Raw genomic sequence first — 55,384 nt, 5'->3', positions numbered from 1 at the left:
TGCGGTCCGCGGCGAGCGCGAAGAGCGCGGCGGCCAGCAGCGGGAAGACCAGGATCACCAGGAGGCTGGTGACCAGGATGTTCCACGTGAAGATCGGCATCCGGAACATGGTCATGCCGGGCGCGCGCAGGGTCAGCACCGTGGTGATCATGTTCACGGCGCCGAGGATGGTGCCCAGGCCGGAGATGGCCAGACCCATGATCCACATGTTGGCGCCGACGCCCGGCGAGTGCTCGACGCTGCTCAGCGGCGCGTACGCGAACCAGCCGAAGTCAGCGGCGCCACCCGGGGTGAGGAACCCGGCGGTCGCCATCGTGCCGCCGAACAGGTACAGCCAGTAGGCGAAGCTGTTCAGCCGGGGGAAGGAGACGTCGGGCGCGCCGATCTGGATCGGCACGATGTAGTTCGCGAACGCGAACACGATCGGCGTCGCGAAGAACAACAACATGATCGTGCCGTGCATCGTGAAGAGCTGGTTGTACTGCTCGGGCGACAGGAACTGCAGCCCGGGTCGGGCCAGCTCAGCCCGCATGATCAGGGCCATCACGCCACCGATCATGAAGAACACGAACGCGGTGATCATGTACATGATCCCGATCTGCTTCGCGTCCGTGGTTCGCAGCAGCCGCGCGATGGCCGACCCCTTGACCGGCTCCCGGACCGGCCAGGGCCGGGTCACGACCGGCTTGGGTGCGACGGTGGTCACGAGTGGCCTCCGGTTCTCGGTTGTCCCGCTCGGCACACGCTGGTTATCGGCGGGCCGTCATCCGCAAGGAGGATAGTCCCCGGCAGGTCGCAGCGCCGCGTGGGGTGGCGTGACACGATCTACTACGGGCCTACAGCGGGCCGAGCAGGAGCCGGTAGTGCTCCCCGAAGATGCGGTCACCGCGTCCGCGCAGCAGCGGGTCGCGCAGCGCCGGCGGCACGTCCCTGGTCCGGTTGCGGTCCCGGGTCCGGTCCCGCACCCATCGGGTACGCGGACGGCGACGACTTTCGTACGCCACGAGCGCCGCCTCCACGCTGTTGGCGGCGCGCAGCGACTCGGCCAGCACCACGGCGTCCTCCAACGCCATGGCCGCACCCTGCGACAGCGTCGGCGCGGTGGCGTGCGCGGCGTCGCCGACCAGCAGGACACGCCCCCGGTACCAGCGGCCCAACTCCACCTCGTCGGTGATCCCGACGTGCACCTCGTCGAGGGCCGCCAGCACCTCGGGGACCGGGCCGCGGTAGTCGGCGAAGAGGTCCCGCAGCCGGGCCAGCGGGTCGGCGGGTTCCTCGGTGCCGGCCTCGTCGGCGTAGAGGTGCAGCCGCCCGGCACCGATCGGCACCATCAGGAACCCGGAGCGCTGGCCGAGCAGTGCGGTCCACTCGGTGACCGGTGGGCCGTCGCGCAGGACGGCCCGGTAGACCACCTGCCCGACCGGGCGCGGCGGCCCACCGAGCGCGGCCAGCGCACGGACCGAGGAGCGTGGCCCGTCGGCGCCGATGACCAGGTCGTACTCGGTGGTGGTGCCGTCGGTGAAGGTGACGCCGACCGCGCCCGGGAGCAGGTCCAGGGTGCGGACCTCGGCGCCGTGCCGGACGGCGCCGCCGGCACCGCTGAGCAGCACCCGGTGCAGGTCGGCCCGGGGCAGCGCCCGGCACTCGCCGACGCCGGCCCAGAGGGCGTCGAGGTCGACCTCGCAGAGTTGCGCGCCCGCGGCGTCGAAGAACCGCTGCCGGCGGATCACCTGCCCGATCGGCCGGACCGGGTCGTGCAGGTCGAGCCGGTGTAGCGCGCGGGCGGCGTTGCCGGGCAGGTAGAGACCGGTCTCGGTGGACTCCCCCGGTGGCAGCTTGTCGGTGACGTCGGGCCGGAAGCCCGCCAGGCGCAGCGCCCGGGCTACGGCCAGGCCGGCGATGCCCGCGCCGACGACGAGGATGCGCAGGGGGGAGCCACCCATGGTGGTGTACGCCTCCGGAGGGGGAGCGGCACGCGTTGGAGGCAACACGCTACTCGGAGCGATCGGTGCACACCAGGCCCAATCGGCCCGCACCCCGCCGCTCGTCGGTGACCCGCGCCGCTCGCCTGGCCGTCCGTCGCCAGCCGTCCGGCGGGGCCATGGCAATCCTCACAATTCACCAGTTCGACGCGGACGGTTGCGCACCAGTTTCAGACATGTAAATGTGTCGTTGAGCGTGGGAGCGCTCCCGCCGTACCCCACCACATCCGGCGCCCGGCACGCGCCGAGTCAAGGAGTGTCATGAAACGTCAACTTCGGGCCCTGGCCGCCGCCGGGTTGCTGGTCGCCAGTTCGCTGGTGGCAGTGGCCCTCGGCGGCAGCGCCTCCGCCGACACCCAGATCTGCGAACAGTACGGCTCGACCGTCATCCAGGGCCGCTACGTGGTGCAGAACAACCGCTGGGGCACCACCGCCCAGCAGTGCATCAACGCCACCAGCAATGGTTTCGAGATCACCACTCAGAACGGCAGCAGCCCCACCAACGGGGCGCCCACTGCGTACCCCTCGGTGTTCTTCGGGTGTCACTACACCAACTGCTCCCCCGGCACGAACCTGCCGATCCAGGTGAGCCAGATCAGCAGCGCAACCAGCAGCATCTCCTACCGCTACGTCAGCGGCGCCACCTACAACGCGTCGTACGACATCTGGCTGGACCCGTCGCCCAAGCGGGACGGGGTGAACCAGATGGAAATCATGATCTGGCTCAACCGGCAGGGTCCGATCCAGCCCATCGGCTCGGTCGTCGGCACCACGAACCTGGCCGGCCGCACCTGGGAGGTCTGGCGGGGCAGCAACGGCTCCAACAACGTCATCTCCTACGTCGCGTCGTCGGCGATCTCCAGCCTGAACTTCAGCGTGCTGGACTTCATCAACGACACCCGCAACCGGGGCGCGATCACCAACTCCTGGTACCTGACCAGCATCCAGGCCGGCTTCGAGCCGTGGCAGGGCGGCGTCGGCCTCGCGGTGACGTCGTTCTCGGCCAACGTCAACGGTGGCGGCCAGCCGCCGACCGACCCGACGACCCCGCCGCCGAGCGGTGGCGCGAGCTGCGCGGTGAAGTACACGGCGAACTCGTGGAACAACGGCTTCACGGCCGACGTGCAGATCACCAACACCGGGTCCAGCGCGCTCAACGGTTGGACGCTGACCTACAGCCTGCCCGGCGGTCAGCAGGTCACCAACGCCTGGAACGCCACGGTGAGCCAGAGCGGGTCGACGGTGACCGCCCGGAACGTCGGCCACAACGGGTCGGTCGCACCCGGGGGCACGGCCAGCTTCGGCTACCAGGGGACGCTGAGCGGGTCGTACTCGTCGCCGACCAGCTTCTCGCTCAACGGGGCAACCTGCTCCCGCACCTGACCTGACGGTGGGGGCGTGACCATGCGGTCGCGCCCCCACCGCTCAGAGACCAGGGTCAGACGCGGGTGAGGCGTACGGCGTCGGCGACGACCAGGCCGGTGGTGTTGCTCCATCGACTCACGCCCACCCGGTTGGCGTCACCGGCCGGGAGTGTGAAGGTGCCGAGGATCCGCCACTGCCCGCCGGTGGCCCGTTGGTCGACGCGGACGGTCTGGTTGCCGGTGCTGGTGGCGACGATGTACGGGGCGGCGCTGTTGTAGCCCGAGTTCGCCGGCCACCAGGCCTCGACCCGGTAGCTGGCGGTGGCCGGGACGTTGAACCGGTACCACGCGACGTCGCTGGCGGCGACCGGGTCCGCGTAGCGGTAGTCGGCGCCGTACCGCTGACTGGAGTACGACGACACGCCCCAGTTGGCGCTGGCGGTGAACCGCCCGCTGGTGGTGTTGTCCACGGTGGAGGACCATGCCGTGCCGCCGCCGGCCATTCTCGCCGCCACGTCGGCGCGCATGACGTTCAGGTCGATGAAGGACGGGTCGATCTTGCCGGTGGTGCTGGTCTCCCGGTGGCCCCGGGCGTAGCTGCTGTCCCGGCCGAGCCGGGTGAGCACGGCGGCGGTGGCGGCGAGCGACGCGTTGTACTGCGCGGCCGTCATCTCCTGGTTGACGCCGTTGTAGTCGATCTCCCACCCGATCATGAGGGTGTTGCCGTCTCCGGCCGGGATCGGTCCGCTGCCGCCGCTGACCCCGGCATGGTTGCACCGGCCGGCGGAGATGACGTGGAAGACGCCGTTGTAGTCGACGAGCGCCTGACACAGGGGGCCCGGCAGGTCGGACCGGCCGTTGATGCAGATGCCGAGCGCCGGGTGTGGGTTGCTGGCGCTGGAGGTCGAGGCGGTGTGGTGCCAGAGCACCCCGATCGGATCGAAGGAGCCGGGCCGCATCCGGTTGAGCCAGTCCCCCTCGACCACAACCTGGACTCCGGCGGCGCGCAGCACGTCCACCAGCCAGGGAATCGTGGCCATCAGGCGTCCTGAAGCAGGTCGGCGAGGCACTCGGCCTTCGGCGCGGCGCTGGCCGCGGCGGGTCGGGCGACGACTGTCAGCGCGGCGACCACCAGGGCGGGGATGCCGAGCACCCCACGGCGGCGCAGACGGATGGACGGGGTTCGGGCCATGGCGATCCTCCAGCGACGGCGGGTACGAACGGATCGACGAACGTGATGACGGGCACGCTATACCGTCACGTACGTCGATGTCGATACCCTTCACGACCGCGTCGCAGGCTGAAGGAATTCGCCAGTCAGACCTCGCCGAGCGCGTCGATGTCGCGCATCTCCTCGGCCGTGAGCGAGAAGTGGAAGACGTCGAAGTTGGCGGTGATCCGCTCCGGGGTCACCGACTTCGGGATCACCACGATCTCGTGGTCGATGTGCCACCGCAGCACCACCTGCGCCGGGGAGACGCCGTGCGCGCCGGCGATCCTGGTCAGCACCGGGTCACTGAGGTCGCTGGTCTTGAACGGGCTGTACCCCTCCAGCACCACGCCCCGGTCCCGGTGTTCGGCGTGCCGCTGCCTGTCGTACAGCGACGGGCTCCACCGGATCTGGTTGACCGCCGGGTTTTCCTCGGTGGACTGGATCAGCTCGTCGATCTCCGCGGTGCTGTAGTTGCTCACCCCGACCGCCCGGGCGAGGTTCTCGTCGCGGGCGGCGAGCAACTCGCGCCAGAGCGGGATGCTGTCCCCCGGCGACGACGGCGGCCAGTGGATCAGCCAAAGGTCCACGTGCTCGACGCCGAGCGCCTCCAGGCTGGCCTCCAGCGTCGCGCGCTCCCGGCCCACCCGGTCCGGCGGGAGCTTGGTGGTGATGAAGAGATCCTCCCGACGCAGCCCGCTCTCCCGCACCGCCCGGCCGACCTCCCGCTCGTTGCCGTACACGGTGGCGGTGTCGAGGTGCCGGTAGCCGGTGTCGAGCGCGGCCAGCACGGCGTCGTAACCGGCCTGGCCGGTGGCCTGCCAGGTGCCGAAGCCGAGCAGGGGCATCCGCACGTCACCGGGGAGCAGGGCGGTGGGCTGGTCGGTGAGGTCCATGAGGTCCGTTCTACCCCGCCGCGCCCCCGGCCGCCGAGCGAACCGGACACTCCGGCGTCCAGCGCACCGGTCCGGTTTGCCGGAGAATGCGGGTGTGACCGACCGGCTGGACGAGTACCGGCGACGGCGGGACGCGGCCCGCACACCCGAGCCGGTGCCCTCGGAGAGCCCGCCGCCGGCCGGCACCGACGCCGACGCCGCCCGCTTCGTCATCCAGCAGCACCACGCCCGCAGCCTGCACTGGGACCTACGCCTGGAGCACGAGGGGGTGCTCGCGTCCTGGGCGGTGCCACGCGGTCTGCCCCGCGATCCGGGTCGCAACCACCTCGCCGTGCACACCGAGGACCACCCGATGGAGTACCTCGACTTCGCCGGCGAGATCCCCGCCGGCGAGTACGGCGGCGGTCGGATGCTCATCCACGACCGGGGCACCTACCGCTGCGAGAAGTGGCGCGACGACGAGGTGATCGTGACGCTCTCCGGTGAGCGGACCGCCGGCCGCTACGTCCTCTTCGCCACCGGAGGGCGGGACTGGATGGTCCGTCGCACCGACCCCGCTCCGCCGGGCTGGACGCCGATGCCGGATCTGGTCCGACCGATGCACACCACGCCCGCCGCCGGGCTCCCCCGCGACCGCGCCGCCTGGGGATACGAGCTGCGCTGGGACGGCGTCCGGGCGATGGCGTACGTCTCCGGCGGGCGACTGCGGCTGCTCTCCGAGACCGACGAGGAGATCACCGGCGGGTACCCGTGGCTGCGCGCGATGGCCGAGGCGCTCGCGCCCACCGAGGCGGTGCTCGACGGTGTGCTGGTCCGCATCGACGGTGCCGGACGGGTCCGCCCGGTCCGGCCGGCCACCGGCGGCCGGGTCCCCGCCGGCGCCCAGTACCTGATCGTCGACCTGCTCTGGTTGGAGGGCGTGAGCAGCGTCGACGTGCCGTACGCGCAACGCCGGGAGCTGCTCGATGGGCTGGTCTTGGCCGGTACGCACTGGCAGACTCCGCCGTGGTTCCCGGGCGCGGGCGACGAGGCCCTGCGTACCGGGCAGGAACAGGGCCTGCCGGGCGTGGTCGCCAAGCGGCTGGACTCGGTCTACCAGCCGGGGCGGCGCAGCCGGCACTGGCTGAGCATCGACGCGGTGTGACGGCGAGGAGCGACGTGTACCTGACCCACCTGGACTGCCCGCGCTGCGGCAAGGAGTACGCCGCCGACCGGTTACAGAATCTCTGCGAGTGCGGATCGCCGCTGCTGGCCCGCTACGACCTACCGGCCGTGGCGAAGGCGGTCACCCCGGAACGCTTTCCACTGCGCCCGGCCGACCTGTGGCGCTACCGGGAGGTGCTGCCGGTCGCCGACCCTCGGCACGTCACCACGCTGGGTGAGGGCTGGACGCCGCTGTTGCGCACCCCGGCGTACGGCACCGAGATCGGCATCGCGGACCTGATGGTCAAGGACGAGGGGTTGATCCCGACCGGCTCGTTCAAGGCCCGGGGCGCCGCGGTCGGGGTGAGCCGGGCCCGCGAGCTGGGCGTCGAGCGGATCGCGATGCCCACCAACGGCAACGCCGGGTCGGCCTGGGCCACGTACGCCGCGCGGGCCGGAATGGGCGCGACAATCGTCATGCCGCTGGAGGCGCCGAGCATCTGCCGGCGCGAGTGCGTCGCCGCCGGCGCCGACCTGCGCCTGATCGACGGGCTGATCGGCGACGCCGGTCGGCGGGTGGCCGAGCTGATCGCCGAGTCGAACGGGGCGATCTTCGACGCCGGCACGCTGCGCGAGCCCTACCGGCTGGAGGGCAAGAAGACGATGGGGTACGAGATCGTCGAGCAGCTCGGCTGGCAGACGCCCGACGTGATCATCTATCCGACCGGCGGCGGAGTGGGCCTGATCGGCATCCACAAGGCGCTGCACGAGATGCGCGAGCTGGGCTGGATCGGCGACAAGCTGCCTCGGCTGGTGGCCGTGCAGTCCACCGGCTGCGCGCCGATCGTGCGGGCCTTCGCCGCCGGCGAGGATCGGGCGCAGCCGTGGGCGGACGCGCACACTGTGGCGTTCGGTATCACAGTGCCGGCCCCGCTGGGCGACGAGTTGATCCTGGCGGCGCTGCGGGAGTCCTCCGGTACGGCCGTCGCCGTCGACGACGCGGACATCCTGACCGATCTGCGGGACTTCGCCGCCCGGGAGGGGCTGCTGCTCTGCCCGGAGGGGGCGGCCTGCCTCACGGCGGCGCGGCAACTGCGCGCGGGCGGGTGGATCCGGGCCGGCGAGCGGGTGGTGGTGCTCAACACCGGCTCCGGGCTGAAGTATCCGGACACCGTCGACGTCTCCGGCGTACCCCTGATGGGGTGAGGTGACGGCACCCCGCGGACCGGGCGGTACGCGGGGTGCCGTCGTTCCGGCCTACTGGTAGGTGATGTCCGAGGGCGAGTAGAGGCAGTTGACGCCATCGGCGCCCTCACCGATCTCGGTCGGCTCGCTGCCCTTCGGCACGCCCTTGTACTTCACGCAGATCGAGGTCTCCCGGTCCGGGTCGCCGACGATGGTGATCCGGCTGAACCGGGCGGTGTCGCCCCAGTTGGTGTTGATGCCGGCGATCGCGTCGGTGTTCCGGACGATCACGTTGTCGATCACCACGTGCCGCTGGTACGACGTGGAGCAGTTGCCGCAGGCGCGGTAGAGCTTGCCGGCGTTCTCCACCCGGAAGTTCTTGATGTGGACGGTGCCCGAGCCGTTGTGCTGGAAGACCTTGTCACTGGCGGAGCGGGCCCCGCCGCCGTCGACGGTGTACGTCGTGCCGCCGCGGAAGGTCGCCGCGTCCTCGCCGACGTCCTCCCACCAGACGTTGATCAGGGTGCAGTTGCCCTCGCAGTGCACACCGTCGCCGGCCGGGGCGCCGATGATCACGTTGCGCAGGGTGGCGCCGACGGCCAGCTCGAACATCGGGTCCTGGCTCTCACCCTGCCCACCGTCACCGATGCCGTAGTAGCGCTTGAGCCCACCGTCGAAGGTGCCGGAGACCGCGATCGTGGCGTCCACCTTCTGGCTGCTGGTGGGCGTCGGCCAGCCAGCCGGCGGAGGTGTGGTGGTCGGCGGCGGCGTGGTCGGTGGCGGAGTGGTGGTCGGCGGCGGCGTGGTCGGAGTACCGCCGCCGGAGGAGTCGACCGCCACGTCGTCGAAGCCGCCACTGGCGTACGCGGTGACCAGCCCGATCCGGCCCGCGCCGGCCAGGCTGTTGCTGCCGGACGCGATCTGGGTGCCGTTGACGAAGCCGCGGATGGTGCTGCCGCTGGTCTCGATGCGCACTGTGTACCAGGTGCCGGTGCCGATGCCCAGCGCGGCGGAACCGATCGCCGTGACGGAGCTGCCGTTGACCGCCTGGAGCTCGGCCCGGCCGGAGCCGAGCAGGGCCAGCCGGTACATCTTGGTGCTGCTGGTGGAGCGGGCGGCGAGCCCGACCAGGGCGCTGGACGAGCCGAAGCTCGTCGGCCTGACCCGGGCCTGCACGGAGTAGTTGGTCCAGCTGGTCTGGCCGGCGAACTGCCGGGCCAGCTCGCTGCCGGCGTTGGACTGGTTGAGCACGCCCGAGCCGTCGACGGTCCAGGTGCCGCCGGACTTGGACCAGCCGGAGGTGTCGCCGTCGGTGAAGTCGTCGCTGAAGACGGTGGCCGCGAAGGCCGAGGTCATGCCGGCGGCGAGGGCCGCCGCGGTCACCCCGGCGCCCACCGCCAGCAGGAGTGGTCGGCGGCCGGAGAGTCGTCTTTTTTGCACAGGTGTCCTCCTTGACGCATGTGGTGGTGATCCCTCGGCGGCCGTACCGAGACGTGTACGCACGGCGTGCTGCGCTGAACGGGCTCGGTGTGCGCCCCCGCCGGACGCCCGGATCCGAAGCGGAGTGAAGCGGGATCGAAGCCCTGGGGAAAGGGCTTTCCCAATGCTTCGAGGCTAGGACTGCCCAACCATCAGCGTCAATGCCTGGCGCTTGCAGGTCTGTTGCAGGATTCCGACCGGGACGGGACGCCGACCGATCAGTAGCTCTCCGGCTCGGTGATCCGCCACGCCGCGTTGATCAGCCCGATGTGCGAGAGCGCCTGCGGGGTGTTGCCGAGCTGCGCGCCGGTGGTGAGGTCGATCTGCTCGCTGAACAGCCCCACGTCGTTGGAGTACCCGACGACCCGCTCGAAGAGCGCCTCGGCGCGCTGCGGCTCGCCCGTCATCACCAGGCACTCCACCAGCCAGAACGAGCACAGCAGGAATCCGGCCGGGTCGGTCGTCCAGCGGCGCAGCAGGCCGTCCTCGGTGCCCAGCTCGCGCTCGACCATCGCGATCGTCGAGCGCATCCGCGGGTCGGTGGCCGGCAGGAAGTGCGTGACCGGCAGGGCGAGCACCGAGGCGTCCAGCTCCGCCGATCCGAACGCGCCGGTGAACGCCCCGATCCGCTCGTTCCACCCCTCGCGCAGCACGGTGTCGCGGATCTCGTCGCGTACCCGGGCCCAGCGAAGGGGGTCGGCCCGATCACCGAGCCGGTCGGCGAGCCCCACCGCCCGGTCCATGGTCAACCAGCAGGACACCTTGGACGAGACGTAGTGGCGCTCCTCGTCGCGGGTCTCCCAGATGCCCCGGTCCGGCAGGTGCCACGTCGCGGCCACCTGCTCGGTCAGCCCGAGCACCATCTCCCGCAGCTCGTCCTCGAACCGCGCGCCGAGGTAGTCGCGCAGCCGCCACACCGCCGACATCACCTCACCCGGCACGTCGAGCTGCCGCTGCCGCCAGGCGTCGTTGCCGACCCGCACGGGTCGACTGTCGCGGTAGCCGCGCAGGTGGTTGCAGTGGTGCTCGGAGAGGTCTCGCTCCCCCTCCAGCCCGAAGAGCACCGGCACGGGCTCATCGCCGAACCGGCCGATCGAGCGGGTCGCCCAGGCGAACAGCCGGGACGTCTCGTCGGGGCAAGCCGCCACCCAGAGCGCCCGCATCGTCAACGAGAAGTCCCGCAGCCAGGAGTAGCGGTAGTCGTAGTTCCGGTCGCCGCCGATCTGCTCCGGCAGCGAGGAGGTCAGCGCGGCGGCGACCGCGCCACTGCGGGCGTACGTGAGGCCGGTCAGGACCGTCGAGCTGTGTTTGACGAGTTCGGGGTAGCGGCCGGAGTACCCGTGCGTCTCCCGGAACGCCCGCCACGCCTCTGTCGTCTCGGCGAGGGTGGTCAGCGGGTCCACCCGGGCCGGCGGGTTGCCGTACGCCTCGCCGAACGCGAGGTCCATCCCGATCACCTGACCGGCCGAGACCTCGAACTCGTGGGTCACCCGGTCGGTGCCCGCCCGCAGGTGCAGGCCCCCGGCGCGCAACATCAGCACGACCGGGCCGGCGCCGGCCAGCACCCCGCCGTCCGGCTGCTCGTGCAGATACGGCGTGAGCAGGCCGTACTCCGGGCGGGGCGCGAAGTCCAACGCCATCCGCACCCGCCCGGAGAGCCCCTTGACCACCCGGATCAGCACGGCGGGTGAGTTCTTGCCCAGTTCGTGGGCGCGGGCGCCGACCTCGGCGGCCAGCGCGTCGGTGACCGCCACGCTGCCGTGCGGGGTGTGGTGCACCGTCCGCAGCACCAACGTGTCCGGCAGGTACGCGCGCTCCACCCGGTGACCCGGGCCGCCGACCCCGACCGGGGACAGCCGGAAGTGGCCGGCTCCCGGGTCGAGCAACCGCGCGAACACGGACGACCCGTCGAACCGGTGCGGGCACCACCAGTCGATCGAGCCGTCCTTGCCGACCAGGGCACCCGAACGAGAGTCCGAGAGGAACCCGTAGTCGGAGATCTGCGGCTGCTGCTCCACCCGCCGGGGGTACCCGCATCGGCCCAGATCAGGCCGGACGGATCATTCGGTCGGTGGCTCGTCCTCGCCCGCCGCCTCGGCCGCGTCGGCTTCTTCCTTGGTCTTGTGCACGGCCTTGTCGGCGTGCTCCGGCGGCCCGTAGACCGTGTACAGCACCAGCGGGTTGGGACCGGTGTTGACGAAGTTGTGCTTGGTGCCCGCCGGCACCACGACCAGGTCGCCCGCGACGACCTTCCGCTTCGCGCCAGCGACCCGCGCCTCGCCGACGCCGCTCACGAAGGTGAGGATCTGGTCGATGTCCTCGTGCACCTCCTCACCGATCTCCCCATCGGCAGGGATGGTCATGATGACCAGCTGGGTGTGCTCACCGGTCCACAGCACCCGCCGGAAATCCGGGCTCTTCTCGGCGACAGTCGCGATAGTGAAATGCTCCATGTCCACGCTCATACCCCGTCTGGCGGCGCGCCACGCCGGGACTCACGAATGGTGGAATTCCCCACGCTGGGCGGGTTTGGATCCGCGCGGACCGGGGATCGAGAAGCGGACCGGCACGAAGGGCCGGTCGAGCCAGGTCCCCGCCGGCGTACCGCCGAACGGCTGCGATGGTGGGAGACGGCCAGAGCGCGGCGACGTTCCGACCACGGTCGAGCGGCGCCGCGCGCTCTATGTGTGCCTGGGGCCTAGCGGTGCAGCCAGGTGAGCAGGTCGGGCGGGGCCAGCTTCGCGGCCCTCTCCTGGTATCGGGCTAGACCGGCGTCGTCCAGGAGGTCGCGGCCCTGACCTGAGCCACCCCGGCGGAAGAACGCCTGCCGGTCACGCAGCACGCCGAGCGTGTCCGGTGCGAGCCGGTCGGCGCGCTCCCGCATGCGACCGAAGGTGGCGGCCTCCACCAACTCCGGCCCCGGGCTCGGGAGTTTCCACCGGTCGGCGAGCCGGCGCATCTCACCGCCAAGATCGGCCAGCAGGTCGTCGTAGTGCACCAGCTCGACGTTCGGCTCGTGCCGGCGGGCCCACGCGTCACTCAGGTGCATCAGCACCCCGGGCAGCGAATCCAGCTCGGCGCGGGGGTCCACCTCCCGGTCGACCCAGCTCAGCAACCACTCCCGCAGCGCAGGCCGCTCCCGGGTCGGCCCGACCGGGGCGGGTTGGCCGGTCAGCTCGGCGATGCGCGCCCGGTCCAGGTTGGCGCTCTGGTGGTAGAGGGAGACCGCCATGTCCAACGGGTGCCGGGCCACCACCACGTAGTGAACCCGAGGGTCGAGCGGCACCCCGTCCAGCGGGGTGTGTGTCTTGATGAACCGCCGGTGTGGCTGGGCGGCCAGCCGGTCGTACACCGTGGCCTGCGGCTCGGCCAACCAGTCCAGCCACGGCGACAGCACGGTCAGCGGCGCCGGCAACTCCGGGGTGCGAAGCACCAGGAGCGCACAGATCATCTGCATCCAGGTGGTGCCGCTCTTGGACCGGGTGCTGATCACGATGTCGCCGTCGCGGAACGGGAAACCGCTCCACCGCGCGCTGTCCTCTTCGTCGGATTGGTAACGGTGAATTGGCGTGGGCACCGGTGGATGGTAGTCGCCGAACCGACAGTCGAGCAGCCGAATTCCGGCTGCCATCCCTGGGGCATGTGCGTATGCCTGGCTAGATTGAATTATGGTGCCCGCTCACGGGGGCCGGGCGGCGGCACCGATCTACCGCCCCATCCTCGCCAACCGACGGGGCGAGCTTGAGGCCCTGAGCCACCTCGATCCCGCGTACGCCGCACTGGTCGCCCCGATCCTGGAGATTGACGCGATCGGTCGGTCCACGATGGACGCCATTCGCGGGTTGCCATCCGGGCTGCTGCCCGCCATCGACGTCAGCGCGCTGCCCGACATCCCCGAGGCGGAGCTGACCCGTTGGGGCGTACCGGTGGTGCCGGTGATCGGGCTCTCCGAGAGCGACCACCGGCTGGTCGCGCACGGCGCGGCGGCGCGGGCGTACGGCCGGCGCGCGCTCATCCGGCTGCGGGCCGGTCGGGACCGGGCCGGGCCGGACGCGAGCACCACCGCCGTGGAACGGATCTGGCGGTTCACCGATCTCGCCCCGGAGGAGTGCGACCTGCTGGTGGACGCGGGGGACGTCTGCTGCCCGGCGGACGTGCGGACCGCCGAGCCGCGGGTACGCCACCTGCTGGACTGGGCGCGCCGACACGCCTGGCGGTCGGTGACGGTGGCGGCGGGCGGTATGCCGCCGACGCTGTCCCGGTTGCCCACCGACGAGCCGGTCCAGCTGGACCGTTGGGACTGGCGACTGTGGCGACGACTTGCCGACGCCGGGGTCGACTACGGCGACTACGGCGTCCACCCGGCTGGGCCGGGCACCGGTGACGGCGACCGGTTGCCGACCGTGCGATACACCGACGACGGCAGCTGGTGGGTCTACCGCTGGGCGCGACGCGGCGGCCGGGGCGACGACCGGTTCGCCGACCTGTGTCGCACGCTGGTGTCGGCGCCACACTGGCCGACCAGCGGGGCGGCCTTCTCCTGGGGTGACCACGAGCTGCTGCGCCGGGCCCGCCGGGGCGCCGGGGCCGGCTCGATCGCCAACTGGGCGGCGTGGAGCACCTCGCACCACCTGGCCCACGTGCTCGGCACGCTGTTGCACCCGGCCGGCGACGGCGCGCCGCGGTGGCACCCCGGGCAGGGTCCACCGCAGCGGGGACGATCGCTGCGGTGAGGCCGGCTCTACTGCTTCTCGGTGAAGCCGAACTGGATGATGCCCTCGTCGTCGACGGTGGCGTCCACCGACGCGTCGCCGAGCAACTCGGCGGCGTCCTCGTCCAGGAAGATCCGGGCGCCCTGGTTGTCGACCACCCGATCGCCCTGTACCGGTTCGGGCACCAGCTCGACGGTGAGCGAGCCGGCCTCGGTGTCGGCGGCGATACGCACACCGCCGTCCTGGGCGACGTCCTGTTGGTTGGCGAGGTCCCGGATGACGAGCACGGCGTTATCGGTCATGGTGAGCATTGATGGAACTCCTCGTGGATTCTCGGCTCGCGGTCGGATACCGCGCGGACCGGACAGTCGGCCCGCGTACGAGCACACGTGGGAGGCGACAGAGGGGCGAAGGGTCATCGCCGTCGCATCGAATCGGGGCAGCTGACGGCCCCGTCACTCCCACCGTGCCCGCTGCCGGACCATCCGTCAAATAGAGCCAGGTCAGTGGAGAGCGGCGGCCGGCGTCAGCCAGGCGCGAATCTCGTTGACCGCCGTGCGGCCGGCCCGGTTGGCCCCGATCGTGCTGGCCGAGGGGCCGTACCCGACCAGGTGAACCCGTGCGTCGGCGGCCACCCGGGTGCCGTCCATCGTGATACCGCCGCCCGGCGCGCGCAGCCCCAGCGGGGCGAGATGGTCGATGGCCGCCCGGAAGCCGGTGCACCAGAGGATCACGTCCGCCGGCACGAACCGCCCGTCCGCCCATGCCACCCCGTCGGGTGTGATCCGGTCGAACATGGGTAGCCGGTCGAGGACGCCGCGCTCGCGCAGTCGGCGTACCTCCGGGGTGACCGGAAGCCCGGTCACGCCCACCACGCTTCCCGGCGGTCGGCCGGCACGGACCGCCTGGTCCACCCGGGCCACCGCGGCGCGACCCAGTTCCGGGCCGAACTCCTCGTCGTTGAAGGTCGGCGGCCGGCGGGTCACCCAGGTGGTGGCCGCTGCGACGGTGGAGACCTCGCCGAGCAGTTGCACGGCCGAGGTGCCGCCTCCGACCACCACCACACGCAGGCCGGTGAACTCGGCCGGCCCCCGATAGTCGGCGGTGTGCAGTTGCCGCCCCCGGAAGGTCGACCGGCCCGGGTAGTGCGGCCAGAACGGTCGCGTCCAGGTGCCGGTGGCGTTGATCAGGGCCCGGGTGGTCCAGGTGCCCCGGTCGGTGTGCACATCCAGCCGTCCGTCCGGGCGGGAGCGCACCGCCCGGACCCGCACCGGCCGCCGCACCGGCAGGTCGAAGGCCCTCTCGTACGCGGCGAAGTAGGCGCTGACCTGCTCGGAGGCCGGGCGATGTGGCTCGGTGGTCGGGAGCGGCAGCCCAGGCAGGTCGTGGAAGCCGTGCACCCGGTCGAAGACCAGCGTCGGCCAGCGGTGCTGCCAGGCGCCGCCGGGCCCGTTGTCGGCGTCGAGGATGACGAAGCCGCTGCCGGGCGCGAAGCCGGTGCGGTGCAGGTGATAGCCGGCGCTCAGGCCGGCCTGCCCGGCGCCGATCACCACGACGTCCGCGGAGTGGGTGTCCACGTGGGCTACAACGCACCGGACGTCACCGCTGTGCCCGCCCTCGACCGTCGCGCCGATCACAGACGGCCAATCCGGCTTCGACCATCTGACCTGCACTTACGCTGAGTGAATGAGCGACTTCCGTCGGTACGCGGCCGAGTTCCTCGGCACCCTGCTGCTGGTGTTCTTCGGGGTGGGCAGCGCGATCGCCGCACGGGTCCAGGGCGGCGTGGTGGTGGTGGCGCTGGCCTTCGGGTTCGTGATGGTGGCCCTCGTCTACACGATCGGCCCACTCTCCGGCAGCCACGTCAACCCAGCGGTCACGCTCGGTGTGCTGCTCTCCGGCAAGATCTCGGCGCTCGGGGCGGTGGCGTACTGGATCGCGCAGTTCGTCGGCGCGACCGTCGCGGGCTTCGTGCTCTGGGCGCTCACCCGATGGGGTGACGTCGCGGACCAGACCGGGGCCCTGGGCACGAACGGTTACGGCGCGCACATCAACCGGGGCGGCGCGGCAGTGCTGGAAGTCGTGCTGACCTTCCTCTTCGTGCTGGTCGTGTTGGTGGTGACCAGTCGGAGCGAGAATCCGGGCACCGCCGGGCTGGCCATCGGGTTGGCCCTGGCCGTGACCCAACTGGTGGGCGTGACGCTGACCGGCGCGGCGGTCAATCCGGCCCGCGCGTTCGGCCCGGCGGTCTTCGAGGGCGGCGTGGCGCTGCGGCAGCTCTGGGTGTTCATCGTCTTCCCGCTGCTCGGCGGGGCGCTCGCCGCGCTGGTCGCACCAATGGTCATGGGGGCGCAGCGGCATTACTGGGGTGGCCACGAGAAGACGGTCGGCGGGCCGAAATAGCCCAGACGGCAATATCTTCCGCCTGAGGGCTTTCTCCGGCGAATATCTCCGTGACAGCATCAGCGGATGCATCGCCGTCACTTTCCCCGGGCCCTCGCCCTGCTCGCGCTGGTCGCCACCGCCGCCACCGCCGGCGCGCCCGGTGCCACGGCCGAGTCGCCCACCGCCGCGACGACCCAGCTGCGCGCCACGATCGACACGATCCTCGCCGACACCCGGCTGGCCGGCGCGCAGGCGTCGGTGGTCGTGGTCGACACCAGCACGGGACAGACGCTCTACGACCGCAACGGCGACCGCCGGCTGGTCCCGGCGTCCAACACCAAGCTGCTGACCTCGACGGCCGCCCTCGAGCTGCTCGGCCCGGGGCACCGCTTCAGCACCGACGTACGGGCCAGCGGCAAACGCCGTGGGGGCCTGCTCTCCGGCAACCTCTACCTGCGCGGCGGGGGCGATCCGACAATGCTCGCCGCCGACTACGACGCGCTCGCCGCGCAGGTCGCCGCCGACGGCGTGCGGGTGGTCACCGGAAACCTGGTCGCCGACGACACCCGCTACGACCGCACCCGACTCGGCCCCGACTGGACCTGGGACGACGAGCCCTACTACTACGCCGCCCAGGTTTCCGCGCTGACCGTCGCCCCGGACACCGACTACGACGCGGGCACCGTGATCGTGCACGCCGCACCGGCCGACCGGGCCGGCGCCCCGCCGGTGGTCACCACCACCCCCGCCACCGGGTACGTCCGCGTCGACAACCGCGCCCAGACGGTCAGCGACGGCGAGACCTCGATCTCGATCGAGCGCGAGCACGGCGGCAACACCGTCGTGGTGACCGGTCAGATCGCCGTCGGCGACGAGCCCGCCAGCGACTGGGTCACCGTCTGGGAACCCACCGGCTACGCGGCCGACGTGTTCCGGTCGGCGCTGCACCGACACGGCGTCCGGGTGCTCGGCCAGACCGTGCTCGGCCAGCCGACCCCGGAGAGAGCGCACCCGGTGGCGCGCCACGACTCGATGAGCCTGGGCAAGCTGATGACGCCATTTTTGAAGCTGTCCAACAACGGGCACGCCGAGGTGTTGACCAAGGAGATCGGCCGTGTGCTCTCCGGCTCGGGCACCTGGACGGCCGGTATCACCGCGATCAGCGAGTACGTCGCCGACACCGGAATGGACACCGGGAGACTGCGCCAGCGTGACGGCTCAGGCTTGTCCCGGCGCAATCTGATCCCGGCGGCGGAGTTCGTCGACCTGCTGAGCGCCGTCCGCGCCGAACCGTGGTTCGCGACCTGGTACGCGGCGCTGCCGATCGCCGGCCAGCCCGAGCGATTCGTCGGCGGCACCCTGCGCAGCCGGATGGCCGGCACACCGGCCGCGGGCAACGTGCACGCCAAGACCGGCAGCCTGACCGGTGTCTCCGGGCTCTCCGGCTACGTCACCAGCGCCGATGGTCGACTGCTGGCGTTCTCCATCCTGCTGAACAACTACCTGACGGCGTCGGTGAAGTCGCTGGAGGACCAGATCGCCGTGGCGCTGGCCGGCTTCCGCGAGGGTGGTGCGTCGACGGCACGGGTGGCCCCGCCGGCGGCGCCGGAGACGCCGCGCACCCCGGAGGGCGTCGAGTGCTCCTGGGTCAAACCGATCACCTGCTGAGCGGCGGCCGGGAGGCGCGAACGCGCCTCCCGGCCCGGCGAGCGCTCAGGCCGGACGGTCCGGTGGGGGGACCACCGCCGTCGGGTCACCACGCTCGATGAGCGCAGCGATCTCAGCGGCCCGCAGCCCGCGTAGCGCCAGCACCCGGGTGCCCCAGCGGTGCAGGCGGCACGGGTGCGGGCTGGCATCGTTGCGGCAGACCACACCACCGGACCACTGTCGGGGGGCATGCACCACCACCGCCCGTACGGCGAACTGGGTGTCCTCGCCCGTCACGTACGGCGGCAGGGGGATGTCGCGAAGAACCTCCCCGGACGCTTCACCGATGCCGGACGAAGCGGCACGACGGACGCGGTGGGCGGTGCTGCTACTCATCTCCGCTGCCTCCACACTGGATGGTCGGTTGGGGACAGCAGAAAGTTACGACGCATTCGACAGTCCGCGACGGACAAACTGTCCCGCTGTCCCAACGCGCAGCGATCAGTCAGTCAGTCAACGCACCGTCACGGCCTGGAGGCCGACGTTGCCGCAGTGCTGCGTGAAGACCTTCTCGACGGTCCAGTTCAGCAGCAGTCGGGCGCCCTTCGGCACTGTGAAACGGATGGTGAACTGGGCGCTCTGACTGGTGTAGGGGTCTTCCAGTCGAGCGGTGCTGGCGGGCCCACCGGTGGACAGCCGCGCTTCCAGGCGCCCCCGAGCCATCCAGATGCCGGCGTAGAGCTGGACGGTGCGCGGCTCGCCGCTGCCGGCGACGGCGAGGCTGAACCCGTTCCCGGCACCGCAGGCGTAGACACCGTTGGAGCTGCCGTTCGTCGACCGCTCCGGCGTGCCGTCGGACCAGCGCACGTACTCCTGGTTGCCGTCCCAGCCGACCCGCCGGCCGGCGCCACCCCCGTCGATGATCTCGCCGGAGCCGGAGCGCTTGCGGTTCGTCGACCTGCCGCCGCGCTCTCCCCAGTGCACCCAGTCCCGGGCGCCCACGGCGGTGAGGTCGACGATGGCGGGCATCTCGCCCCGGCTCACCGTCAGCGCCGGGGCACCGGGCTTCGCCGGCGGCGGGGCGGGCGCGCTGGCCGACGGCGTCGGGTCCGGCGAGGGTGGGCGCTGGCGCGGACGCAGGCCGGGCGTCGCCGGCCCCGCCTCGCCGGTGCGCCCGTCGGCGGCCGGGAGACCGGGGGAACGGGCGGCCCCGGCGGGCACGCCGCCCGGACCCGCCTGGTCGTCGTCCGGCGCGGGACCGGACCGGGTGGCGAGGTACGAGATCAGCACCACCAGGCAGACGAGTACGGCGGTTCCCTCCACCGCCCAGCGTCGCCGCTGTCGGACGCGGCGCAAGACACTGCGGGTCACCCCGGCGGTAATGGCACGCGGACGGTGCCTCGGCGGCGCGTCGCCAGCCCTCGAACCAGCCCGCGTGCGGTCTTCGTCCGCCACCGACCCCTCCAACTCCGCCGCCCGGCCGTTTTGGACCGCCGAGGACCACACCATCCACTGTGGGCAGTTTCACGTTTATCCGGGCGTGGACGACACGCTAGATCCGGACTGCCGGACGTGTCCAGCCCACAATGGGACGCTGTCGGACAACCCGGCCCGCCGGATGGACACTTCGGCAGACCACGAGCGCCTTTCCGGTCAGCCGATCCGGAAGCCGAGCAGCTGCGCGACGACCACGGCCTGCTCGACGTCGATCACGGCACCGGCCCGTTCGACGACCGTCGGGTCCAGCGCGGTGAGGTCGCTGCCCCGCAGGTCGGCGCCGCCGAGCCGGACGTTGGTCAGCTGCGCCCCGGAAAGATCGACACCAGTGACCGTAGCACCGGTGAGATTGGCCCTGGTGAGGTCCACCTCGCGCATGCGCACCCCGGTCAGCCGAACACCACGCAGGTCGGCACCGGGCAGCGCGACGAAGGACCAGTCGCCGCCGTCCACCGTCAACGGACGCAGATCACACTCGCTGAAGGTGCTGCCGACCAGCTTGCAGCCGGTGAACTCGGCCTCGAAGAAGTTGCACCGCCGAAACACGCAACGGGTGAAGGCGGAGTCGACATGCCGGGAGGCGTTGAACGCCACGTTGCCGAACGTGCACCCGGTGAAGACCGTGCCCCTGCTCACCGCCTCGGTCAGGTCCACCCCGAAGAACTCGCAACCCACGAAGTGCCGGTCGGTCAGCTCCTCGCCGTACCAGTCCTCGTTGCGGAAGGTCACGTCCTCGGTCAACTCCGGCATCCGGCCAGGCTAGTGGGCGCCGCTGACAGCCGACGGCCGGCGGGCCGGGTGCCGGCCCCCTTCCGGTGTCGGTGTACTGGCGAGTACGTTCGGCGGCGTGAGTGTGGCTCGGAGCAAGGACCCGGATCAGATCGGTTTCGACAGAGCGCGGTTGGCGCGGATCGACGAGCACTTCGGCCGGTACGTCGACGACGGCCGACTGGCCGGCTGGCAGGTGGTGGTCACCCGTCGCGGCGAGGTGGCGCACTCCTCGACGTACGGGCTGCGCGACCGGGAGTCGGGCGCACCGGTCGAGGCCGACACCCTCTGGCGGATCTACTCGATGACCAAGCCGGTCACCTCGGTCGCGGCGATGATGCTGTGGGAGGAGGGCCGGTTCGAGCTGACCGACGAGATCAGCCGCTGGCTGCCCGAGTTCGCCGACCTGCGGGTCTACTCCAAGGGGTCGGCGCTCAAGCCGTACACCGTGCCGGCGGTCGAGCCGATCCGGGTCTGGCACCTGCTCACCCACACGGCGGGCCTGACGTACGGCTTCATGCAGACCTCGGTGGTCGACGGGCTCTACCGGGCCGCCGGCTACGACCTGTACCCACCGGCGGACGTCGACCTGGCCGGCGCCTGCGCGGCCTTCGGCGAGCTGCCGCTGCTGTTTCAGCCCGGCTCCGCGTGGGGCTACTCCGTCGCCACCGACGTGCTCGGCCGACTCGTCGAGGTGATCTCCGGGCAGAGCCTCGACGCGTTCTTCGCCGACCGGATCTTCGGCCCCCTGGGCATGACCGACACCCGCTGGTGGGTGGAGGGCGACGAGGCCGACCGGCTGGCCGCGCTCTACGTACCGGAACCGCGGAGCGGCCGGGCCGTCCGCTACGACAGCCTGGGGTCGCTCGCGTTCAGCAAGCCGGCGCTGCTCTCCGGCGGTGGCGGCCTGATCTCCAGCGCCGCCGACTACCACCGGTTCACGCAGTTGCTGCTGCGCGGCGGCGAGCTGGACGGCGTCCGGCTACTCGGGCCGCGCACGGTGCGGTTCATGACCCGCAACCACCTGCCCGGCGGCCAGGACCTGGGCACCCTTTCCACCGGCGGCTTCGCCGAGACCACCCTGGACGGGATCGGCTTCGGCCTCGGCTTCGCGGTGGTCGACGACCCGATCCCCAGCCGGGTGCCGAGCAGCGTCGGCGAGTACTACTGGGGCGGGGTGGCCAGCACCGCGTTCTGGGTCGACCCGGCCGAGGAGATCACCGCGTTGCTGTTCACGCAGCTGATGCCGTCGAGCACCTACCCACTCCGCTCCCAGCTGCGCCAGCTCGTCTACGCCGCCCTGGTCGACTGACCGGCCCTCCGGAGCGGACGAACGGTCAGTCGGCGAGGCGGGCTGGGAAGCCACCGGTGGCGATCGGACCCCAGGCGTCGATGGTGACCCGGATCAGCGACTTGCCCTGGCGCATCATCGCCGCCCGGTAGTCGTCCCAGTCCGGGTGCTCACCGGAGATGCTGCGGAAGTACTCGACCAGCGGCTCCAGCGCCTCGGGCAGGTCGAGCACCTCGGCGGTGCCGTCGATCTGCACCCAGGGGCCGTTCCAGTCGTCGCTGAGCACGCAGGCCGAGACCCGGGGGTCGCGGCGGAGGTTGGTCACCTTGGCCCGCTCGGGGTAGGTGGAGATGACCAGCCGTCCCTGCCCGTCGACCCCGGCGGAGACCGGGGAGGACTGCGGGCGCCCGTCGGCCCGGGTGGTCATCAGCACGACGCGGTGTCGCGGCCGGAGGAAGTCGAGCAGGCCGTCGCGGTCGACCCGGGTGTTCCTTGCGATGCTGCGTGCCATTCCCCGTTCCTACCAGGGCGCGGGCGCAGCGGGGTCGGCGGGGCAGCGGGGTCAGCGGGGGCGGGCCGCGGCGCGGTGCACCGCCTGGGTGGGCACCCGGGGACGGCCGGACGGACGCCAGGCCCGACCGTTGGCGTAGATCACCCGAAAACCGAGGTACGACGCGAGCGGCGCCCAGTGGGCGGAGCCCATCCGCAGCTCGGCGGCATTGTGTCGCTGGCCGTTGGCGAGCACGTCAAGGAGCACGGTTTCGAAGGCCGCCGATTCGACCCAGTCGACCTCCCGGGTGAAACCGCAGATCAGAGCGGCTCCGGTGACCTCCAGGAACTCGCGCAGCACCGCGTCCGAGGCCCGCAGCACCGAGCAGCTGCCGAAATAGAGTCGTCGCCCCTCCGCGCGGCCGGCCATCAGCTCGGCCACCTCGTTCAACTCCACGGACTGCCAGTCGGTGAGGCAGAGCCGGCTCGGCTCGCCGTGCATGGCGAAGAAGCCGACCCGGTGGTCGGCGTACTGCTTGAGCAGCCAACGATCCAGGAAGTAGAACAACTCGTCGCGGGTGGCCGCGTCCTTGTGAATGAAGCGGATCTTGCCCAGCCGCTCCAGCAGCTCCAGGGTGGGCAGCACCGAGCCCCGCTCGTTGAGGTCACGGTGCCACTGACCCTCGACACAGAAGACGCCACCGCGTGCCACGCGCACCTCCGCCAGTCAGCCGGCCCGGGGCTGACGTTACCGGCCGCCATCGCCCCGGGAACATCACCCTCGGTGTGGCAGATTGCGACGTTCGGTGTGCTTGGCGACAGGAGGGGTGATCGGCCGGAAATGGCTGTTTCGCAAATCAGCCGAATTCCCAGCCAATACCCAGGGACAGCGGATTGTGAGCACGATTCTCGTTAACCACCTCCAACGGCACTGATCAGTGCGAGGGTGGAAATCACGGGACTTCTCGGTCGATGTCCTGGTGCCACCCCATTCGCTCTCCTATCGGGAGGACTTCTGTGCGCGTAAACACCTTGAAGCGGGTCGCCGTCGCATTCGCCCTGGCACTGCCCGGGGCCGCAATCGCCACGGTGGTCGCCGCACCGGCGGCGCACGCGGACGGCTGTTACACCTGGAACCGCACCCTGACCCAGGGGCGCTCCGGCGATGACGTCCGCCAGTTGCAGATCCGGGTCGCCGGGTGGGCCGGCTACCGGGACATCGTGGAGAACGACGGCCGCTACGGGCCGAAGACCGCCGCCGCGGTCAAGCGGTTCCAGCAGGCGTACGGGCTGCGCGCCGACGGCATCGCCGGACCACAGACCTTCGCCAAGCTGTACCAACTCCAGGACAACGACTGCACGCCCGCGCACTTCACCTACGGCGAGCTGGACAACGGGTGCGGCGGGAGCGGGTGGAGCGGCGGCCCGCTGTCGGCCAACCAGACCAAGCAGAACGCGCTGCGCACCATGTGGAAGCTGGAGGCGCTGCGCAAGAGCCTCGGCGACAAGCCGCTCAACGTGTCCAGCGGTTTCCGCAGTCGCGCCTGCAACAACCAGGTCGGCGGCGCGTCCGACAGCCAACACCTGTACGGCAACGCGGCCGACGTGACCTCACGGACGTCCTCGCTGTGCCAGGTCGCCCGCGGCGCCCGCAACAACGGCTTCAGTGGGATCTACGGGCCGGGCTACCCCGACCACGACGACCACGTGCACGTCGACTCGCGTCGGGAGAACAACAGCGACCGCAGCTCGAACACGACGAGCTGGTCCGCCCCGGACTGCGGGGTCGGCAACTGAGCCCACCCGCTCAGAGCGACGTCGGCCCGACGCGGAGGGGGAATCTTCGCGCCGGGCCGACGTCGTGTCGCCCCGGGTCGGGTGGGCGGAGGGGGTAGCGCTCAGCTCGCCCGGGGCCAGCGCGGCGCGGTGACGGGGGGAGTCACCGGCCGGCCAGCAGCGGTGGGCCGTACGCCCTGGGGGACGACCCGCGCGGCCTGTTGCCGCGACGGCCCGGTCGCCGTGAACGGGAAGGGCACGTGCACGAACGGATTGCCGTGCCGGATCAACGCCTCGATCTGCCGCTCGTTGAGTCCGTGTGTCTCCAACACCCGTCGCCCCCAACGGTGCAGCCGGCACGGGTAGGAGGCACCGTCGTTGCGGCACAGCGGCCCCGTGGGCCACTCCTCGGCGGTGTGCACGACCACCGCCCGGACCGCGAGCCGGACATCCTCTGGGGTCAGAGGTGCCGGCATTGGCACCTCACCCAGTACCTGATCGATGGGATCCGTCGACTGCTCACCAACGCGCACGGCAGGCCTCCCGCAGTTCGGCAGCGGTACGGCGGACCTACCGCACCGACATCCTCGGCCATGGGTACGGCGGACACCGGACGAAAGTTCAATTCCGGTACGCGGTAAGCAGATCCTCCGCCGACAGCACCCGGATGCCGTCGACGGCAGTGCCGCTGCGCGACACGGCAACGACCGGCACCGATTCGTCGGCGCCGGGAAGCAGAGACCGGTGCAGGAGCAGCCGGCCGAGGTCATGCGCGTCAAAGGGTCGGCTCTCCTGCCACTTGACCGATCCGACGAAGCTGATGCTCCGAGCGACGGGCGCACGGTCGGCGCCGACTATGTCGATCTCCGGGTCGTTGGTCCGGGTCCAGTAGCCGCCAATCATCGCCGCCTCCGCCGGTAGGTGGTCACTGGGCAGCCGGCGCAGCGCCTCCCGGACGACAGGTTCGATGGCCCGCCCCCGCCAGGACGTCCACGACCGGTCGATCCGGTCCATGGTCAGGTCGCCCCGCCCCCGCTCGATCTCGGAGAGGTGTGGCCCCAGGAACGACAACCAGAAACGCAGGTACGGATCAGTCACCACGTACCGGGTCTCCCGCGACGGCTTGGTCGACAGCGGGACGGTGACCTCCACGGCCCGCTTCTGGGTCAGCAGGCGCAGGGCGCGGTTGAGGGACGCCTGCGGAAGATCCCCTGCCGCGCGGGAGATCAGCGAGAAGGTCCGCTCACCGGAGCCGATGGCCCGCAGCACCAGACCCGCCTGGGACTGGGGCGGGAACTCCGCCGCCAGTGCCCGCTCGCCGCTGACCAGCAGGGCAGAGGTCGGATCCCGTACCGCATCGGTCAGATACTCATGGACGGATGCACCGGTCGGCCACTCGTCGAGGATCAGCGGCAAACCGCCGGACACCAGGTAGGCGTCGAACGCGTCGGCGGCGGACAGGCCGAGCATGTCGCTGACGTCGGCCGGGCTCAGCGGCGGAATGACCATCTCCGTGGCCCGCTGGTGGAACGGCCGGCCGTAATCGTTGAGGGCTTCCATCATGGCCAGGTCCGATCCGACGCAGACCAGGAGGACCGGGCGCCGGGACAACTCGCGATCGAAGACCTTCTGCAGCGTTCCCTCGAAGCCCGGGTCGCCCGCGATGAGGTACGGCATCTCGTCCAGGACGACGACGCTCGGCCGGTCGGACGGCAGCGCGGCGGCGAGCAGGGTCAGCGCGGCGTCCCAGGTCTGTGGTTGCTGTCCCCGAAGGATCTGCGCACCCGGCAGTGTCGAGGCGGCCGCCGCCTCCACGAAGAGGGCGAGCTCGGCTGCGACGGTCGGCTGCGCGGAGGCGGTGAAGAAGAGGTACGGCACCTCGGCCCGCTCCACGAATTCCTCGACCAGTCGGGACTTGCCTACCCGCCGGCGACCGCGCATGAGAAGGGCCCGCCCAGGCCGACCAGCACGGCCACCCCGTTGCACCCGAGAAAGCATGCCGTCCAGGAGGTGGAGTTCACGGTCCCGCCCGACAAAGCCGTCCACGATCACTCCTGACACAACCAACGATGGAACAACCAAAAATGAGTGTAACCTCATCCACGTTGGCGTGCCCGGCCATTTGGCCCAGCGAAACGGCTCGTCAGACGAGGCCGGCGTCGTGCACGAGCAGCGCCACCTGGACCCGGTTGTTCAGCTCCAGTCGGGTCAGCAGCCGGGAGACGTACGCCTTCACCGTCGCCACGCTCATGAACAGCTCCCCCGCGATCTCCGCGTTGGTCCGGCCGCGCCCCAGCGCGACCGCCACCTGCCGCTCCCGCTCGCTGAGCCCGGTGAGCTGTCGTAGCGCCCGTTCGCGGCGCGGGTCCGGGCCGACCGGGCCGGGGGCAGCGGCGGTCACGTGGGCGATCAGCGTCCGGGTCACCGTCGGAGAGAGCGTCGCCTCGCCCGCCGCGACCCGGCGTACGGCGCGCACGATCTCCGCCGGTGGGGTGTCCTTGAGCAGGAAACCGGCCGCCCCGGCGCGGAGCGCCCGCAGCACCTGTTCGTCGGCGTCGAAGGTGGTCAGCACCAGCACCTCCGGCGGGTGCGGTTGGGCACGCAGCGCCTCGGTGGCGGTCAGCCCGTCGACCCGGGGCATCCGGATGTCCATCAGCACCACGTCCGGGGCGTACGCGGCGACGGCCGCCGGCACCTCGCCACCGTCGGCCGCCTCGCCGACCACGGTCAGGTCCGGCAGACCGCCGAGGATCATGGAGAGCCCGGCCCGGACCAACGCGTCGTCGTCCACGATCAACACGCGCACCGGCGGCGCAGCCGCGCCGTCCGGCCCGGTCGCGTCCGACGGCCCGGTCGCGCCCTCTGGGCTGGTCACGCCGGCCACGGCAGCCAGGCGGCCAGCCGGAAGTCACCGCTGTCGTCCCGACCGTAGGCGAGCCGCCCGCCGGCCAGGGTCACCCGCTCGCTGATGCCGACCAGGCCGGTGCCGGCGCCCGGCAGCGTGCCACCGGGCGGTGCGCCGACCGGCCACCGGTTGCCGATCGCCACGGTCAGACCGTTGCCCGGACCGCCGGCCACGTCCACGGTGACGGCCGCGCCGGCCGCGTGCTTGCGGGCGTTGGTCAGCCCCTCCTGCACGATCCGGAACGCGGCCCGGCCCAGCGCCGCCGGCACCTCCCCCGGGCTGGCCACGCTGTCGCTGACGTTCACCCGCACCCCGGCCGACCGCGACTCGGCGATCAGGGCCGGCAGGTCGGCGAGGGTGGGCTGCGGCGGCTCGGGGGCGTCGCCGGCACCGTCGTCTGCGGCGCGGAGCACCCCGATCACCTCCCGCAGGTCCTGGAGGGCGGCGTGCGCGCTGCCCCGGATCACCCCGGCGGCCCGGGCCACCTCGTCGGCCGGCGCGTCCGGGCGGAACTCCAGCGCACCCGCGTGCAGGCTGAGCAGCGAGATCCGGTGGGCAAGCACGTCGTGCATCTCCCGGGCGATCCGGGTGCGTTCGAGGTGGCGGGCCTGGGTGACCCTCAGCTGCTGCTCCGCCTCGGCACGCTCGGCCCGCTCGCGCAGCGACACGATCAACTGCCGGCGGGCCCGGACGAACATCCCCCAGGCCAGCACGGCGAAGCTGAGCACCACACCCCAGGACGCGGTCGCCCAGTACGACATGTGCGGATCCGGACGCACCCAACTGAAGACCAGGTTGGTGAGAAGGCCGGCGCCGGTGACCGCGATCGCAATGGCCGTCCGTCGATGCACCACGACGGTGAAGTAGAAGATCATCAGCGGGATGGCCGAGGCCATCGAGAACAGCGCCAGCGGTGTCGTGGCCACAATCAGCCCGAGCGGCCACCGTCGGCGCAGCCAGAGCAGTCCGCAGCAGACCAGCCCGATCAGCGCGTCCGTGACGGTCATCCAGTCGTGCGGCAGCGGGATCGCCATCGCTGGGTCCGGCGACAGGGCATCCGCGGTGACGAACAGCACCCAGAGCAGGCTGATCAGGAAGGCCAGAGTGTCGACCGCCCAGTCCCGCGTGGTGCGCCGGGGCCGGCGGGCCGCCGCGTCCGGGCTGACCGCGCCGGCCAGCGCCCCGGGCAGCAGCCAGGGGTGTTCCGGCACGGCAAGGCTGGTCATGACGCCCATGCTAGGCAGCATCGGGCCCCGACAACCAGCTACCAAAGTCGAGATCCGATGATCGACCAAGGTCGACGCGGCACCGACCGGTGGCCGCAGCGGATGGCCGGGCGGAGCGGGCAGGCTCAACCGCATGATCACCGTGGAGAACCTCACCAAGCGATACGGGCCACACCCGGCGGTGGACGACGTCTCGTTCCACTGCGAGCCGGGCACCGTCACCGGCTTCCTCGGCCCCAACGGCGCCGGCAAGTCGACCACCATGAGAATGATCTGCGGGCTCACCGCGCCGACCGCCGGCCGCGCCACCGTCTCCGGTCGCCCGTACCGGGACCTGCCCAACCCGGGACGGGAGGTCGGGGTGCTGCTGGACGCCTCCGCCCAGCACGCCGGGCGCACCGGCCGCGAGGCGTTGACGCTGTCCGCGTACACCATGGGGTTGGACCGGCGCGAGGTCGCCGCGAAGCTCGACCTGGTCGGGTTGAACGCGGTGGCAGCGAAGCGTCGGGTACGGGCGTACTCGTTGGGCATGCGCCAGCGCCTCGGCCTGGCGCAGGCGCTGCTCGGCGACCCCCGGGTGCTGATCCTCGACGAGCCGGCCAACGGCCTGGACCCGGAGGGGATCTTCTGGATGCGCGGCCTGCTGCGCGACTTCGCCGACCGGGGCGGCACCGTGCTGCTCTCCTCCCACCTGCTGCGCGAGGTGGAGGCGGTCGCGGACCGGCTGGTGGTGATCGGGGGCGGCCGGATCGTGGCCCAGGGCGACAAGAACGAGCTGCTGGCCGGCGGCGGCACTGTGGTCCGGGCCCGCGACGGCGCGGCGCTGCGCCGGGCGCTGGAGCTGGCCAACCTGACCGCCGCCGACAGCTCCGAAGGACTGCTCGTGCAGGCCGACGCCGAGGCGGTCGGCCAGGCCGCCGCGGACGCCGGCGTCGCGCTGGCCGAGCTGCGCCCTGCCAGCGGCGGTGGCCTCGAACAACTCTTCCTCACCCTGACCGCCGGCGAATCCACCAAGGAGGCCGTCCGATGACCACCACCGCGCCCGCCGCCGGCGCCGTCGCGCCCCGGCAGCACACTCCGGTACGCCGACCGTCGCTGCTCCGCCTCACCGGCGTTGAACTGCGCAAACTCGTCGACACCCGGGCCGGCCGCTGGCTGTTGATCACCATCGGCCTGATCGCCGCCGTAGTCGTCACCCTTCAGTTGATCTACGCCGAGGAGGCCGACCAGACATTCGGCAGCTTCTTCGTCCCCTCGCTGCTGCCGGTGGGGGTGCTACTACCGGTGCTCGGCATCCTCTCGATCACCAGTGAGTGGTCGCAGCGGACCGCTCTCACCACGTACGCCCTGGTGCCCCGCCGGGAGCGGGTGGTGACCGCGAAGCTGGTCGCGGTCATGGTGGCGGCGCTCGGTTCGGTGCTGGCCAGCCTCGCCCTCGCCGCCGTCGGGACGCTGGTGGCCTCCGCCACCGGCGGCGCGGGCACCTGGCAGCTCGACGGCTCACTGATCCTGAACGCGGTGATTCTCCAGGTCACCAGCGTGCTGATGGGCGCCGCCTTCGGTCTGCTGCTGCTCAACCCGCCGCTCGCCATCGTCGGCTACTTCCTGCTGCCCACCGTCTGGGGAGTCCTGGGCGAGATGGTCCGGCCCCTGCGCGGCCCGTCCGAATGGCTGGACACCAGCAAGACCATGGAACCGCTGTTCAGCAGCGACGCGCTCACCGGGGAGCAGTGGGGGCGGATCGTCGTCTCCCTGCTGGTCTGGATGGTCCTCCCGCTGGCCGCCGGCCTGTTCCGGACGCTGCGCCGCGAGGTGTCCTGACCATGGACATGGCCGGGTATCGTCCGCGCACCGTGGTCAGCGGAGGCCCGCTGGAGCTGGCGGTCCTGTGGGGTGGCTTCCCGCTGCTCGGCGCGGGCGCCGGATGGCTCCTCGCGGCGGCGACGGGCTGGCTCGCCCGGCTGCCCTGGGTGCCGTTCGGCGACCTGATCGAGTGGCTGGACCGGCTGCCCGAGCCGCAGGCCACCGCCGGCACCATCGCGGTGGGCGTCATCGCCGGCCTGGTCATCGCCGGAATCGGCACCGCCGAACGGCTGATCGTCACCGTCGACGCGGCGCAGGTCCAGCTGCGCCGCTCCGATGAGAACCGGACCATCGCCCGGGCCGACACCCGCGTGGTCTTCCTCGCCGACAAGCACCTGGTGCTGCTCGACGCCGACGGCGCGGAACTGGTCCGGGAGTCGACGGACCTGTCGTCCGCCCAACTGGCGGCAGCGTTCCGGTCGCACGGCTGGGGTTGGGCGGACGACGACCCGCACCGGTCGGCGTACCGGCTGTGGGTGCCGGACCTGCCCGGGTTGCCGGCCGGCGCGGATGCGCTGCTGCGCGCCCGGGAACGGGCGATCCAGCGGGACCGCCGCGACGACGCCCGGGAGCTGCGCCGCGAACTGGGCCAGATCGGGGTGGTGCTGCGCGACGAGGGCAAGCGGCAGTACTGGCGGTTGACCACCCGGGCCCTCGCCCCCGGGCCGGAGCAGCCGACTTCGGCCGAGCGGGAGGCGGACGGGCGGTAGCGTCTGTCCCAGCAGACCCTGGGAGCCGCGCGATGACCGAACAGCAGCCGTACCGGGTGGTGTCCCGACACCCCGGCTTCGAGCTGCGTCGGTACCCCGCCCACCTGGTGGCCGAGATGCAGATCCAGGCATCGTTCACCCGGGCGCCGATCGAGGCGTTCCGGCCACTGGCCGCGTACATCGGTGGCGCCAATCGGGCCCGGCACCCGATCGGCGCCGCCGCGCCGGCGATGGCGGCGGCCAGCGGCTCGGAGAAGATCGCCATGACCGTGCCGGTGGTGCAGATCGAGGGTGAGTGGCCGGGCGCGTACCTGATCCAGTTCGTCATGCCGGCCACCTTCACCACCGCCACCCTGCCCGAGCCGGTGGACGCCCGGGTGCGGGTCCGCGCGGTTCCCGGGCGGCTGGCGGCGGCGATGCGCTTCTCCGGGCGGTGGACGGAGCAGGCGTTCAGCCAGCGGGCCACCATGCTCGGCCGGTCGGTGACCGCGGCCGGGCTGCAACCGACCGGCGCCATCCGGTACGCGCGCTTCGACCCTCCGTGGAAGCCGTGGTTCCTGCGCCGCAACGAGGTAGTGCTGCCGGTCGTCGAGTGAGTTACCTGAGCTGCCGACGGTCCTCGACGCTCGGCCGCGCCAGCAGCACGGCCATTCCCAGCCCGGAGAGCAGCCCGGCCAGTGAGACCAGCAGATCGGAGTCGGCGGCGTGGATCGGGCTGTTGCCGGCCAGCGCGGTGAAACTCGCGCCGATCGGCATCATGATCATCATGGGCACGGCCGTGGCCACCAGGAACACCACCGGGCCTACCAACGCGAGGAGAGCGGCCAGGGCGTGGTGCCACCAGATCGGTCGGCCGCCCGGCCAGTCCCAGGCCAGCAGGGTGACCCCGGTGAGCAGCACCGCCCCGAGAGCGACCTCCGGCAGGAGTCGTGCGCCGGGCGCGGTGGCGCGGACCAGCCCGACGCCGAGCAACGCCACCGCGGTGAGGCCGACAGCCAGCCCGACCCGAGCCCGGGTCCGCGCCGGAGCCGCCGCCAGCGCGGCACCGACAGCCAGGGCCACCAGCAGCGCCGCGGTGGCCAGGGCGCCCTGGTTCAGCTCCGGCTCCCGGTCGGTCGGTGACTCCATTCCGGCCGCCACCAGCGTCAGCACCCCGGCCACGCAGGCCGCGCCGGTCAGCACCCGCCGGTCGGCCGCCGACGGCGTGCCGCGCTCCCCCGTCGACCGCCTGTCGAAATCCCGCGCTGGCGGCGTGGCGCGCTCCCACCAGAGCAGCAGCGCCGCGACCACGCCGAGCACTGCGTAGCCGGCGACGGCGAGCCATACCGTCGCGTCGACGCCGATCGGGTCGGCCCGGTCGATCGCCACGTCGGCGGCGACCCAGCAGCCGCCCAGCACCACCGCGGGGCCGCCCCACCGCACCTGCCCCCGGCCGGCCAGCACCAGCCCGAGCGGCACCGCCATGATCGCCATGAACCGCAGGTCGCGCGCCCAGTAGGCGTTGTTGCCCGGCAGGCTCTCCGACCACGGGCCGAGCGGCTCGGTCAGCGGTTGCCACGTGGTCATGCCGTACGCCCAGAGCGCGACGGCGGCGGCGGAGAGGAGCAGCCCGACCGGGCGCGCGGATCGCATCCGTGGACGGTAGCCGCACGACCGCCCGCGCGGGGGGCGCGGTCATCCGCCGACCGGTGACCGGGCGGGACCGTGACGCAGCAGCCGCCACGTCGGCAGCACACTGGCCAGCACCGCGAGCAGCAGGCACAGCCCCACCACCCCGGCGACCACCGCCCACGGCACCACCAGGTCGACCGGGGTGCCGACCTGCTCGGCGAGGCCGGCACTGATGCTGAGCAGACCGACGAACGCGACAGCCCCACCCAGCAGCGCGCCGATCAGGACCACCAGGGCGGACTCCGCCGTGACCAACCAGATGACCTGCCGTCGGGTCGCCCCGGCCATCCGGATCAGCCGCAGATCCGCGGCGCGGCCGGCGGCGGCCAGCAGCAGCGTGTTGGCCACCGCGATGGCCCCGTAGCCGGCGGACACCCCGATCAGCAGCAGGGTGAAGAGCCAGACGAGGCGGTCCTCGGCGGCGTCCGCCTCGGCCGCCCAGCCCGGGACGTCGAGGATCCGCGCGCCGACCGGCGGATCGATGCGGTCCCGGACGTACACCGTGGACGTCAGCGCCGACGGGTCGTGCGCCCGCACCACGGCCCGGGGCACGAGCAGGTCGCCGGGGATCGAGGTGTCGTCGACCACGGCGACGACGCGCAACGACACCGACGTCCCGTCGGCGAAGACCACCGGGTACGGCTCGGACGGCAGCCGGTTCGCCGAGGCGGTGACCACCACCGTGTCGTCACCCATCAGGTCGTTCAGCGAGCCGGCGACGACGGTGAGCACCCGGTTCGCGGCGGCGAAGCCCTCCGGATCCACACCGAGCGCGGTCATCGGCTGGTTCTGCGGCGACGTTCCGGGGTCGGTGCGGTAGACGGTGGTCGGCAGGAGGGCGGTGCCGCCGGTCGCGGCGACGGCCCGGTCGGACAGACCGGGAGCGCGGTCCGGCACGACGATCCAGCCGGCGTTCACGTTGTCCGCCCGACCGGCCGCGTACGCGGCGGTGCTGGTGCGCACCATCCCGGACACCAGCACCGCGAACGCGACAGTGAGCAGCACCGGCGCGGCGATGGCGGCGGTCCGCCGGGTAGCGGTCAACGCCCCGCCACGGACCAGCATCCCGATCGCGCCACCGGGCCGACGCACCGGGGAACGCAGCAGCCACAGCAGCGGCCTGATCACCACCGGGGCGAGCACTGTGGCGCCGGCCACCAACGCCATCACCGCGTAGAGCGCGTACTGCGCACCCACCCGCGCCTCGTCGGCGGTCGCCGTGCCCAGGCTGAGCGCGGCTCCCGCCGCGAGGAGCAGCGCCCCGGTGACGGCGCGCAGCAGGCCGATCGGTCGCTGTTCCACAGCGGCGTCGCGTAGCGCCTCCAACGGGCGGACCCGCGCCGCGCGACGGGACGCAGACCAGACGGCCAGCAACGCGATCACCGGCCCGGCGGCGAGCGAGACCGCGATCGGCCAGAGTTCGTAGCGGACCCGGAAGGTCGACGGTTCGTAGCCGACGTCGACCAGCAGCCGACCCAGCAAGGGGGCGAGCGCCGCGCCCACCAGCAGGCCGACGAGTCCCGCCGAGACGCCGACGGCGAGCGCCTCGGCGTACACCATGCGGCGGACCTGGCGTCCGGTGGCGCCGACGGCGCGCAGCAGGCCCAGCTCGCGGCGGCGCTGCGCGATGGTGAACGCGAAGGTCGAGGCGACCACGAACACCGTGACGAAGCCGGCGAGGGCCGCCGTGGCGGTGAGCACCTGCATGCCGATCCACCGGGTACGGGCGTCGCCACGCGGCTCCAGCGCGCCACGGGCGGCACCGGTCAACACCTGTCCGTCGTCGCCGACGACTCCGCGAGCCGCCGTGGCGACCCGCTCGGGGTCGGCGCCGGGCGCGAGCACCAGCCCGATGGCCCGCACGCCGGGCGCGAGCGCGGCGGCGACCTCGTCCGCCACATGGACGCCGGGCCCGTCGACCAGACCGGTGACGGTGTACGGCTCCGGGCCCATCGCGGTCAGCAGGGTGACCGGTGCGCCGGCGCGCAGACCGAGCGCGCGGTCGACGACCACCTCGCCGGGCCGGCGGGGTGGCTCGCCAGCCGTGAGGCGCAGCCCACCCAACTGGGCACTGGACCAGCCGTGCCCCTGGTAGGCATCCTCTCTCCGGGTGTCGGCGGCGTAGGGCCGGCCGTCGACGAGCGGCTGCGCGTAGAAGGTGCGGTCCGGCACCGCCGCCACCACGTCCGGCAGGCCAGCCAGCCTGCCGACGAACTCCGCCGCCGTGGCGGCGGACCAGGGCCGGGTCGGCACGAACTCGTCAGCGGACGCACCCGCCTCGGGGCTCTGCACCACGACCGCCGCCCGCGCCAGCCGGTCCGGCACCTGCGGGCGACCGGAAGCGAGCAGCAGGGTGGCCGCCGCGACCAGCGTGACCCCGATGGCGACGGCCACGAACGCGCTGGCCGACCGCCGGACGCTCAGCACGACGGCTCCACGACGGTTTCCCGCTCGGCGATCCGGGCGGCGACGACGGCGGCGGTGATCCCGTCGGTCAGCTCGTCGACGACGCGGCCGTCGGCCAGCAGGAGGACCCGATCGGCGTACGCGGCGGCGGCGGGATCGTGGGTCACCATCACCACGGTCTGGCCGTGGTCGTCGACGAGCGCCCGCAACAGCCGAAGCACCTGCCGGGAGGACGCGCTGTCCAACGCCCCCGTCGGTTCGTCGGCGAAGACCACCGCCGGCCGGCTGATCAACGCTCGGGCCACGGCGACGCGCTGCTGCTCCCCGCCGGACAGCTCACTCGGCCGGTGCCCGGCCCGGTCGGCGAGGCCGACGGCGTCGAGGGCGGCGGCGACGTCCCCGGCCGGCGGCCGGCGGCGGGCCAGGCGCGACGGCAACTCGACGTTCTGCGCGGCGGTCAGCGTGGACACGAGGTTGAACGCCTGGAAGACGAAGCCGATCCGGTCCCGCCGCAGCCGGGTCAGCTCGTCCTCACCGAGGTCGTTGAGGCAGGTGCCGTCGATCGTGACGGTCCCCTCGGTCGGGCGGTCCAGCCCCGCCGCGCAGTGCAGCAGGGTGGACTTCCCCGAGCCGGAGGGGCCCATCACCGCCGTGAACGTGCCGCCCGCGAAGCCGGTGGTCACGCCGTCGAGCGCCGTCACCCGCCGGGTTCCGGTGCCGTACACCGCGCGCAGCCCCGTCAGGGTCACCGTGTGTGTGGTCATGACCGTTACGGTGCCGAATGCCGGGGGTGCGGCGCGTCGTGCCGGGGCGGGCACTTTCCGGCCCTCCCACGGGTGGAGTCGGCGGCCCGCAACCGCCGGCAGATCGTCCTGCGGGATGACCACCCGCAGGCGGACGCGGCCGACCCGGCCGGCCGTTACCGTTCGACGGGTGACCGCTCTCCTGCTGACCCGACGGATGCGGCCGATGGACCTGTACACCGTGGACGCCCTGCTGGCGGTGGCCGTCGGTGGGCTGCTCTGCCCGTACGCCGCGCTGGAGTCGCCGCTGCGCGGCGGCGTACGCGAGCCGCTCTGGGTGTCGGTGCTGGTCGGGATGGCCCTCGGGCTGCCGTTGGCCGTCCGGCGACGGTGGCCGATGACGGTTGCCGTCGTGATCAGCTCCATCACCACCGTTGCCCTGGTCACCGGGGTGATACCCAACTTCGCGGCCGCCGCGCCGGCGTTCGCCATCGGCCTGTCCTTCTACACGGTGGCCGTGGCGACGCCCACCCGCCGGTCGATGCTCTGCGCCGCCGGTTGTCTCGCGCTGGTGAGCGTCGGCCTGGTGCTGACCGCGGGCGACCTCTGGTCGCGGACCGGCGCGGTCGTCTACGCCGCCGTCATGGTCGCGCCGGCCTGGGTGATCGGTTGGCTGATCCGGGAGCGACGCGCCCTCGCCACCCGGCAGAGTGATCAGTTGGTCCGTCAGGCCGCCACCGAGGAGCGGTTGCGGGTGGCGCGTGAGCTGCACGACGTGGTCGCGCACACGCTCAGTCTCATCGTGGTGAAGGCGGCCGTCGCCAACCACGTCGCCGAGGCCGACCCGCGCGAGGCGGGCGCCGCGCTCCGGGTCATCGAGGAGACCGGCCGCACCGCGCTGACCGACGTGCGTCGGGTGCTCGGCGTGCTGCGCGAGGACAGCCCGTACGCGCCGACGCCCGGCCTGGACGAGTTGCCCCTCCTCGCCCGGCAGGCGGCGATCGGCGGCGTCGACGTGCAACTCGACGTGCGGCGGGACGAGCCGGCCGGCGCGGTGCCGGAGTCGGTGGGCCTCGCGGTGTACCGGATCGTGCAGGAGGCGGTGACGAACGTGGTGAAGCACGCGGCGCCGGCCGCCTGCCGGGCTACGGTGACCGTTCTGCCCGACGAGGTGCGGGTGGAGGTGACCGACGACGGCCGGCGGCCGGTCCTGCTCGGCGGGGAGGGGCACGGGTTGATCGGCATGCGGGAACGGGTGGCGTTGCACGGCGGGGAGTTCCGCGCCGGCCCACGCTCCGACGGTGGTTTCGCGGTGACGGCCAGCCTGCCCTACCGGGTGGCCGCGTGATCCGCGTGCTGATCGCCGACGACCAGGCGTTGCTGCGCGGCAGTTTCCGGCTGCTGGTCGATCTCAGCCCGGACTGCACCACCGTCGGTGAGGCGGGCACCGGCGTGGAGGCTGTCGCGTTGACCGAGCAGCACCGGCCGGATGTGGTGCTGATGGACGTCCGGATGCCGGAGATGGACGGCATCGAGGCGACCCGGCGGATCTGCGCCGACCCGGTGACGGCCGACGCCCGCGTCATCATCCTGACCACGTTCGACCTCGACGAGTACGTCTACGGTGCGTTGCGCGCCGGAGCCAGCGGGTTCCTGCTCAAGGACACCCCACCGGCGGACCTGCTGACCGGGATCCGGGTGGTCGCCGCCGGCGAGGGGTTGCTCGCGCCGACGGTGACCCGAAGGCTGATCGACGAGTTCGCCCGGCAGCCGGAGCCGACCCGGCCGCTGCCCCGGCAGCTCGACGGGGTGACCGATCGGGAACGGGAGGTGCTCGCGCTGATCGCCCGGGGCCTGTCCAACGCGGAGTTGGCCGCGCATCTCAACCTCAGCCAGGCCACCGTCAAGACGCACGTCGGGCGGCTGCTGACCAAGCTGGCGGTACGCGACAGGGCGCAACTGGTCATCGTCGCGTACGAGACGGGACTGGTGGGGCCAAGCGGCCTACGCTGAGCCGGTCGGCCGCACCCCGAGGAGGAGCCATGACCCGGTACGTCGCCCTGCTGCGCGGGGTCAACGTCGGCACCACCCGGCTGGCGATGGCCGACCTGCGCCGGATCGTCACCGACCTCGGGCACGAGGACGTCAAGACGTACCTGCAGAGCGGCAACGTGGCCTTCGGCAGCACGGTCCGCGACGCGGAGAAACTGGCCGCCGGGATCGCGCGGGCGCTCACCGACGAGCTGGCGCTGACAGTGCCGGTGCTGGTGCGCAGCGGCCGGGAGTTGGCGGCGATCGCCGGCGGCAACCCGTACGCCGACCGGGAGGACGACCCGACGCGACTGCTGGTGGCCTTCCTCGCCACCGCGCCGAAGAAGTCCACCGTCGACGCGCTGGTCGTGCCCGGTGGCGAGAACGTGTCGTTCACGGTGACCGGCCGGGAGGCGTTCCTGCACTACGTCGACGGCGGTTACGGGCGGTCGAAGTTCACGAACGCGTACCTGGAGAAGAAGCTCGGCGTGGTGGCCACCACCCGCAACTGGAAGTCGGTGCGGGCCCTGGCGGAGATGACCGCCTCCTAACCGCCGGGGTGGGGTCGCGGCTCGGCGACCCCCACCGACGCTGCTCAGAAGTGGTACGCGGTCTCGTACTCGGGCACCAGCACCCGGCTGCGTGGCGAGATCCGGCGCACCGCCGCGATCATCTCGTTCAGCCGGGTGCGGTCGGTCGGGGCGACCGGCGGCGGGTTCTGCAACGCCGTCTCGAAGTTGTCGTAGTGCACCGGCACCACGACCTTCGGGTAGTCGAGGCCGGCCAGCAGCCGGGGCAGGTAGTCGCCGGTGGTGGTGGCGTTCTGCATGGCCACCATCGCCACGTCGGGCGCGAGGCCGGTGAGGTTCCGCTCGGCGACGTCGCTGGCCCCGGTGAAGTAGACCGACGGGCCGCCGTCGACCCGCAGCAGGTAGCCCAGCGTGTCGCCCTCCGGCAGGTCGGCGATGGTGGCCGGCTGCGGCGGCGGGCTCACCCGCACCCCGGGAAAGGCCACCGAGTACGACGGGTTGCGGCTGTGCAGCGAGCCGACCACCTCGACGCTGTGGTCGCCGAAGTCCAGCACCTCCCCACCCTTCACGGCGCTGAGCTGCGTCGACGGCAACCCGTAGGCCAACCCCAGGTGGTACGCGGTCAGCGTGCCGAACACCCGCGCGCCGGTGCGCTTGGCGATGTACGGCACGTCCATGAAGTGGTCCCAGTGGGTGTGCGTGACCAGCACCGTCATGGCCCGGTCGACACGCGGGTCGATCACGTCGGTGCGCACGGTCAGCGCCGTATCGGTCTTGAACGCGCCGGTGAACAGCCCGGTGTCGATCCGGCTGAGGAACGGGTCGACGAGAACGGTGCGGTCGCCGATGTCGACGCGCCAGCCGGCCGTACCCCACCAGCGGAAGCTGACCGCGCCCTTGCGGCGAGCGGTCGGCGTGGGCGCGGCGGTCGAGGGCGCGGCCTGGGCCGGGGTGGCGACGCCGGCGGCGAGGCCACCGGCGGAGACCAGGGCGGTGGTGGCGGCGGCGTCGCGCAGGAAGCGTCGGCGGGCGAGACTGGGCATGCGGATCTACTCCCCGTGGTCGGGCGATGTGTCGACCACGAGCCAACCAGCGGCACCGGCCCCTGGTCCAAGATCGAGGGCCGTCGGCTTCGATACGCCACCGGATATCGGTCCTGCTCAGCGGGGGTGCGGCGACTCCCGGACGGGCGCGAAATCAGTCGCCCCGCAGCGCCTCGACGGCCGTCCGGGCGGCCTCCCCCATCGCCAGGTCCACGTCGATGCGGCGCGGGGTCAACTGTTCGGCGCGGGCGAAGACGGCGATCGCGTACCGGCCGCCGTCGGGGTATTCGGCGACCCCGGCCTCCAGGTGGAACCCGGGCAGGGTGCCGGTCTTTCCGGAGACCCGGACGCCGGGCGGGAACCCGGCGGCCAGCCGGGTCCAGAAGATCTGCCGGGCCATCCAGGTGCGGACCATCGCGCAGGCCGCCGCCGGCCCGGCCTCGTCCCGCCAGATCAGCGTGAGCAGCCGGGTGATCTCCCGGGCGGTGCTGGACGTGGTGTGCGCGGGGTCGAAGACCCGCATGGCCCGGACCCGGTCCGCCGGCAGCGTGGGGAAGATCCGGGCGAACTCCGCCTCGGTCCGGGCGCCCACGTCGGCGAGCATCATCTCGACAAGTTCCCGAGGACCACCGAGGACCTGGGTACGGGTCAGCCCCAACTCGACGGCGAGCATCGGCAGCAGGTCCGGGCCGACCCGCCGCAGCAGCAGGTCGGCGGCCGTGTTGTCGGTGACCGACATGGCGAAGTACGCGAGGTCGCGCAGCGACACCTCGGCGTCGTCGGTGCACCCGGCCAGACCCCACCCACCGAGCCGGTCGGCGGCGGTGACCAGGACCCGCTCGGTCGGGTCCAGCTGACCGGCCTCGACCTGCCGGGCGAACTCCAGCACCAACAGGATCTTGAAGATCGAGGCGATCACCACCTGCTCGTCGGCCCGCACCCCGACCTCACGAAGACCGCCGCCGACCGGTCCGCCGCCCTCGACGGCGTTCAGGTCGACGGCGTCCACGTCCACGACGTGCAGGCTGGCCGTTACCCCGACGGCGGCGAAAATGGCACCGATGCGTTCCTCCACGTCCACGCCAGCACGGTATCCAGCGCCGCCGTGGCCGCGCTGGCGTAGGGTCCCGGCCGTGGATCTGCTCCGGCACCTGCGGCACTTCGTGGTGGTCGCACACGAACTGCACTTCGGCCGGGCCGCGGAGCTGCTCGGGATGGCCCAGCCGCCGCTGAGCCAGTCGATCCAGCGGCTGGAACGGGAGCTGACGGTCGAGCTGTTCGACAGGTCCCGCCGCCAGGTGCGCCTCACCACCGCCGGTGAGCTGCTGCTCGGCGAGGCGGAGGAGCTGCTCGCGGGCGAGGGTCGACTCCGCAGCCTGATGGGGCAGATCCGCGCCGGTGAGCTGGGCGTACTCCGGGCCGGGGTGCCACCGGAGACGCCCGCCGTGACGCTGCGTTCGCTGCTGGACGGGCTCACCACCCGGGCGCCCGGCCTGGACGTGGAGCTGCACGAGCTGACCACGGCCGAGCAGGTGCGGATGCTCACCGAGCGGACCCTGGACGTGGGGCTCGTGCATCATCCGGTGGCGGCGGACGGGCTGCGCTTCGGCGCCCCGGTCGACGTACCCCTGGGGGTGCTGCTGCCGCGCACCTCGCCGCTGGCCCGCGGCCGCGAGGTGACGCTCGCGTCGCTGGCCGGTCTGGATCTGGTGGCCGCGCCGCGCGCCACCGCCCCCGGCTGGCACGACCACCTGCTGGCGGTGTGCCGGCAGCACGGTTGGCGTCCGGCCCGGGTGCGTCCGGCCCGCAACCCGGAGTTCCTCTTCGGGCTGGTGCTGGCCGGAGGCGGGGTGGCCGTGGAACCGGCGGCGGTGGCCCGCCGGGAACCCCGGATGGCCTGGCGGCCGATCAGCGACGCGCCGCTGGCCAAGCGCACCTCGGCGGCCTGGCCGGACCGGTCGGCGCACCCGGCGGCGGCGATGTTCGGCCAACTCGCCGCGGAGGTGCTGGCCGACGCCGAGCCCACCGCGCCCGCGCCGCCCGCGACGTCGGTGCCGGCGGCACGGCCGTGGCCGGTGCTGTTCGACACGACCGGGTGAACCGATCCGCCGTTGCGTTCGTCACCCTCGGTTGAGCGGTGGATCGTCCACCCACCCGGGTATGGATGACAGGTAACGAAGACGCGAAGGAGCCGCAGTGGCAATCACGATTCCCGACATCAGCCTGAACGACGGCAACACCATTCCGCAGCTCGGCTTCGGGGTGTTCCAGATCGAGCCGAAGGACACCGTCGCGGCGGTGACCACCGCCTTCGAGGTGGGCTACCGCCACATCGACACCGCTGAGATGTACGGCAACGAGGCCGAGGTCGGCGAGGCGGTACGCGTGTCCGGCCTCGACCGGAGTTCGGTCTACGTGACCAGCAAGCTGAACAACGGCTTCCACCGCCCCGACGACGCCCGCAGGGCGTTCGACTCGACGCTGGCGGCGCTGAAGATGGACTACATCGACCTGTTCCTGATCCACTGGCCGCTGCCGACCCTGTACGACGGCGACTACGTCTCGACCTGGAAGGTGCTGGAGGAGTTCCAGCGCGACGGCCGGGCCCGCTCGATCGGCGTGTCGAACTTCCAGGTGTCGCACCTGGAGCGGCTGGCCGCCGAGGCGAGCGTCGTGCCGGTGGTCAACCAGATCGAGGCGCACCCGTACTTCGGCAACGACGAGGTCCGCGCCTACGGCCGTGAGCACAACATCCTCACCGAGGCTTGGTCCCCGATCGCGCAGGGCAAGGTGCTCGACGACCCGACGGTGGTCGACATCGCCGGGCAGCTCGACCGGACCCCGGCGCAGGTGGTGCTCCGCTGGCACGTGCAGCGCGGCGACATCATCTTCCCGAAGTCGACCACCCCGAAGCGGATCGAGGAGAACACCCGGATCTTCGACTTCGAGTTGGACGACGCGGCGATGGAGCGGATCACCGGGCTGAACAAGGGTGAGGCCGGCCGGCAGGGCCCGAACCCGGACACCTTCGCCTACCTGCCCAACTGACCTGAGCCGCCGAGGGGCGGGCGCCGCGGTGGCGCCCGCCCCTCCCCCGGGTGGCGACCCCCCCTGGTCAGATTCGGCCCACGGAGTCCTGGTTCTGCAACACCAGCCACCGGCCGTGCTGGTAGGTGTAGCTGACCCCGATCAGCAGCGGCACCCTGGTGCCGGTGGCCGGCACCGCGTAGACGGAGTCGAACAGCACGAACCCGGTCCGGCAGCCCACCACGGTCTGCTTCGCCACGCTGAAGGACTGGGTCCACGAATCGTCGGCGAAGAACCCGCGCAGCCAGTCCACGGTGGCCCGTTTGCCGTCGAGCACCTCCCCGTCGGAGGCGAAGACGGAGGTGACCTCGGGGTGCAGCAGCGCTGCGAAACCGTCCAGGTCACGCCGGGCAGTGGTCTCGACATACGCCCGGACGGCGCGGTCGAAGGCGCGCTCGCAGCCGCGGGCCGCCGCGTCCCCGGTTGTGGTGTCGCCCGGCCCGGGGGTGGCGGCCGACACTGCGGCCGGAGCGGCTGCGAGCAGGCCGGCGGTGATCCCGAGCAGGGCGATCGTGCGGCCGAGCCGGCCGGCGGGACGGGCGGAGGCGGGTGGACGCATCGGGTTCTCCTTCGGACGAGTGGTTGTGCCGTCGCAGCAAACCCGGCCCGCCACGCAGTCGGCCAGTGATTCGAACCAGCTCGAATGCGGACGGCACATCGATGCCACCGCTTGTACGATCCGCGCTGTGATGGTCGCGCATCTGGACGGTTCGAGCCTCGCCCGGCTCCGGTTGGCGATCTCGCCGGCCTGGGAGGTGACGTCCTGGCTGCGGGCCGCGCTCTCGCGGTTCGGGCATCCGGTGCACGGCGATCCCGGTCCGGCCGCCCGCGCCGCGCTGCGGCACCCCGACGTGGCCCTGGTCGCGGAGCTGGTGACCCCGCCCGGACGGCTCGGCTACACGCCGGACCTGCTCACGCCGAAGCCGCCGCTGGGCCCGCTCGACACGGCCTTCGACCAGCAGTTGGCGGCCACGGCGGCGACGCCCGCCGACGAGGTGACGGCGCAGGTGAACGAGCGGTTTCCGACGGGCCCGATGCCGGTGCGGGTCCGCGCGGCGGTCGAGGACGGCACCCTCGCCCGGCGGGTCACCGACGGGCTGCGGCACTTCTGGCGGGCCGCGCTCGCCGAGCAGTGGCCGGCGGTACGGGCCACGCTGGAGGCCGAGCTGGCCGTACGGGCCACCGCGATGGCCACCGCAGGGGTGGGCAGCATGCTGAACGGCCTGCACCCGAAGGTCGGCTGGACCGGCAGGTCGCTGACCATTGACAGCTCGTACCGGATCACCACTGCGCTGACCGGCGCGGAGCTGGTGCTCGCGCCGTCGGCGCTGGCCTGGCCCCAGGTGTCCACCCAGCTCTGCGACGAGGGCAACGCCGTGCTGGTCTACCCGGTCGGCGCCGGGCCGGCGGACCAGCACCGGGCGGGTCGGCTCGGTGACCTGGTCGGTGCGAGCCGAGCGGCGATCCTGGCGGACCTGGACGTGCCCCGGTCCACCGGGCAGCTCAGCGAGCGGCACCGGCTGGCCCCGGCCACCGTCTCCTACCACCTGGGGGTGCTGCTGCGCTCCGGCCTGGTGGTGCGCACCAGGGAGCGGCACAGCGTGCTCTACCGGCGGTCCGACCACGGGGACGGGCTGGTCGGCTGCCGGCCAGGTCAGGGCGCGACGCGCTCGGCGAGCCGGCGGAACACCGCCTGAGTGGGCGAGCCGGGCTCGGGGACGTAGACGATCATCCGCTGGTCGGTCTCCGGGACGTGCAGCACCCGGCACTCGAACTCCAACGATCCCAGCTCTGGGTGCGGCACCCGCTTGACGATGGGGCGGCGCTCCTCCACATCGTGCTCCGCCCAGAGCCGCGCGAACCGGGGCGAGGTGCCGAGCAGCTCGGTGACCAGCTCGCGGATCGCCGGGTCGGCCGGGTAACGGCCGTAGGCGGCCCGCAGGTCCGCCACGGTGCTGCGGACGAAGCAGATGGTCTCGGCGTCGGTCCAGTGGCTGTCGGTCACCGGACGCCGGAAGGTCCAGCGGATCATGTTGCGGTCCGCGTCCGGCACGGCCGTGAGGTCGCCCATGAAGTACGTGGCCAGCCGGTTCCAGGCCAACACCTGGTACGCGGCGTCGACGAGGTACGCCGGAGTCTCAGTCATCGCGTCGATCAGGTGCCGCAGCCCGGGGGTCACCTCCCGGCTCGGCCCGCCGGCCGGCAGCGGATTCTCCCCGGCGATGCGGAACAGATACTCGCGCTCGTCCCGACTGAGCAGCAGCGCCCGGGCCATCGCGGCAAGCACCTGCCGCGACGGGTGGGGCCCGCGGCCCTGCTCCAGCCGGATGTAGTAGTCGATCGACATCCCGGCGAGCTGGGCGACCTCCTGTCGGCGCAGCCCGGGGGTTCGTCGGCGTTCGCCCTCGGGGAGCCCGACCTCGGCGGGACTCAGGCGGGCGCGGCGGGTACGCAGGAACGCCGCCAGTTCGTCACGCCGCAGGCCGCTGTTCGTCATGCCCCCAGCATGCCTCGATGCGGGCCGGCGAAGGTGGTACCGCCGGTCCCAGCCTCAGCCCGTCTCTCCCCGGGCGCGGCCAGCCCGGCGAGGCTCGACGGCATGACGAACATGATCGCCCTGATCACCGGGGCCAACAAGGGGATCGGCTTCGCCACCGCCCGGCAGCTCGGCGCCCTCGGGATGACAGTGCTGGTGGGCGCGCGGGACGCCGAGCGAGGTCGGGCCGCGGAGCGGGAGCTGCGCGACGGCGGCGCGGACGCGGTGTTCGTTCCACTCGACATCACCGACGCCGAGTCGGTGACGGCCGCCGCGAAGCGGGTGGAGGCGGAGTACGGCCGGCTGGACGTGCTGGTCAACAACGCCGGCATCATTCTCGCCGACGGCGCGCGAGGGCTGCCCAGCGAGACGACAGTGGCGACGCTTCGCCGGCTGTACGAGACGAACGTCTTCGGGGTGGTGGCGGTGACCAACGCTCTGCTGCCGCTGCTGCGCCGGGCACCGGCCGCCCGGATCGTCAACGTGTCGAGCGAGGTCGGCTCGATCGCGGTGATGACCGACCCGAACGGCGCGCTGTTCGAGCTGACCTCCGTGCCGTACCCGTCGTCGAAGGCGGCGCTGAACATGCTCACCGCGATGTACGCCAAGGAGCTGCGGGACACCCCGATCAGAGTGAACGCGGCGAACCCGGGCTACTGCGCCACCGACCTCAACAGCAACAGCGGCTTCCGCACCGCCGAGCAGGGCGCCGAGGTGAGCGTGCACCTGGCGACCCTGCCGGCCGACGGGCCCAACGGGCTGCTCTGGGGCTTCCAGATGGACGCCGGTGGTGGGTACGGCGTGCTGCCCTGGTGACTGAGCGCTTGACCTGGAGTGCGCTCCAGCCGGCAGTGTGACTCGTGCGCCCACCGGTAGGGCGCACGAGAGGAGATCCCCATGCGGTACCGCACGATCGGCGCTGACCCGGCGGCCCGGCGCGAGGTCAGCGTGCTCAGCCTCGGCGCGATGCTCTTCGGCAGCGCCACCGACGAGGCCACCTCGTACGCGATCCTCGACCGGTACGTCGAGGCCGGCGGCACGTTCATCGACACGTCGGACAACTACGCGTTCTGGGTGGACGGCGGGCAGGGCGGGCAGAGTGAGGAACTGCTCGGCCGGTGGCGGCGTAGCCGGGGCGTAGGCGCCGAGATCGTCATCGCCACCAAGCTGGGCGCCCGACCGCTGGCCCCGGGGACCAGCTACCTGGACAACGCCGAGGGCCTCTCCGCCAAGGTGATCCGCGAGTCCGCGGAGCGCAGCCGGGAACGACTCGGGGTGGAGCGGCTGGACCTGCTCTACGCGCACATCGAGGACCGGACCGTGGCGATCGAGGAGACCGTGGAGGGCTTCGCCGAGCTGGTCGCGGAGGGCACTGTGGGTCTGCTGGGCGCCAGCAACCACCGGGCCTGGCGGGTGGAGCGGGCCCGGGCGTTGGCCGCCGCCGCCGGCCTGCCGGGGTACGAGGTGCTCCAGTACCACCGCAGTTACCTACCGAACCGCACCGACCTGGTCAGCGAACTGGACCCGGACGGCGAGCCGGGCGGCGTCAGCGGTGACCTGCTCAGCTATCTGCGTGCCGAGCCCGAGCTGACCCTGGTGGCGTACTCGCCGCTGCTCAAGGGGGCGTTCACCCGGGCGGACAAGCCGCTCAGCTCGGCGTACGACCTGCCGAGCGCGCCCCGGCGGCTGGCCGCGCTGCGGGAGGTGGCGGGGCAGAGCGGCGCGACGGTCAACCAGGTGGTGCTCGCCTGGTTGCTGGGCGGCGAGCTGCCGTCCATCCCGCTGGTGGGCGCCTCGTCCGTGGCGCAACTGGAGGAGAGCCTGGCAGCTGTCGACCTGGAGCTGACCGCCGAGCAACGGCACCGCCTCGACACCACCTGGTGACCTGTCACCGGCCGCCCCGCCAACCTCAGCTTCCGGTCGGTGGGGCGGTCAGGTCGAGCTGCCAGTCGTTGGCCCGCATCATCTGCCCCGGCGGGTATTCGAAGCCGGTCTCGCCGAGCAGCGTGAAGCCGGCCTTGCGGCACACCGCGTTCGACGCGGGATTGTCGACCGAGGGATAGGCGTGGGCGTAGTGCCGGTCCCGTCGGGCGCGAGCGACGTCCACCACCGCGCGCACCGCCGCCGTGGCCAGCCCCTGCCCCCGGTACGCGGGCAGCACCGCCCAGCCCAGCTCGTACACCGGCTGGTCGCACCACTCGCGGGCCCAGTAGCCGACGCTGCCCGCCCGAGCCCCGTCCGGCAGCACCAGCGTGAACATGCAGCCCTGCTCGGTACCCGAGAAGTGCACGTACCGGTCGTGCCTCGCGAGCACCTGCTCGTCGGTCTCCGGGCCGCCGGTGTGTTTGCGGGTGTCCGGTGAGTTGAGCTGCCGCAGCAGGTCGAGGTCGTCCTCGTGCCACGGCTCGATGCGTACCTGTGCCATTCCGCTCCCCCATTCGTCGACCCCAGTCAAGCCGATTCCACCGACATTTCACCCCTAACCGCGCCCGCTAGATCGGATCTAGCGGGCGCGTGTCGTCACCTCGCGCCTTCACTGTGGAAGGGGGGTGGCCATGACACAGTTGCGGATCGCCGTGATCGTCGGCAGCACCCGGGAGGGGCGGGTCGGCGACCGGCTCGCCCACTGGTTCGTCGAGCAGGCCGAGCGGCACGACGACCTGGCGGTGACGGTCGTTGACCTGACCGAGTACGACTTCCCGGCCACCTACCCCGCCGAGCCGACCGCGTCCATCCGGGCGTTCGTCCGCGAGGTGGGCCGGGCGGACGCGTTCGTCGTGGTCACCCCCGAGTACAACCACAGCTTCCCGGCACCCTTGAAACAAGCCATCGACTACGCGTACGACGAGTGGCAGGCCAAAGCGGTCGGCTTCGTGTCGTACGGCTGCCGGTCCACCGGCCTGCACGCGGTCGACCAACTACGTACCGTCTTCACCGCACTGCACGCGATGACGGTGCGCGACGTCGTGGGGATCGACCTGCTCGCCGGCGAGCCAACCGCCCAGTGCACCGACGAGCTGCAACGCGACGTCGGCGTCCTGCTCGACCAGCTGCGCTGGTGGGGTCTGACACTGCGCGACGGCCGGGCGGCTCGACCCTACGTCTCCTGAACACGTCCAACACGAAAGGTAAGGATCATGAGTAGACGCACCACCGGTCTGGCCATCGAGGCCGAGGGCCTCACCCGCTCATTCGGTGACACCCGGGCGCTGGCCGGCATCGACCTCCAAGTGCCCGCCGGCACCGTCTACGGCCTGCTCGGCCCGAACGGCGCGGGCAAGACCACAGCGGTCCGGGTGCTCGCCACGTTGCTGCGACCCGACGGTGGCTCGGCCCGGGTCTTCGGGCACGACGTGGTCACCGAGGCCGACAAGGTCCGTTCCCGGGTCAGCCTCACCGGCCAGTACGCCTCCGTCGACGAGGACCTGACCGGTACGGAGAACCTGGTGCTCCTCGCCCGCCTGCTCGGCCTGCGCAAGCCGGCCGCTCGGGAGCGCGCGGCGGCCCTGCTCGCCGCGTTCGGTCTGACCGAGGCGAGTGACCGCCAGGTGAAGAAGTACTCAGGCGGGATGCGGCGACGCATCGACATCGCCGCCAGCATCCTGAACACCCCGGATCTGCTCTTCCTCGACGAGCCGACGACCGGCCTCGACCCGCGCAGCCGCAACCAGGTATGGGAGATCATCCGGGCGGTGGTGTCGCACGGCACGACCGTGCTGCTGACCACCCAGTACCTCGACGAGGCCGACCAGCTCGCCGGGCGGATCGCGGTCGTCGACCACGGCCGGGTGATCGCGGAGGGCACCCCGGGTGAGTTGAAGTCGTCGATCGGCTCCGGCACCGTCCACCTGCGACTGCGCGATCCCGGCCAGCGGCCCGAGGCGGAGAAGCTGCTTCGGGAGGCGCTCGGCGTGCCGGTGCAGCTCGCTGCCGATCCGATGGCGTTGACCGCCCGGGTCGGCGAGGCCGGCACCGACCTCGATGCCAGCGCCCAGGCCTCTCGCGCGCTCGGCGAGCTGGCCCGTGCCGGCATCGTCGTGGACAACTTCTCCCTCGGCCAGCCGAGCCTGGACGAGGTCTTCCTGGCCCTGACCGATCACCCCGCCGTGCCGACCGACGAGCGCGACAACGAGTTGGAGGCAGCCCGATGAGCGACACCACGACCACCACGACCGAACGGGCGCCGTCCGTCTACGTCCCGTCCGCCGAGGCACTGGCGACCGTGCTCGCGCCCGGTGCCCGACCGCCCCGACCCAGCGCACTGGGCGCGTCGCTCACCTTCGGCTGGCGGGCCATGCTGAAGATCAAGCACGTGCCGGAGCAGCTCTTCGACGTCACCGCGTTCCCGATCATCATGGTGCTGATGTTCACGTACCTGTTCGGTGGTGCCCTCGCCGGCAGCCCGCGCGAATACCTGCAGTTCTTCCTGCCCGGCATCATGGTGACCAGCGTCGTCATGATCACCATGTACACCGGCATCGGCCTCAACACCGACATCGAGAAGGGCATCTTCGACCGGTTCCGGACGCTGCCCGTCTGGCGTCCGGCCGCCCTGGTCGGCATGATCTTCGGCGACGTGCTGCGCTACATCCTCGCCGCCGTGGTGATCCTGGGTCTCGGGCTGGTGCTCGGGTTCCGCCCCGAAGGCGGGGTGGTCGGGGTTGTCGTCGGGATCGGGCTGCTGGTGGTCTTCTCGTTCGCGTTCTCCTGGGTGTGGACGTTCTTCGGGCTGATCCTGCGCAGCGAGAAGTCGGTGATGGGGGTCAGCATGATGGTGCTGTTCCCGCTGACGTTCCTGAGCAACGTCTTCGTCGATCCGAGCACCATGCCCGGCTGGCTCCAGGCGTTCGTGAAGGTCAACCCGGTGACGCAGCTGGTGGCCGCGATCCGCGGGGCGATGAGCGGCGAGTCGGACGCGTCGGCCACCATGTGGCTGCTGGCCTGGAGCGCCGGCTTCCTGGTCGTCTTCGGCACCCTGACCATGTACAGGTACAACCGCCGCTGACCCAGGTTTCGGTCGACGGGGGCGCCGCCACGGCTGTGGCGGCGCCCCCGTCGTAAGAGTCGAGTGAAGCCAGCGGTCAGACGACTGCCGGTACGCCGGCTCGGATGACGCCACGCAGGTGGGCGACATCCTGGCTGGGCGGCGCACCGAATTGGCGACGGTATTCACGGCTGAACTGCGACGGGCTCTCGTAACCGACACGGATTCCCACCCCGGTGACGTCGTTGGGGTGGGTGGCGAGAAGGAGCCGGGCCTCCTGCAACCGGATCTGCTTCTGGAACTGGATCGGGCTCATCGCGGTCACCGCCTGGAAGTTCCGATAGAACGCCGAGACGCTCATCCCGGACAGGCGCGCCAGATCCTCCACCCGGAACGCCTCCGCGTAGTGGTCGCGGATCCACCGCACCGCCCGGGCGATGTGACTGAGGCTGCTGTCGGCCAGGCCGAGCTGCCGGACCGCGGCACCCTGCTCCCCGCTGAGCAGCAGCCAGAGAATCTCCCTCTTGATCAGGGGCGCGAGCACCGTGACGTCCCGGGGCCGGTCCAGCAGCCGAAGCAATCGGACAACAGCGTCGCCGAGTTCGTCGGGAGCGTCGCTGACCACCATCCCGGACGGTGTCCCGCCCGCCAGGGGCGGAAGATCGCCCGGCGCCGCCTGCAACAGCAACTCCGCGACCGTGGCCGGGTGGAGCACCAGCCCGAACCCCAGAGCCGGTGAGTGGGCACTGGCCTGGGTGAATCGGCCGGTGACCGGCAGATCGACCGACGCGACAAGGTACTGACCGGCCCGGTACTCGTACACGCGGTCGCCCAGCGCCATCTTTTTGGCGCCTTGCGCGATGAGCGCCAGCACGGTGCCCGACATCGACGTGCTCGGCTCGGTCTGCTGCTCGACCTTCGAAATCAGCACCCCGTCGATGGCGGTGCACATGTCCGGGCGGGCGTGGCGGGCCAGCAACGCCCGAAGCTCATCGAGGTACACGGCCCGATTGAAGCACATGACCGATGCTCGTCACAACGAGAGGATCAGGCAAGGACGGGGGAGCATCCTTCTAACGTTTCCGCTGGTGGCGATGCTCTGATTGAAGTGTCAGTTTTCCGAGAGCGCAGCAAGAGCTCGACGATTAGGAGTCACTTCGATGACCGTTCACCACGGGTTCCAGGCCACCATGACCGCTCAGCCGGGAAAGGCCGACGAACTGATCAAGCTGTTGCTCGACGCGCCGTCTCTGCCCCACGACGACTGCGTCGTCTTCCTCGTGGCCCGTTCGGCCTCCGACCGTGACGTCGTCCACGTCATCGAAGGCTGGACCAGCGCCGAGGCGCACAGCGTGTTCTTCGCCGGGGAGCAGGCGCAGGCCCTGGTCGCGAAGCTTCAGCCGCTGCTGGCCGGTGACTCGACGTACACCGACGCGGTGCCGGTTGGCGGCAAGGCGGCCTTCTGAGCCAGCGACCGCACCCCGCCACCCCGAGCCGTATCAGCGAAAGGATCCTGATGAACCTCCCCCGACCGGGCATCGACCCCGAGTTGCTCGTACCCCTGACCGAATTGCCGCCCATGCCGCCCCTCGGCCCTGAGGTGATCGAACAGCTGCGTCACTTCCCACAACCGTCGATCGAGAGTCACCTGGAAGGCCGTGCGGTCGAGCGGCGAGAGGTCACTTTTCCCGCCAATGACGGAACGCCGATCCCGCTGTCCATCCTCAGCCCCACCGATCGTGCCGCTGGGGCGCCCTGCGTCTACTGGATCCACGGAGGCGGGATGATGTGGGGTGACCGCTACTCGAACATCGACGTTCCGCTGGAATGGCTTGACCGGTTCGGTGCCGTTGTGATCTCCGTGGATTACCGGCTGGCCCCGGAAGCAACCGGTACGACCCTGGTCGACGACTGCTACCGCGGCCTGCTCTGGGTGGCCGAGAACGCCGCGGACCTCGGCATCGACCCGGCCCGCATCGTCGTAGCCGGCGCCAGCGCCGGAGGCGGCCTGGCCGCAGGGGTCACTCTCATGGCTCGCGACCTCGGCACCCCGGCCATCGCCGCGCAATTGCTGTCGTGCCCCATGCTCGACCATCGCAACAGCAGCACCTCGAGCCTTCAGTACGGCGGGCTGGACGGCGTGTGGACCCGGGAGATGAACGAATTCGGATGGCGCAGCGTCCTCGGCGACATCACCGGCGACAACGTCTCCGCGTACGTCTCACCCGCCCTGGCCGACGACCTGGCCAATCTGCCGACGACCTACATCGACGCAGGGACCGCCGAAGTGTTCCGCGACGAGGACGTCACCTACGCGACCCGGATCTGGGCCGCCGGCGGCCAGGCCGAGTTGCACCTGTGGGCTGGTGGCTTCCACGGATTCTCGGCGCTGTTCCCGCATGTTCGCGTCTCAGACGCGGCACGACGCACCCAGGCCGACTGGCTCGCCCGAGTCCTGGAACCCGGCCCTGATATCAAGGACTGAACCGGACCGCGGTCAACGCCGATGAGGCGTCGCGCCGGCCGTGGGCTCAGAGCCGCCAGGGCAGCGGCCCGGGGGGAAGGTAGCGGCAGGTGGTGCCGGTGGAGACGGCGTCGCGCAGGTGGCTCGCCAGTGCCGGGTGTCGGTCGTCGAGCTTGCGTAGCGTGTCGCGGATCCGCGCGGTCACCGTCTTGCGGGCCCGCTCGGCCTCGTCGCCCAGGCGGCGGCTCCGGCCGGCGAGGCCCGCCGCGGCACGCAGCTCGTCGAGCAACGCACCGCGCTCGGCGTCCAGCTTGGACACCTTCGGGTCGTCATCGCGGGCGGCGGCCCGGTCGATCTCCTCGTCGAGGCGGGCCAGGTGCCGCCGGTAGCGGGCCTTCGCCTCGTCGTCGAGGACCGGGTCGGCCCCCATCCGGCGGGCGGCGACCAGCTCCGGCCCGGCTGCCGGGTCGAGCAACTCGACCGCCGGTACGTCGCTGCCCGGGCGGCTGAGCAGCAGGTGCAGGTCATGCAGGCCCTTGGCGTCGGGCAGGTGCACCACGACACCGTCGTACGCGAGCTGCCAGACCGGCCCGTCGCGCCGAAACTCGTACCCCTCGATCGCAGCCGCGGCCGGCACGGCCTGGCCGAGCCCGACAACCTGACCCGACCCGACAACCTGACCCGACCCGACGGCCTGACCCGACCCGACGGCCTGGTCCGGGCGGTCGGGGTCGGGGGCTGTCGGGGCGGCGAGCCGGTGGAGCACCTGCGTCATGCCGAGGGCGGTCGCCTCCTGGACGGCGGCGGCGCGCAGCGCTGTCGACGTTGCGGTGTCGCCCGGGTGACCCCGGCCGGCGAGGGCGTTCGCGAGGCCGGTGCGGGCGAGCAACGACCAGGGCCGGGAGCCCAGCCGGTCGGCGGAGTCCCGAGCGGCGGTGAAGCCGGCGATGGCGTCGTCCCAGCGTTCCTGGGCGGCGTCGATCAGCGCAAGCCAGTGGTCGACGGGGCCACTGATATCGCAGCCGAAGAGCCCTACCGTCCACTCTCCACGGTGCGGGACCAGCGCGGCCCGCGCGGCGTCGCAGCGCTGCGGGTCGGCGGACGCGGCGGCGGCCTGCGCGCGTAGCCGTAGCCAGAGCGGTGACACCGGGCGCGGGTACCGGATGGCGGCGGCCTCGATGCCGGCGGTCAGCCGGATCGCCGTATCGCCGTCGCCCCGCTCGGCCGCGGTGATCGCCCGCAGCAGCTCCCGGTAGGGGTAGTCGATCGGGGCCAGCCCGTCCACCAGAGCGGCGGCCTCGGCGACCCGGCCCTGGAGCAGCAGTCGGGACCAGCGAAGGTGGTGGCCCATGAACCCGAACTCGATGTGGCCTGGGTCGGTCTGGTCGGTGAGGACGGCGAACCGTTCGTCGGCCGTGGCGAAGTCACCCTGGAACGCCGCGATGATCCCGCTGTCGACGGCCGCGGCCATCCGGTGCCGGGCGAAGTCGCCCTGCTGTTCGGCGTCGACGAAGGTGGTCAGCTCCTCGGCGAAGCGAGGGTCGCCCTGCTCCAGCAGCGCCACCCAGCGCAGCGAGGTGGCCCACAGCTCGGTCTCCCGGTCGCCCGTCCGGCGGGCCACGTCCCGGATCTCGGCGGTGAGCGCGGCTCGGGTCGCGGCGGTGCCGAGCCCCCAGGTCGTGTCGTGACGGGCCCAGAGGCTGAAGGTGAGCGCCTCGTCGTCCTGCCCTCGACGGGCGATCGTCTCGCTGGCGGTGATCAGGTCGGCGACCAGGGCGCCGACGGTCGCGGTGGCGTCCGGTTCGCCGATCAACCGGCGGTACGCCTCGCGCACCAAATCCGCCGCCTCGATCGACTGGGCGGTATCGACCTGGCGGGAGCGGTTCACGGTGAGCGCGACCCGGGCCAGCAGCACCGGGTCGTCGAGTGAACGGGCCAGCCTGGCGGCCTCGGCCAGTAGTCGCGTGACCTCTTCCCGGCGGGCGTGGTGATAGTGCGACTCGGCGAACTCGACGAGGATCCGCACACGTTGTGCCGGGTCTTCGACGACCTCGAGGGCTCGGCGGAAGTGCACCGCCGCCTCGTCGCCGGCCAGCCGGGCGAACGCGTCCCGCCCGGCGGCGACCAGCAGCGTGGCCACCCGGGCCCGTTCGAGCGCGGGGCCGGCCAGGTAGGCGTGGCGGGCGAGGTCGGCCGGGATCAGCCGGTCGGTGAGCTCCCGTAGGTCGTCGACCGCCCGGACGACCGCGCCGTGGCGGGCCCGCCGGTCGTCGTCGGTCAGCCCGTCGTAGAGGGTTTCGCGGACCAGGTCGTGGGCGAAGGCGAAGCGGCCACCGCCCCGGGCGACCACCAGTCGGGCGGTCACCGCCCGGTCGAGCAGCCGATCGACCTGCGCCGCCGGGGCCGCCGCGCAGGCCGCGAGGACCTGACGGTGGAACTCGCGACCCAGCACGGCGGCGACGGTCAGCGCCTCCACCACGGCGGCGGGCAGCTGGGCCAGGCGGCGGCGCACCGCCTCCCGTACGCCGGGCGCGATCGTGCCGACCGCGTCGTCGGCGTGCCACAGCCGCGCGGTCTGCTCGACGAAGAACGGGTTGCCGCCGGTGCGCCGGTGCACCTCGTCGACCAGGCTGGCCTCGGGCTCCCGGCCGGCGGTCCGGGTCATCAGTGCGGCCACCTCGTCGCGGGTGAAACCGGTGAGAGTGATCGTGGTGGCCTTCGCGACCAGCGGCATCAGCAGCGGGCGCAGCGGATGCTCGCCCGACTCGACCTCGGCGTCGCGGTAGGTGCCGATCAGCAGGAGCCGTTCGAACCAGGTGTGCTGGGCGGCGAAGCTCAGCAACCGCAGCGAGGCCGGGTCGGCCCAGTGCAGGTCGTCGAGGACGACCACGACCGGGCGGTGCTGGGAGACGGCGACCAGCGCGGCGGTCACCGCGTCGTACAGCGCGAACGCCTCCTGGTCGGCGGCGTCCGGGCCGGGGTCGACGCCCGCCCAACTGACGAGGCGACCGGCCTGCTCGCCGCCGGCGCCGGACTGGCCGAGCAGGGCCGCGAGGGCCGGCTCGGCGGACTGCCGCGCCACCGCCCAGTCGTCGGCGGAGCGCCGCAGGGCACGCAGCACCTGCACCCACGGCCAGTAGCCGGGGGCGCTGTCGGAATCCCAGCAGGCGGCACCGAGCACCAGCGCGCCTCGTTGCCGGGCCTCTCGGGCCGCGGACGTGACGAGGGTCGTCTTGCCGATGCCCGGTTCGCCGGTGACCAGGGCGAGACCGCCGTGGCTGGTGGTCGCGCGATCCAACTCGGCGCGCAGCAGACCCGCGGGGTGATCCCGCCCGATGATGGCGTCGCCGAGCGCGTCCAT

55 protein-coding genes (1 of these 55 cut by a window edge) are annotated in these 55,384 nt (G+C 72.1%); 25 read left to right on the top strand and 30 right to left on the bottom strand.

Annotation, left to right across the window (positions count from 1 at the left end):
- Positions 1-706 carry the beginning of an aa3-type cytochrome oxidase subunit I gene (gene ctaD, locus ACQRWP_RS00275; RefSeq protein WP_354949227.1) on the bottom strand. Its footprint begins 1,055 nt before the window's first position, so only the first 706 of its 1,761 coding nucleotides appear in the window; it begins with the start codon at positions 704-706; its stop codon lies beyond the left edge, outside the window.
- A gap of 130 nt (positions 707-836) precedes the next feature.
- Complete coding sequence (locus tag ACQRWP_RS00270; protein WP_410820515.1) at positions 837-1,943, bottom strand: FAD-dependent monooxygenase; 1,107 nt, start codon at positions 1,941-1,943, stop codon at positions 837-839.
- 300 nt (positions 1,944-2,243) lie between these two features.
- Here ACQRWP_RS00270 and ACQRWP_RS00265 point away from each other — a divergent pair, with 300 nt between their 5' ends.
- Positions 2,244-3,365: a GH12 family glycosyl hydrolase domain-containing protein gene (locus ACQRWP_RS00265; protein WP_430500220.1), complete on the top strand. Its 1,122-nt coding sequence runs from the start codon at positions 2,244-2,246 to the stop codon at positions 3,363-3,365.
- Between the two features lie 55 nt (positions 3,366-3,420).
- Here ACQRWP_RS00265 and ACQRWP_RS00260 read toward each other — a convergent pair whose 3' ends face one another.
- From ACQRWP_RS00260 to ACQRWP_RS00250, 3 genes are all read right to left on the bottom strand, one after another.
- The gene (locus ACQRWP_RS00260) at positions 3,421-4,386 is read right to left on the bottom strand and encodes an N-acetylmuramoyl-L-alanine amidase (RefSeq protein WP_430500219.1); all 966 of its coding nucleotides are present in this window, start codon (positions 4,384-4,386) and stop codon (positions 3,421-3,423) included.
- On the bottom strand, positions 4,386-4,538 hold the full coding sequence (locus ACQRWP_RS00255; RefSeq protein ID WP_238678290.1) for a hypothetical protein: 153 nt from the start codon (positions 4,536-4,538) through the stop codon (positions 4,386-4,388). Before ACQRWP_RS00255 ends, ACQRWP_RS00260 begins: the two co-directional genes overlap by 1 nt.
- 125 nt (positions 4,539-4,663) lie before the next feature.
- Positions 4,664-5,452, bottom strand: a complete 789-nt coding sequence (locus ACQRWP_RS00250; RefSeq protein ID WP_203120964.1) for an aldo/keto reductase — start codon at positions 5,450-5,452, stop codon at positions 4,664-4,666.
- A gap of 94 nt (positions 5,453-5,546) precedes the next feature.
- On the opposite strand from ACQRWP_RS00250, the gene ACQRWP_RS00245 reads away from it, so the two are divergent.
- Together ACQRWP_RS00245 and ACQRWP_RS00240 are read left to right on the top strand one after the other, a co-directional pair.
- Complete coding sequence (locus tag ACQRWP_RS00245; RefSeq protein ID WP_430500216.1) at positions 5,547-6,596, top strand: DNA polymerase ligase N-terminal domain-containing protein; 1,050 nt, start codon at positions 5,547-5,549, stop codon at positions 6,594-6,596.
- 14 nt (positions 6,597-6,610) lie between these two features.
- A complete protein-coding gene (locus tag ACQRWP_RS00240; RefSeq protein WP_430503373.1) occupies positions 6,611-7,801 on the top strand; it encodes a threonine synthase in 1,191 nt (396 codons plus the stop codon).
- A gap of 51 nt (positions 7,802-7,852) precedes the next feature.
- Here ACQRWP_RS00240 and ACQRWP_RS00235 read toward each other — a convergent pair whose 3' ends face one another.
- From ACQRWP_RS00235 to ACQRWP_RS00220, 4 genes are all read right to left on the bottom strand, one after another.
- On the bottom strand, positions 7,853-9,220 hold the full coding sequence (locus ACQRWP_RS00235; protein ID WP_430500214.1) for a pectate lyase: 1,368 nt from the start codon (positions 9,218-9,220) through the stop codon (positions 7,853-7,855).
- Between the two features lie 257 nt (positions 9,221-9,477).
- The gene (locus tag ACQRWP_RS00230; RefSeq protein WP_430500213.1) at positions 9,478-11,277 is read right to left on the bottom strand and encodes a glycoside hydrolase family 15 protein; all 1,800 of its coding nucleotides are present in this window, start codon (positions 11,275-11,277) and stop codon (positions 9,478-9,480) included.
- A 42-nt stretch (positions 11,278-11,319) separates the two neighbouring features.
- Positions 11,320-11,712: a cupin domain-containing protein gene (locus tag ACQRWP_RS00225; protein WP_091397116.1), complete on the bottom strand. Its 393-nt coding sequence runs from the start codon at positions 11,710-11,712 to the stop codon at positions 11,320-11,322.
- A 245-nt stretch (positions 11,713-11,957) separates the two neighbouring features.
- A complete protein-coding gene (locus ACQRWP_RS00220; protein WP_430500212.1) occupies positions 11,958-12,836 on the bottom strand; it encodes a sulfotransferase domain-containing protein in 879 nt (292 codons plus the stop codon).
- Positions 12,837-12,927: 91 nt separating this feature from the next.
- On the opposite strand from ACQRWP_RS00220, the gene ACQRWP_RS00215 reads away from it, so the two are divergent.
- Complete coding sequence (locus ACQRWP_RS00215; protein ID WP_430500211.1) at positions 12,928-13,992, top strand: beta family protein; 1,065 nt, start codon at positions 12,928-12,930, stop codon at positions 13,990-13,992.
- A gap of 8 nt (positions 13,993-14,000) precedes the next feature.
- Here ACQRWP_RS00215 and ACQRWP_RS00210 read toward each other — a convergent pair whose 3' ends face one another.
- Positions 14,001-14,282, bottom strand: a complete 282-nt coding sequence (locus tag ACQRWP_RS00210; protein WP_091393621.1) for an adhesin — start codon at positions 14,280-14,282, stop codon at positions 14,001-14,003.
- A 192-nt stretch (positions 14,283-14,474) separates the two neighbouring features.
- On the bottom strand, positions 14,475-15,548 hold the full coding sequence (locus ACQRWP_RS00205; protein ID WP_430500209.1) for an NAD(P)-binding domain-containing protein: 1,074 nt from the start codon (positions 15,546-15,548) through the stop codon (positions 14,475-14,477).
- A 109-nt stretch (positions 15,549-15,657) separates the two neighbouring features.
- Here ACQRWP_RS00205 and ACQRWP_RS00200 point away from each other — a divergent pair, with 109 nt between their 5' ends.
- Positions 15,658-16,374 (top strand): MIP/aquaporin family protein, encoded by a 717-nt coding sequence (locus tag ACQRWP_RS00200; protein ID WP_430500208.1) that lies wholly within the window; start codon positions 15,658-15,660, stop codon positions 16,372-16,374.
- A gap of 66 nt (positions 16,375-16,440) precedes the next feature.
- A complete protein-coding gene (gene dacB, locus ACQRWP_RS00195) occupies positions 16,441-18,024 on the top strand; it encodes a D-alanyl-D-alanine carboxypeptidase/D-alanyl-D-alanine endopeptidase (RefSeq protein WP_430500206.1) in 1,584 nt (527 codons plus the stop codon).
- Between the two features lie 45 nt (positions 18,025-18,069).
- Here the strand turns inward: dacB and ACQRWP_RS00190 are convergent, their stop codons facing one another.
- From ACQRWP_RS00190 to ACQRWP_RS00180, 3 genes are all read right to left on the bottom strand, one after another.
- On the bottom strand, positions 18,070-18,399 hold the full coding sequence (locus tag ACQRWP_RS00190) for a hypothetical protein (protein ID WP_430500205.1): 330 nt from the start codon (positions 18,397-18,399) through the stop codon (positions 18,070-18,072).
- A 117-nt stretch (positions 18,400-18,516) separates the two neighbouring features.
- Positions 18,517-19,374 carry a hypothetical protein gene (locus ACQRWP_RS00185; protein WP_430500204.1) on the bottom strand — a complete coding sequence of 286 codons (858 nt, stop codon included), beginning with the start codon at positions 19,372-19,374 and terminating at the stop codon, positions 18,517-18,519.
- A 282-nt stretch (positions 19,375-19,656) separates the two neighbouring features.
- Positions 19,657-20,250, bottom strand: coding sequence for a pentapeptide repeat-containing protein (locus ACQRWP_RS00180; RefSeq protein ID WP_430500203.1), 594 nt, complete (start codon positions 20,248-20,250; stop codon positions 19,657-19,659).
- A gap of 97 nt (positions 20,251-20,347) precedes the next feature.
- Between ACQRWP_RS00180 and ACQRWP_RS00175 the strand changes: the two genes are divergently transcribed.
- Entirely contained in the window at positions 20,348-21,580 is a 1,233-nt protein-coding gene (locus ACQRWP_RS00175; protein ID WP_430500201.1) for a serine hydrolase domain-containing protein, read from the top strand.
- Positions 21,581-21,605: 25 nt separating this feature from the next.
- Here ACQRWP_RS00175 and ACQRWP_RS00170 read toward each other — a convergent pair whose 3' ends face one another.
- Together ACQRWP_RS00170 and ACQRWP_RS00165 are read right to left on the bottom strand one after the other, a co-directional pair.
- A complete protein-coding gene (locus tag ACQRWP_RS00170; protein ID WP_430500200.1) occupies positions 21,606-22,070 on the bottom strand; it encodes a PPOX class F420-dependent oxidoreductase in 465 nt (154 codons plus the stop codon).
- Positions 22,071-22,121: 51 nt separating this feature from the next.
- Positions 22,122-22,760 (bottom strand): DUF6642 family protein, encoded by a 639-nt coding sequence (locus ACQRWP_RS00165; RefSeq protein WP_091393643.1) that lies wholly within the window; start codon positions 22,758-22,760, stop codon positions 22,122-22,124.
- Between the two features lie 305 nt (positions 22,761-23,065).
- On the opposite strand from ACQRWP_RS00165, the gene ACQRWP_RS00160 reads away from it, so the two are divergent.
- Positions 23,066-23,845, top strand: a complete 780-nt coding sequence (locus ACQRWP_RS00160; RefSeq protein ID WP_430500198.1) for a D-Ala-D-Ala carboxypeptidase family metallohydrolase — start codon at positions 23,066-23,068, stop codon at positions 23,843-23,845.
- 101 nt (positions 23,846-23,946) lie between these two features.
- Here the strand turns inward: ACQRWP_RS00160 and ACQRWP_RS00155 are convergent, their stop codons facing one another.
- The 4 genes from ACQRWP_RS00155 to ACQRWP_RS00140 all read right to left on the bottom strand — a co-directional run bounded on the left by ACQRWP_RS00155 (position 23,947) and on the right by ACQRWP_RS00140 (position 27,955).
- A complete protein-coding gene (locus tag ACQRWP_RS00155) occupies positions 23,947-24,300 on the bottom strand; it encodes a hypothetical protein (protein ID WP_225855057.1) in 354 nt (117 codons plus the stop codon).
- Positions 24,301-24,445: 145 nt separating this feature from the next.
- Complete coding sequence (locus tag ACQRWP_RS00150) at positions 24,446-25,765, bottom strand: ATP-binding protein (RefSeq protein WP_430500197.1); 1,320 nt, start codon at positions 25,763-25,765, stop codon at positions 24,446-24,448.
- A gap of 202 nt (positions 25,766-25,967) precedes the next feature.
- The gene (locus ACQRWP_RS00145; protein WP_430503372.1) at positions 25,968-26,717 is read right to left on the bottom strand and encodes a response regulator; all 750 of its coding nucleotides are present in this window, start codon (positions 26,715-26,717) and stop codon (positions 25,968-25,970) included.
- Positions 26,696-27,955 carry a sensor histidine kinase gene (locus tag ACQRWP_RS00140; RefSeq protein WP_430500196.1) on the bottom strand — a complete coding sequence of 420 codons (1,260 nt, stop codon included), beginning with the start codon at positions 27,953-27,955 and terminating at the stop codon, positions 26,696-26,698. The genes ACQRWP_RS00145 and ACQRWP_RS00140 overlap by 22 nt, the downstream gene beginning before the upstream one ends.
- Positions 27,956-28,088: 133 nt before the next feature.
- On the opposite strand from ACQRWP_RS00140, the gene ACQRWP_RS00135 reads away from it, so the two are divergent.
- From ACQRWP_RS00135 to ACQRWP_RS00120, 4 genes are read left to right on the top strand one after another with little or no spacing between them, the layout of a single operon-like run.
- Positions 28,089-28,985, top strand: a complete 897-nt coding sequence (locus tag ACQRWP_RS00135; RefSeq protein WP_430500194.1) for an ABC transporter ATP-binding protein — start codon at positions 28,089-28,091, stop codon at positions 28,983-28,985.
- The gene (locus ACQRWP_RS00130; protein ID WP_430500193.1) at positions 28,982-29,776 is read left to right on the top strand and encodes an ABC transporter permease; all 795 of its coding nucleotides are present in this window, start codon (positions 28,982-28,984) and stop codon (positions 29,774-29,776) included. The genes ACQRWP_RS00135 and ACQRWP_RS00130 overlap by 4 nt, the downstream gene beginning before the upstream one ends.
- Positions 29,777-29,784: 8 nt before the next feature.
- Positions 29,785-30,528, top strand: a complete 744-nt coding sequence (locus ACQRWP_RS00125) for a YqeB family protein (protein WP_430500191.1) — start codon at positions 29,785-29,787, stop codon at positions 30,526-30,528.
- Positions 30,529-30,560: 32 nt separating this feature from the next.
- Positions 30,561-31,124, top strand: coding sequence for an SOUL family heme-binding protein (locus ACQRWP_RS00120; RefSeq protein ID WP_430500190.1), 564 nt, complete (start codon positions 30,561-30,563; stop codon positions 31,122-31,124).
- A gap of 1 nt (position 31,125) precedes the next feature.
- Here ACQRWP_RS00120 and ACQRWP_RS00115 read toward each other — a convergent pair whose 3' ends face one another.
- From ACQRWP_RS00115 to ACQRWP_RS00105, 3 genes are read right to left on the bottom strand one after another with little or no spacing between them, the layout of a single operon-like run.
- Complete coding sequence (locus tag ACQRWP_RS00115) at positions 31,126-32,160, bottom strand: hypothetical protein (protein ID WP_430500189.1); 1,035 nt, start codon at positions 32,158-32,160, stop codon at positions 31,126-31,128.
- Positions 32,161-32,202: 42 nt separating this feature from the next.
- Positions 32,203-34,626, bottom strand: coding sequence for an ABC transporter permease (locus ACQRWP_RS00110; RefSeq protein ID WP_430500188.1), 2,424 nt, complete (start codon positions 34,624-34,626; stop codon positions 32,203-32,205).
- Complete coding sequence (locus tag ACQRWP_RS00105; RefSeq protein ID WP_430500186.1) at positions 34,620-35,369, bottom strand: ABC transporter ATP-binding protein; 750 nt, start codon at positions 35,367-35,369, stop codon at positions 34,620-34,622. Before ACQRWP_RS00105 ends, ACQRWP_RS00110 begins: the two co-directional genes overlap by 7 nt.
- A gap of 169 nt (positions 35,370-35,538) precedes the next feature.
- Between ACQRWP_RS00105 and ACQRWP_RS00100 the strand changes: the two genes are divergently transcribed.
- Genes ACQRWP_RS00100 through ACQRWP_RS00090 form a run of 3 tightly spaced genes read left to right on the top strand, consistent with a single transcriptional unit; the run spans position 35,539 to position 37,930 of the window.
- Positions 35,539-36,696, top strand: coding sequence for a sensor histidine kinase (locus tag ACQRWP_RS00100; protein WP_430500185.1), 1,158 nt, complete (start codon positions 35,539-35,541; stop codon positions 36,694-36,696).
- On the top strand, positions 36,693-37,361 hold the full coding sequence (locus ACQRWP_RS00095; protein ID WP_430500184.1) for a response regulator: 669 nt from the start codon (positions 36,693-36,695) through the stop codon (positions 37,359-37,361). The genes ACQRWP_RS00100 and ACQRWP_RS00095 overlap by 4 nt, the downstream gene beginning before the upstream one ends.
- Positions 37,362-37,390: 29 nt before the next feature.
- Positions 37,391-37,930 carry a DUF1697 domain-containing protein gene (locus ACQRWP_RS00090; RefSeq protein ID WP_430500182.1) on the top strand — a complete coding sequence of 180 codons (540 nt, stop codon included), beginning with the start codon at positions 37,391-37,393 and terminating at the stop codon, positions 37,928-37,930.
- 44 nt (positions 37,931-37,974) lie between these two features.
- Here the strand turns inward: ACQRWP_RS00090 and ACQRWP_RS00085 are convergent, their stop codons facing one another.
- Both ACQRWP_RS00085 and ACQRWP_RS00080 read right to left on the bottom strand, forming a co-directional pair.
- A complete protein-coding gene (locus ACQRWP_RS00085) occupies positions 37,975-38,952 on the bottom strand; it encodes an MBL fold metallo-hydrolase (RefSeq protein WP_430500181.1) in 978 nt (325 codons plus the stop codon).
- A 154-nt stretch (positions 38,953-39,106) separates the two neighbouring features.
- Entirely contained in the window at positions 39,107-40,033 is a 927-nt protein-coding gene (locus ACQRWP_RS00080) for a serine hydrolase (protein WP_430500179.1), read from the bottom strand.
- Positions 40,034-40,085: 52 nt separating this feature from the next.
- Here ACQRWP_RS00080 and ACQRWP_RS00075 point away from each other — a divergent pair, with 52 nt between their 5' ends.
- Positions 40,086-41,051, top strand: a complete 966-nt coding sequence (locus ACQRWP_RS00075; protein ID WP_430500178.1) for a LysR family transcriptional regulator — start codon at positions 40,086-40,088, stop codon at positions 41,049-41,051.
- Positions 41,052-41,148: 97 nt separating this feature from the next.
- The gene (locus ACQRWP_RS00070; RefSeq protein WP_430500177.1) at positions 41,149-42,000 is read left to right on the top strand and encodes an aldo/keto reductase; all 852 of its coding nucleotides are present in this window, start codon (positions 41,149-41,151) and stop codon (positions 41,998-42,000) included.
- A gap of 67 nt (positions 42,001-42,067) precedes the next feature.
- On the opposite strand, the gene ACQRWP_RS00065 is transcribed toward ACQRWP_RS00070, so the two are convergent.
- On the bottom strand, positions 42,068-42,598 hold the full coding sequence (locus ACQRWP_RS00065) for a nuclear transport factor 2 family protein (RefSeq protein ID WP_430500176.1): 531 nt from the start codon (positions 42,596-42,598) through the stop codon (positions 42,068-42,070).
- A gap of 130 nt (positions 42,599-42,728) precedes the next feature.
- On the opposite strand from ACQRWP_RS00065, the gene ACQRWP_RS00060 reads away from it, so the two are divergent.
- Complete coding sequence (locus ACQRWP_RS00060; RefSeq protein WP_430503371.1) at positions 42,729-43,736, top strand: winged helix-turn-helix domain-containing protein; 1,008 nt, start codon at positions 42,729-42,731, stop codon at positions 43,734-43,736.
- On the opposite strand, the gene ACQRWP_RS00055 is transcribed toward ACQRWP_RS00060, so the two are convergent.
- Entirely contained in the window at positions 43,694-44,536 is an 843-nt protein-coding gene (locus ACQRWP_RS00055) for a helix-turn-helix transcriptional regulator (RefSeq protein WP_430500174.1), read from the bottom strand. The two genes, ACQRWP_RS00060 and ACQRWP_RS00055, sit on opposite strands and share 43 nt — an antisense overlap.
- 102 nt (positions 44,537-44,638) lie before the next feature.
- On the opposite strand from ACQRWP_RS00055, the gene ACQRWP_RS00050 reads away from it, so the two are divergent.
- Positions 44,639-45,391, top strand: a complete 753-nt coding sequence (locus ACQRWP_RS00050) for an SDR family oxidoreductase (RefSeq protein ID WP_430500173.1) — start codon at positions 44,639-44,641, stop codon at positions 45,389-45,391.
- 81 nt (positions 45,392-45,472) lie between these two features.
- Positions 45,473-46,459 carry an aldo/keto reductase gene (locus ACQRWP_RS00045; RefSeq protein ID WP_430500171.1) on the top strand — a complete coding sequence of 329 codons (987 nt, stop codon included), beginning with the start codon at positions 45,473-45,475 and terminating at the stop codon, positions 46,457-46,459.
- Between the two features lie 25 nt (positions 46,460-46,484).
- On the opposite strand, the gene ACQRWP_RS00040 is transcribed toward ACQRWP_RS00045, so the two are convergent.
- Positions 46,485-47,000 carry a GNAT family N-acetyltransferase gene (locus tag ACQRWP_RS00040; protein WP_430500170.1) on the bottom strand — a complete coding sequence of 172 codons (516 nt, stop codon included), beginning with the start codon at positions 46,998-47,000 and terminating at the stop codon, positions 46,485-46,487.
- 130 nt (positions 47,001-47,130) lie between these two features.
- Between ACQRWP_RS00040 and ACQRWP_RS00035 the strand changes: the two genes are divergently transcribed.
- From ACQRWP_RS00035 to ACQRWP_RS00025, 3 genes are read left to right on the top strand one after another with little or no spacing between them, the layout of a single operon-like run.
- Positions 47,131-47,685, top strand: a complete 555-nt coding sequence (locus ACQRWP_RS00035; protein WP_430500168.1) for an NADPH-dependent FMN reductase — start codon at positions 47,131-47,133, stop codon at positions 47,683-47,685.
- A gap of 27 nt (positions 47,686-47,712) precedes the next feature.
- Entirely contained in the window at positions 47,713-48,726 is a 1,014-nt protein-coding gene (locus ACQRWP_RS00030; RefSeq protein WP_430500167.1) for an ATP-binding cassette domain-containing protein, read from the top strand.
- On the top strand, positions 48,723-49,580 hold the full coding sequence (locus ACQRWP_RS00025) for an ABC transporter permease (RefSeq protein ID WP_430500165.1): 858 nt from the start codon (positions 48,723-48,725) through the stop codon (positions 49,578-49,580). The genes ACQRWP_RS00030 and ACQRWP_RS00025 overlap by 4 nt, the downstream gene beginning before the upstream one ends.
- A 76-nt stretch (positions 49,581-49,656) precedes the next feature.
- Here the strand turns inward: ACQRWP_RS00025 and ACQRWP_RS00020 are convergent, their stop codons facing one another.
- Positions 49,657-50,562 (bottom strand): AraC family transcriptional regulator, encoded by a 906-nt coding sequence (locus ACQRWP_RS00020; RefSeq protein WP_430500164.1) that lies wholly within the window; start codon positions 50,560-50,562, stop codon positions 49,657-49,659.
- A 157-nt stretch (positions 50,563-50,719) separates the two neighbouring features.
- Between ACQRWP_RS00020 and ACQRWP_RS00015 the strand changes: the two genes are divergently transcribed.
- Positions 50,720-51,025, top strand: coding sequence for a putative quinol monooxygenase (locus tag ACQRWP_RS00015; protein WP_430500163.1), 306 nt, complete (start codon positions 50,720-50,722; stop codon positions 51,023-51,025).
- Positions 51,026-51,075: 50 nt separating this feature from the next.
- Positions 51,076-52,044, top strand: a complete 969-nt coding sequence (locus tag ACQRWP_RS00010) for an alpha/beta hydrolase (protein WP_430500161.1) — start codon at positions 51,076-51,078, stop codon at positions 52,042-52,044.
- A 46-nt stretch (positions 52,045-52,090) separates the two neighbouring features.
- Here ACQRWP_RS00010 and ACQRWP_RS00005 read toward each other — a convergent pair whose 3' ends face one another.
- On the bottom strand, positions 52,091-55,384 hold the full coding sequence (locus ACQRWP_RS00005; RefSeq protein ID WP_430500160.1) for an ATP-binding protein: 3,294 nt from the start codon (positions 55,382-55,384) through the stop codon (positions 52,091-52,093).

Source organism: Micromonospora trifolii (assembly GCF_050516465.1).
GTDB classification, from domain to species: domain Bacteria; phylum Actinomycetota; class Actinomycetes; order Mycobacteriales; family Micromonosporaceae; genus Micromonospora; species Micromonospora trifolii.
Note: the sequence above shows the minus strand (reverse complement) of the source record. Positions and strands in the feature narration are given on the sequence as shown.

Coding starts and splice junctions, on each gene's coding strand:
- ACQRWP_RS00215 (WP_430500211.1), top strand. CDS start 12,928: ATGGTGCCCGCTCACGGGGGCCGGGCGGCGGCACCGATCTACCGCCCC.
- ACQRWP_RS00260 (WP_430500219.1), bottom strand. CDS start 4,386: ATGGCCACGATTCCCTGGCTGGTGGACGTGCTGCGCGCCGCCGGAGTC.
- ACQRWP_RS00190 (WP_430500205.1), bottom strand. CDS start 18,399: ATGAGTAGCAGCACCGCCCACCGCGTCCGTCGTGCCGCTTCGTCCGGC.
- ACQRWP_RS00010 (WP_430500161.1), top strand. CDS start 51,076: ATGAACCTCCCCCGACCGGGCATCGACCCCGAGTTGCTCGTACCCCTG.
- ACQRWP_RS00155 (WP_225855057.1), bottom strand. CDS start 24,300: ATGCCGGCACCTCTGACCCCAGAGGATGTCCGGCTCGCGGTCCGGGCG.
- ACQRWP_RS00140 (WP_430500196.1), bottom strand. CDS start 27,955: ATGACCAGCCTTGCCGTGCCGGAACACCCCTGGCTGCTGCCCGGGGCG.
- ACQRWP_RS00085 (WP_430500181.1), bottom strand. CDS start 38,952: ATGCCCAGTCTCGCCCGCCGACGCTTCCTGCGCGACGCCGCCGCCACC.
- ACQRWP_RS00090 (WP_430500182.1), top strand. CDS start 37,391: ATGACCCGGTACGTCGCCCTGCTGCGCGGGGTCAACGTCGGCACCACC.
- ACQRWP_RS00225 (WP_091397116.1), bottom strand. CDS start 11,712: ATGGAGCATTTCACTATCGCGACTGTCGCCGAGAAGAGCCCGGATTTC.
- ACQRWP_RS00250 (WP_203120964.1), bottom strand. CDS start 5,452: ATGGACCTCACCGACCAGCCCACCGCCCTGCTCCCCGGTGACGTGCGG.
- ACQRWP_RS00210 (WP_091393621.1), bottom strand. CDS start 14,282: ATGCTCACCATGACCGATAACGCCGTGCTCGTCATCCGGGACCTCGCC.
- ACQRWP_RS00265 (WP_430500220.1), top strand. CDS start 2,244: ATGAAACGTCAACTTCGGGCCCTGGCCGCCGCCGGGTTGCTGGTCGCC.
- ACQRWP_RS00030 (WP_430500167.1), top strand. CDS start 47,713: ATGAGTAGACGCACCACCGGTCTGGCCATCGAGGCCGAGGGCCTCACC.
- ACQRWP_RS00045 (WP_430500171.1), top strand. CDS start 45,473: ATGCGGTACCGCACGATCGGCGCTGACCCGGCGGCCCGGCGCGAGGTC.
- ACQRWP_RS00040 (WP_430500170.1), bottom strand. CDS start 47,000: ATGGCACAGGTACGCATCGAGCCGTGGCACGAGGACGACCTCGACCTG.
- ACQRWP_RS00060 (WP_430503371.1), top strand. CDS start 42,729: ATGGTCGCGCATCTGGACGGTTCGAGCCTCGCCCGGCTCCGGTTGGCG.
- ACQRWP_RS00125 (WP_430500191.1), top strand. CDS start 29,785: ATGGCCGGGTATCGTCCGCGCACCGTGGTCAGCGGAGGCCCGCTGGAG.
- ACQRWP_RS00170 (WP_430500200.1), bottom strand. CDS start 22,070: ATGGCACGCAGCATCGCAAGGAACACCCGGGTCGACCGCGACGGCCTG.
- ACQRWP_RS00105 (WP_430500186.1), bottom strand. CDS start 35,369: ATGACCACACACACGGTGACCCTGACGGGGCTGCGCGCGGTGTACGGC.
- ACQRWP_RS00035 (WP_430500168.1), top strand. CDS start 47,131: ATGACACAGTTGCGGATCGCCGTGATCGTCGGCAGCACCCGGGAGGGG.
- ACQRWP_RS00150 (WP_430500197.1), bottom strand. CDS start 25,765: ATGCGCGGTCGCCGGCGGGTAGGCAAGTCCCGACTGGTCGAGGAATTC.
- ACQRWP_RS00115 (WP_430500189.1), bottom strand. CDS start 32,160: ATGCGATCCGCGCGCCCGGTCGGGCTGCTCCTCTCCGCCGCCGCCGTC.
- ACQRWP_RS00025 (WP_430500165.1), top strand. CDS start 48,723: ATGAGCGACACCACGACCACCACGACCGAACGGGCGCCGTCCGTCTAC.
- ACQRWP_RS00005 (WP_430500160.1), bottom strand. CDS start 55,384: ATGGACGCGCTCGGCGACGCCATCATCGGGCGGGATCACCCCGCGGGT.
- ACQRWP_RS00130 (WP_430500193.1), top strand. CDS start 28,982: ATGACCACCACCGCGCCCGCCGCCGGCGCCGTCGCGCCCCGGCAGCAC.
- ACQRWP_RS00270 (WP_410820515.1), bottom strand. CDS start 1,943: ATGGGTGGCTCCCCCCTGCGCATCCTCGTCGTCGGCGCGGGCATCGCC.
- ACQRWP_RS00015 (WP_430500163.1), top strand. CDS start 50,720: ATGACCGTTCACCACGGGTTCCAGGCCACCATGACCGCTCAGCCGGGA.
- ACQRWP_RS00255 (WP_238678290.1), bottom strand. CDS start 4,538: ATGGCCCGAACCCCGTCCATCCGTCTGCGCCGCCGTGGGGTGCTCGGC.
- dacB (WP_430500206.1), top strand. CDS start 16,441: ATGCATCGCCGTCACTTTCCCCGGGCCCTCGCCCTGCTCGCGCTGGTC.
- ACQRWP_RS00180 (WP_430500203.1), bottom strand. CDS start 20,250: ATGCCGGAGTTGACCGAGGACGTGACCTTCCGCAACGAGGACTGGTAC.
- ACQRWP_RS00120 (WP_430500190.1), top strand. CDS start 30,561: ATGACCGAACAGCAGCCGTACCGGGTGGTGTCCCGACACCCCGGCTTC.
- ACQRWP_RS00055 (WP_430500174.1), bottom strand. CDS start 44,536: ATGACGAACAGCGGCCTGCGGCGTGACGAACTGGCGGCGTTCCTGCGT.
- ACQRWP_RS00065 (WP_430500176.1), bottom strand. CDS start 42,598: ATGCGTCCACCCGCCTCCGCCCGTCCCGCCGGCCGGCTCGGCCGCACG.
- ACQRWP_RS00200 (WP_430500208.1), top strand. CDS start 15,658: ATGAGCGACTTCCGTCGGTACGCGGCCGAGTTCCTCGGCACCCTGCTG.
- ACQRWP_RS00050 (WP_430500173.1), top strand. CDS start 44,639: ATGACGAACATGATCGCCCTGATCACCGGGGCCAACAAGGGGATCGGC.
- ACQRWP_RS00135 (WP_430500194.1), top strand. CDS start 28,089: ATGATCACCGTGGAGAACCTCACCAAGCGATACGGGCCACACCCGGCG.